Annotated in this window: 38 protein-coding genes; 19 read left to right on the top strand and 19 right to left on the bottom strand. The window is 64.2% G+C overall.

The genetic code is table 11. The features are described 5' to 3' along the window. The first annotated feature begins 240 nt into the window (after positions 1-240). Complete coding sequence (locus ABFD92_01775) at positions 241-1614, top strand: sulfatase (GenBank protein ID MEN6503244.1); 1374 nt, start codon at positions 241-243, stop codon at positions 1612-1614. An 81-nt stretch (positions 1615-1695) separates the two neighbouring features. On the opposite strand, the gene ABFD92_01780 is transcribed toward ABFD92_01775, so the two are convergent. Together ABFD92_01780 and ABFD92_01785 are read right to left on the bottom strand one after the other, a co-directional pair. After that, positions 1696-4824: an efflux RND transporter permease subunit gene (locus tag ABFD92_01780; GenBank protein MEN6503245.1), complete on the bottom strand. Its 3129-nt coding sequence runs from the start codon at positions 4822-4824 to the stop codon at positions 1696-1698. Next, entirely contained in the window at positions 4821-6020 is a 1200-nt protein-coding gene (locus tag ABFD92_01785; protein ID MEN6503246.1) for an efflux RND transporter periplasmic adaptor subunit, read from the bottom strand. The genes ABFD92_01780 and ABFD92_01785 overlap by 4 nt, the downstream gene beginning before the upstream one ends. Positions 6021-6186: 166 nt before the next feature. Here ABFD92_01785 and ABFD92_01790 point away from each other — a divergent pair, with 166 nt between their 5' ends. The 7 genes from ABFD92_01790 (at position 6187) to ABFD92_01820 (ending at position 19659) form a co-directional block, all read left to right on the top strand. Next, a complete protein-coding gene (locus tag ABFD92_01790; GenBank protein MEN6503247.1) occupies positions 6187-7071 on the top strand; it encodes a CsgG/HfaB family protein in 885 nt (294 codons plus the stop codon). A 30-nt stretch (positions 7072-7101) separates the two neighbouring features. After that, on the top strand, positions 7102-9840 hold the full coding sequence (locus tag ABFD92_01795; protein ID MEN6503248.1) for a hypothetical protein: 2739 nt from the start codon (positions 7102-7104) through the stop codon (positions 9838-9840). Then, entirely contained in the window at positions 9837-12197 is a 2361-nt protein-coding gene (locus tag ABFD92_01800) for a hypothetical protein (GenBank protein ID MEN6503249.1), read from the top strand. The genes ABFD92_01795 and ABFD92_01800 overlap by 4 nt, the downstream gene beginning before the upstream one ends. A gap of 15 nt (positions 12198-12212) precedes the next feature. Continuing rightward, the gene (locus tag ABFD92_01805; GenBank protein ID MEN6503250.1) at positions 12213-15209 is read left to right on the top strand and encodes a hypothetical protein; all 2997 of its coding nucleotides are present in this window, start codon (positions 12213-12215) and stop codon (positions 15207-15209) included. Next, on the top strand, positions 15206-17806 hold the full coding sequence (locus ABFD92_01810) for a hypothetical protein (protein ID MEN6503251.1): 2601 nt from the start codon (positions 15206-15208) through the stop codon (positions 17804-17806). Before ABFD92_01805 ends, ABFD92_01810 begins: the two co-directional genes overlap by 4 nt. Before the next feature lie 208 nt (positions 17807-18014). Beyond that, complete coding sequence (locus ABFD92_01815) at positions 18015-18455, top strand: DUF5661 family protein (protein MEN6503252.1); 441 nt, start codon at positions 18015-18017, stop codon at positions 18453-18455. Between the two features lie 133 nt (positions 18456-18588). Next, the gene (locus ABFD92_01820; protein ID MEN6503253.1) at positions 18589-19659 is read left to right on the top strand and encodes a DHH family phosphoesterase; all 1071 of its coding nucleotides are present in this window, start codon (positions 18589-18591) and stop codon (positions 19657-19659) included. Here the strand turns inward: ABFD92_01820 and ABFD92_01825 are convergent. Beyond that, complete coding sequence (locus ABFD92_01825; GenBank protein MEN6503254.1) at positions 19619-20398, bottom strand: uracil-DNA glycosylase; 780 nt, start codon at positions 20396-20398, stop codon at positions 19619-19621. The genes ABFD92_01820 and ABFD92_01825 overlap by 41 nt on opposite strands. Positions 20399-20845: 447 nt before the next feature. Between ABFD92_01825 and pilM the strand changes: the two genes are divergently transcribed. The 7 genes from pilM (at position 20846) to ABFD92_01860 (ending at position 34922) form a co-directional block, all read left to right on the top strand. Next, the gene (gene pilM / locus ABFD92_01830; GenBank protein MEN6503255.1) at positions 20846-22921 is read left to right on the top strand and encodes a type IV pilus assembly protein PilM; all 2076 of its coding nucleotides are present in this window, start codon (positions 20846-20848) and stop codon (positions 22919-22921) included. A 13-nt stretch (positions 22922-22934) separates the two neighbouring features. Further along, positions 22935-24578 (top strand): hypothetical protein, encoded by a 1644-nt coding sequence (locus ABFD92_01835; protein ID MEN6503256.1) that lies wholly within the window; start codon positions 22935-22937, stop codon positions 24576-24578. Positions 24579-24587: 9 nt separating this feature from the next. After that, a complete protein-coding gene (locus ABFD92_01840; GenBank protein MEN6503257.1) occupies positions 24588-26099 on the top strand; it encodes a hypothetical protein in 1512 nt (503 codons plus the stop codon). 317 nt (positions 26100-26416) lie between these two features. Further along, complete coding sequence (locus ABFD92_01845) at positions 26417-29332, top strand: hypothetical protein (GenBank protein MEN6503258.1); 2916 nt, start codon at positions 26417-26419, stop codon at positions 29330-29332. Positions 29333-29837: 505 nt separating this feature from the next. Then, positions 29838-32774: a hypothetical protein gene (locus ABFD92_01850; protein ID MEN6503259.1), complete on the top strand. Its 2937-nt coding sequence runs from the start codon at positions 29838-29840 to the stop codon at positions 32772-32774. Positions 32775-32976: 202 nt separating this feature from the next. Further along, positions 32977-34182, top strand: coding sequence for a YdjY domain-containing protein (locus ABFD92_01855; GenBank protein MEN6503260.1), 1206 nt, complete (start codon positions 32977-32979; stop codon positions 34180-34182). Then, a complete protein-coding gene (locus tag ABFD92_01860; GenBank protein MEN6503261.1) occupies positions 34179-34922 on the top strand; it encodes a hypothetical protein in 744 nt (247 codons plus the stop codon). The genes ABFD92_01855 and ABFD92_01860 overlap by 4 nt, the downstream gene beginning before the upstream one ends. Before the next feature lie 29 nt (positions 34923-34951). Here ABFD92_01860 and rdgB read toward each other — a convergent pair whose 3' ends face one another. The 14 genes from rdgB to argH form a co-directional block, all read right to left on the bottom strand. Next, the gene (gene rdgB / locus ABFD92_01865; GenBank protein MEN6503262.1) at positions 34952-35584 is read right to left on the bottom strand and encodes an RdgB/HAM1 family non-canonical purine NTP pyrophosphatase; all 633 of its coding nucleotides are present in this window, start codon (positions 35582-35584) and stop codon (positions 34952-34954) included. Continuing rightward, the gene (locus ABFD92_01870) at positions 35581-36498 is read right to left on the bottom strand and encodes a hypothetical protein (GenBank protein MEN6503263.1); all 918 of its coding nucleotides are present in this window, start codon (positions 36496-36498) and stop codon (positions 35581-35583) included. The genes rdgB and ABFD92_01870 overlap by 4 nt, the downstream gene beginning before the upstream one ends. Next, the gene (gene rph / locus ABFD92_01875; GenBank protein ID MEN6503264.1) at positions 36495-37307 is read right to left on the bottom strand and encodes a ribonuclease PH; all 813 of its coding nucleotides are present in this window, start codon (positions 37305-37307) and stop codon (positions 36495-36497) included. Before rph ends, ABFD92_01870 begins: the two co-directional genes overlap by 4 nt. Before the next feature lie 33 nt (positions 37308-37340). Further along, a complete protein-coding gene (argF, locus tag ABFD92_01880) occupies positions 37341-38264 on the bottom strand; it encodes an ornithine carbamoyltransferase (GenBank protein ID MEN6503265.1) in 924 nt (307 codons plus the stop codon). A gap of 2 nt (positions 38265-38266) precedes the next feature. Next, positions 38267-39139, bottom strand: a complete 873-nt coding sequence (argB, locus tag ABFD92_01885) for an acetylglutamate kinase (protein MEN6503266.1) — start codon at positions 39137-39139, stop codon at positions 38267-38269. 463 nt (positions 39140-39602) lie between these two features. Further along, on the bottom strand, positions 39603-41474 hold the full coding sequence (locus ABFD92_01890; protein MEN6503267.1) for a biopolymer transporter ExbD: 1872 nt from the start codon (positions 41472-41474) through the stop codon (positions 39603-39605). After that, positions 41471-42955 carry a serine/threonine-protein kinase gene (locus ABFD92_01895; protein ID MEN6503268.1) on the bottom strand — a complete coding sequence of 495 codons (1485 nt, stop codon included), beginning with the start codon at positions 42953-42955 and terminating at the stop codon, positions 41471-41473. Before ABFD92_01895 ends, ABFD92_01890 begins: the two co-directional genes overlap by 4 nt. A gap of 144 nt (positions 42956-43099) precedes the next feature. Continuing rightward, positions 43100-43771: a sigma-70 family RNA polymerase sigma factor gene (locus tag ABFD92_01900; protein MEN6503269.1), complete on the bottom strand. Its 672-nt coding sequence runs from the start codon at positions 43769-43771 to the stop codon at positions 43100-43102. 168 nt (positions 43772-43939) lie between these two features. Next, positions 43940-45457: a sulfatase-like hydrolase/transferase gene (locus ABFD92_01905; protein MEN6503270.1), complete on the bottom strand. Its 1518-nt coding sequence runs from the start codon at positions 45455-45457 to the stop codon at positions 43940-43942. 274 nt (positions 45458-45731) lie between these two features. Beyond that, positions 45732-46166 carry a tRNA (adenosine(37)-N6)-threonylcarbamoyltransferase complex ATPase subunit type 1 TsaE gene (tsaE, locus tag ABFD92_01910; GenBank protein MEN6503271.1) on the bottom strand — a complete coding sequence of 145 codons (435 nt, stop codon included), beginning with the start codon at positions 46164-46166 and terminating at the stop codon, positions 45732-45734. Beyond that, on the bottom strand, positions 46163-47056 hold the full coding sequence (locus tag ABFD92_01915) for a thiamine-phosphate kinase (GenBank protein MEN6503272.1): 894 nt from the start codon (positions 47054-47056) through the stop codon (positions 46163-46165). The genes tsaE and ABFD92_01915 overlap by 4 nt, the downstream gene beginning before the upstream one ends. 6 nt (positions 47057-47062) lie before the next feature. After that, complete coding sequence (locus tag ABFD92_01920) at positions 47063-47293, bottom strand: type II toxin-antitoxin system HicA family toxin (protein ID MEN6503273.1); 231 nt, start codon at positions 47291-47293, stop codon at positions 47063-47065. Positions 47294-47302: 9 nt separating this feature from the next. Next, a complete protein-coding gene (locus ABFD92_01925) occupies positions 47303-48001 on the bottom strand; it encodes a MerR family transcriptional regulator (protein MEN6503274.1) in 699 nt (232 codons plus the stop codon). A gap of 72 nt (positions 48002-48073) precedes the next feature. Then, positions 48074-49477 carry an argininosuccinate lyase gene (gene argH / locus ABFD92_01930; protein MEN6503275.1) on the bottom strand — a complete coding sequence of 468 codons (1404 nt, stop codon included), beginning with the start codon at positions 49475-49477 and terminating at the stop codon, positions 48074-48076. Positions 49478-49806: 329 nt separating this feature from the next. Between argH and ABFD92_01935 the strand changes: the two genes are divergently transcribed. Continuing rightward, positions 49807-50766 (top strand): dihydroorotate dehydrogenase electron transfer subunit, encoded by a 960-nt coding sequence (locus tag ABFD92_01935; GenBank protein ID MEN6503276.1) that lies wholly within the window; start codon positions 49807-49809, stop codon positions 50764-50766. A 260-nt stretch (positions 50767-51026) separates the two neighbouring features. On the opposite strand, the gene ABFD92_01940 is transcribed toward ABFD92_01935, so the two are convergent. Next, positions 51027-52118, bottom strand: a complete 1092-nt coding sequence (locus tag ABFD92_01940) for a metallophosphoesterase (protein MEN6503277.1) — start codon at positions 52116-52118, stop codon at positions 51027-51029. Positions 52119-52336: 218 nt separating this feature from the next. Between ABFD92_01940 and hflX the strand changes: the two genes are divergently transcribed. Both hflX and ABFD92_01950 read left to right on the top strand, forming a co-directional pair. Continuing rightward, entirely contained in the window at positions 52337-53659 is a 1323-nt protein-coding gene (hflX, locus tag ABFD92_01945) for a GTPase HflX (GenBank protein ID MEN6503278.1), read from the top strand. 156 nt (positions 53660-53815) lie between these two features. After that, complete coding sequence (locus ABFD92_01950) at positions 53816-54973, top strand: uroporphyrinogen decarboxylase family protein (GenBank protein ID MEN6503279.1); 1158 nt, start codon at positions 53816-53818, stop codon at positions 54971-54973. Here the strand turns inward: ABFD92_01950 and ABFD92_01955 are convergent. Beyond that, the gene (locus ABFD92_01955; GenBank protein ID MEN6503280.1) at positions 54937-55842 is read right to left on the bottom strand and encodes a glycoside hydrolase family 16 protein; all 906 of its coding nucleotides are present in this window, start codon (positions 55840-55842) and stop codon (positions 54937-54939) included. The two genes, ABFD92_01950 and ABFD92_01955, sit on opposite strands and share 37 nt — an antisense overlap. Positions 55843-56039: 197 nt before the next feature. On the opposite strand from ABFD92_01955, the gene ABFD92_01960 reads away from it, so the two are divergent. After that, positions 56040-56657, top strand: a 618-nt coding sequence (locus ABFD92_01960) for a four helix bundle suffix domain-containing protein (GenBank protein MEN6503281.1), incomplete at its 3' end; no start/stop codon positions are given.

Raw genomic sequence — 56657 nt, forward strand, 5'->3', positions numbered from 1 at the left:
CGCACATTGCCAACACACGCTTACGTAAATCCATTGAGTATGCTTTCATTTCAAGCCTCCATGCTTGACCCAAGCATACACAACTTCTTCAGAGGGCGCTAGATGTGTTCGTGACTTGCTCTAGCCGCCATGCTTTGCGCCAGGATCATCAGGGACATGGCGCCTGGACAACGGCCGCCATGGCACCCGGCAACAAAGCTCGGCATTGACTCCATTTCGCCGCTTCGTCAGAATGCGCCCATGCGCAATCCCACAGATCGACCGAACATTATTCTGATCAACTGCGACGACCTGGGCTATGGCGACTTGAGTTGTTATGGGTCGCGCGTCAATCGCACGCCGGTGCTGGATTCGATGGCAGCCGCCGGCGTGCGGTTCACCGACTTCTACATGGCCAGCCCCGTCTGCTCGCCCTCGCGCGGGGCGATGATGACGGGCTGCTACCCGCGGCGGATCGGGTTTGGCACGTTCGACGGGGCGTGGGTGCTGTTCCCCGGCCAGGGCGTCGGGCTCAACCCGTCCGAGATCACGATGGCCACGCTGCTGCGGCGGCAGGGCTACGCGACGTACCACATCGGCAAGTGGCACTGCGGCGACCAGAAAGAGTTCCTGCCCACGCGGCACGGGTTCGACTCGTACTTCGGCATCCCCTACAGCAACGACATGGGCTGGCAGAAAGGCTGGGACAACAAGTGGCCGCCCCTGCCGCTGATGCGCGACGAAGAAGTCATCCAGGCCCAGCCCGATCAGCCCAACCTCATCGAGCGATACACCGAGCGGGCGGTCGGTTTCATCCGCGACAATCGCGAGAAGCCCTTCTTCCTGTACCTGGCGCACATGCAGGTTCACCTGCCGCTGTACGCCCCGCAGCGATTCGTCGACGCCTCGCAGAACGGACGCTACGGCGCGTGCGTCGAGGCGGTCGACTGGAGCACGGCTGTGCTGCTCTACGAACTGCGCAAGCTCGGCCTCGAGAACAACACGCTGGTGATCTTCACCTCCGACAACGGCTCGCGCGGCAAGGACGGCGGCAGCAACGCCCCGCTGGCCGGGCACAAGGGCACGACGTACGACGGCGGTCTGCGCGTGCCGTGCATCATGCGCTGGCCGGGCGTGATCCCCGCCGGCCGCACGTGCAGCGAGATGGCGCTGTCGATGGACTTCCTGCCGACCTTCGCGGGCCTTGCCGGCACGAAAGCGCCCGATGACCGGATCATCGACGGCTCGGACATCCGCCCGCTGATGCTGGGCCAAACCGGCGCCCGCAGCCCGCACGATGCGTTCTTCTACCACCACGTCGACACGCTCTTCGCCGTCCGCAGCGGCCGATACAAACTGCACGTCCGCCGCCAGGACAAGGAAGTGCGCGAGCTTTTTGATATGGAAAAGGACGTGGGCGAGACTGTCAACCTGTATGACAGCAAGCCCGAGGTCGTGCGCGAGCTGATGAAGCACATCGACCACTGCCGCGACGACATCGGCGACGCGGCGTGCAAAGTCGAAGGCGCCAACCGCCGCCCCTGCGGCCGCGTGGCCAACCCCGTCCCCCTGACCGTCCACGACGCCGACTACCCCTACATGCAGGCCGAGTACGACCTTCCGGATAGAGGATAGTGGTGAGTGGTGAGTAATTGGTAGCGGCGGGGCTTGCCCCGGGCGGTTGTTTCCCCGGCGATCGCGGGGCAAGGTCCGCCGCTAATTTTCATTCGTCTCGTTTTGCTCTGAGCCTCTGTGGTCAATTTCGTCCTTCCTGCGGCGAAAGTTTCGCAGGCGTTCGAAGAGCAGGTAGAATACCGGCGTGACGTAGAGGGTCAGCGTCTGGCTGAAGATCAGTCCGCCGACGACGGCGATACCCAGCGGGCGGCGGCTGTCAGCCCCGACGCCGGTGCCCAGAGCAACGGGGATGCCCGCCGCCAGCGTCGAGATGGTCGTCATCATGATCGGGCGAAAGCGGATCAGGCACGCGTCGTAGATCGCGTCGCGGGGGCTCTTGCCTTCGCTGCGCTGGGCCTCGACCGCGAAGTCGATCATCATGATCCCGTTCTTCTTGACCAGCCCGACCAGCATGATGATCCCCACGAAGGCGTACAGCGACAGCTCCGTCCCGGTCAGCATCAGGGCCGCCAAAGCGCCAAAGCCCGCAAACGGCAGGGCCGTCAGGATCGTGACGGGGTGGACGAAACTCTCATACAGCACGCCCAGGACGATGTAGATCACCAGCACCGCCATCAGCACCTGCAGCAGCATGCCCGACTGCGAGGCCTGGAACGCCTGGGCGGTGCCCTGGAAGCTGGTGGTCACCGTGGCGGGAAGATCAGCCGAAAGCTCCTGCACCACTGCCACGGCCGGACCCAGGGCGGCCCCGGCGGGAAGGTTGAATGAGATCGTCACCGAAGGCAACTGTCCCAGGTGGTTGATCGTCAGCGGCCCGGCCCCCTCGGTGACCGTCGTCACGGCCGTCAGGGGCACCAGTTGCCCGTTGTCAGAGCGGATGTAGATCCATCGCAGCGCGTCGGGGTTCTGCTGGAACGGGATCTGCGCCTCGATGACGACCTGGTACTGGTTGTTGGGAGCCAGGATGGTGGAGATCTGGCGCGAGGCGTAGGCGTTGAACAGGGCGGTTTCGATCTGCTGGGCGTTGACGCCGTAGACGCGCGCCTTGTCGCGGTCGATCTGCACGTTGACCTGGGGGTTCTTGATCTGCAGGTCGCTGGTGACGTCGCGAAAACCCGGATGAACGCTCAGCCGCGCCTCGAGTTGCTGGGCGTAGCGGTACAGTTCACTGGTGTCGGGGCTCTGGAGGGTGTACTGGTACTGGCTCTTGGTGAGCTGGCCTCCGACGGAAATGATCGGCGGGTTCTGCGGAAACACTTCCACGCCCGGGATCGTCGACAGCGACCGGCGGAACACCTGCACGATCTCGTCGGCCGACTGCTCGCGCTGATCGATGGGCGTGAGGCGAATGAAGATGAAGCCCGTGTTGAGCGCCCCGAACCCGCCGCGCCCGCCCGCGCTGGACATGAACGACTCGACGTTGGGGTTGCGCAGGATCTCGGCGTTGACCGCCTGCTGGTGGGCGAACATGGACTGGTACGAAATACCCTCGCCGGCCTGGACGTAGCAGAAGATCTGCGAGCGGTCTTCGCTGGGCAGGAACCCCTTGGGCAGCGCCGCGAACAGCCAGAATGTGCCGGCCAGCACCGCCAGCGACACCAGCACCGTCGCAGCCTTGTGTCGCAGCACCGGGCGCAGCGTCCAGCCGTAGAACGCGGCCATCCGGTCGAAGACCCGCTCGATCCACGCATAGAGGCGGTTCCTGCGCCCGCTTTGGGGCGGGCGCAGGAAACGGCTGCACAACATCGGCGTCAGCGTCAGCGAAACCATGCCCGAGATCAGCACCGCCACCGCGATGACGACTCCGAACTCGCGGAACAACCGCCCGACGATGCCGCCCATGAACAGCACCGGAAGGAACACCGCCGCCAGCGAGAGGGTCATCGAGATGATGGTGAACCCGATTTCGCGCGAGCCCTCCAGCGCCGCCTGCAGGCGCGGTTTGCCCATCTCCATGTGCCGGACGATGTTCTCCAGCACCACGATGGCGTCGTCGACCACGAAACCCACCGACAGCGTGATGGCCATCAGCGAGAGGTTGTCCAGGCTGTAGTCCAGCAGATACATCGCCGCGAACGTGCCGATGATCGAGGCCGGCAGGGCGGTGCTGGCCACGAGCGTCGCGGCGATGCTCCGCAGGAACAGGAAGATCACCAGCACCACCAGCACCAGCACCAGCACGAGGGTGACCTGGACCTCGTCGGCAGAGACGCGGATGCTCTCGGAGCGGTCGTAGAGCATGTGCAGAGAAACCGCCCGGGGCAGTTGCTTCTCGAAGGTCGGCAGCAGGTTGCGGACCGCGTCGGCCACCGCGACGGTATTGGTGCCCGGTTGGCGCTGGACGGCCAGGATGACCGACCGCTGCTGCCCGCTGGAGGGGCTGCAATACCAGGCGGCGGTCTTGTCGTTCTCGACGCTGTCGAAAACGTCGGCGACGTCCTGCAGGCGAACCGGCGCACCGCCGCGATAGGCGACCACGAGGGGGCGGTACGCCTGGGCGTCGTTGAGCTGCCCGCTGGCCTCGATAGTAAAGGCCTTGTGCGGACCATACAGAACGCCGGTGGGCAAGGTCACGTTACCGCTCCGGACGGCCTGGACGACATCCTCGATCGCCAGGTCCATCGCCGCCAGCGCCGGCGGGTCAACCCGGACGCGAACGGCGTACTTCTGCGACCCGAACACCAGCACCTGCGCGACCCCGGGAAGGGTGGAAATCTGCTGGCCCATCAGGGTTTGACCGTACTCGTCCAGCGCGTACATCGGCAGGGTCGGACTGGTCAAGGCCAGGTAGAGAATCGGCTGGTCGGCGGGGTTGACCTTGCGATACGCCGGCGGGTTGGGCAGATCGGGGGGAAGCTGGGCCGCCGCCTGCGAAATCGCCGCCTGCACGTCCTGGGCCGCGGCGTCGATATCGCGGTCGAGGTCGAATTGCAGCGTGATCTGCGTGCTGCCCAGTTGGCTGGACGACGACATGGACGACAGCCCCGCGATGGTGCTGAACTGGCGCTCCAGCGGCGTGGCCACCGCCGCGGCCATCGTGCTCGGGCTGGCGCCGGGAAAGGTAGCACTGACCAGGATCGTCGGGATGTCCACGTTGGGCAGGTCGCTGACGGGCAGTTGGCGATAGCCCATCACGCCCACCATCAAAAGACCGCCCATCAGCAGCGTGGTCATCACCGGTCGGCGGATGCATAGCTCGGGAATCGTCATTGCGACGCTCCCGGGCCACTTGCCGCGGGCGCCGTCGCCGGTCGTGTGGCCGCTTCATCGGGCATTATCATGGGCCTGATCTGCACCGCAGCGCCCTCCTCCAGGCGCAGTTGCCCGTCAACGACAACGGTCTGGCCTCCGGAGAGGCCCCTGGCGATGACGCTTTGCTCCCCTTGGGTTCGGTCAACCTCGACGAGTTGCATGTGGGCCTTGAGATCGTTGTCGATGACGAAGACGAACGTGCCGCGCTGGGAGGTCTGGACCGCATGCGAGGGAATCAGCACCGCGCCGGTCTGGGTCGTCAGCGTCAGCGCCACTTCGACAAACTGCCCCGGCCAGAGGCGGTTGTCGTCGTTGGCGAAGGTCCCCTTGAGCAGGATGGTTCCGGTGGCGACATCCACGGCGTTGTTGATGAAGGTCAGCGCCCCCCGCGATGGCACGTGGTCGCGCCCGCCCACGTACGCCTCCAGCGGCAGAGGCCCGCGCAGACGCTGAAAGCGACGCACGTCGTCGAGATAGCGCTGCGCCAGCGTGAAGTTCACGTAAATCGGGTGGATCTGATTGAGCGTCAGCAATGCCGTCTCGTTGGCCCGCACGACATTGCCGGTCTTGGTCGTCAGCTCGCCAGCGACACCCTCGATGGGGGCGTGGATATAGCTGTAGGCCAGTTGAAGCTCCGCCGCTTCGACGGCGGCCTTGTCGACGGCCACCGTGGCGGCGGCGGTGCGCGCCAGCACTCTGGCGGTGTCGAGTTCGTTGGGGGAGGCGGCGCCGCCTTCGGCGGCATTTTCAACTCGCTGCAACTCTCGCCGGGCGAACTCGAGCCGACCGGTGTCTCTGGCCAACGCCGCCTTCGCCTGGGCCAGCGCCGCCTGCGCCGGGCGCGGGTCGATCACGAACAAAAGCTGCCCCTTGCCCACCAGCACCCCCTCGTCGACATCCACTTGCACGATCGGCCCGGCGATCTGCGAGCGGATCACCACCGACGAGTACGCCGTGACCGTGCCAATATTGCGAGCCTCCACAGGCGTGTCGGCCACGACGACCTTGGCGACGCTGACCGGCACCGCCGGCGGGGCCTGGGGCGGTGCCTGGCGGCCGGAGCAACTCGCCGCTAAGGTCAAAGCCACCACGGCGGCGACAAGGGCCCGGCCCTGCGGTCTGGAGCCTCGGCGGCAGCGTTCTTTGGCATCCATAGAAACCTCTTGGTATCTTAGGCGTTCCGGCGCCCGATGGAGTCGCCGCCGATGCTGCCGCGCGAATCGGAAAATAATAAAAAAACAAAATTCTTCTTCCCTCAGCAGCGTCTTCTTGAAAGCCTGTCTCATGGCACGACCCCATAGAGATGGGATGGAGAATGCAATGAGAATATCGATCTGCTTTGCTGTACTGGCCCTGGCCCCTTGTGCCTGGGGACAAGCCGCCGCGACCCGGCCTGCCGGCAATGCCGCCAGCGCCCCAGACCCCAAGGCGGCCCCGCGCCATACCGTCTTTGCCGCGCCGTTTACCAACGAAACCGCTCAGGAACAATATGACCCCGCCGCCGCAGGCCTGGCAGACCTGATCGGTGTGCTGCTGGCCCAGCAGGAGCATATCGTGGTCGTCGAGCGGCAGCGCCTCGATGTCCTGGCCAAGGAACAGGTCCTTATGTTGAGAGGCCTCAGCGGCAAGACTTATGCCGTTGCGGCCGGCAAGCTGTTGGCCGCTGATTGCGTGCTGGTCGGACGCGTGTTCCTGGTCGACACGAAGCTCACAGTCAGCGCGCAGTTGATCCATATCGCCACAGACCGCGTGCTGGCGGCCGACCAGATCGCCTGCCGCCCCTCGGACCTGCCCGAGGCGAGCCTTCAGATGGCCTTGCGCCTGGCCAAGCAGCTTTCGCTGCCGCTGCCGGCGATCGATTTGTCCCACGTCGACAAGTCTCCCATCGCGTCGCTGCATTTCTGCAAGGCCTTGGGCGACTTCTACTCCGGCAACCTCGACTCGGCGATCATGCAGCTCATGCGGACCATCGACCTGGACCCGGACTTCGTCGAGGCCTACTACTGGGCCGGCCTGAGCTACAGCCGCCTGCGCGAGGATGCCGCCGCAGTTATTGAGTGGCAGGAGTTCCTCAAGCGCTGGCCAGACGCCCCACAAGCCCCGGCCGTGCGCGAGCTGCTGGCGGCTGCCAACAAGCGCGCCGCCGCTTCCGGCGTCCCGCGCCTCGGGCCGACCACCCGTCCAGCCACCGGCGAGGGCAGGTAAATGAAGACCGGGTGGCCTGGATTTGCAGGCATGATGGTGATGCTGCTGGCGTCTGTGGCGGCGCGAGGGGCTCCGCTCAACGTGGCGGTCTTCAACTTTCAAATGAAGGAAGGCCCCCAGCAGTGGCAGTGGCTGGCGAAAGGACTGGCGGATCAGATCACCACCGACTTCACCCGCAGCCGCCAACTGACCGTTATCGCGCGCGATGAGATGCAACTGGTCGCCGCCAAGGTCAAGTGGGCTCCGGAACTGGCCGGGCGGGACCAACATGCGATGGATGTCATCCGCAAGGCCCTCAAGATCGACCGCCTCGTCACCGGCGTCTACAGTGAACGGGGCGGACAGATCGAGATCATCGTGCAGGTGCTGGATGTCGGCGGCCGGCGCGAGCTGATGCGCAAGACCTTCTCCGGCCCGGCGAAGGACGTGCTCAGACTCCAGAAGGACATTTCCGCGGCTCTGCTGGGCTGGTTTTCAGGCGTGCCGGCTTCGGAAATTTTGCCGCACCTGCCCGTCTGGTGCCGCAGCGTCGAAGCGGGCAAACTGCTCTACGAGGGCCTGCACCTTTTTGATCAAGGACAGTACCCCGAGGCTTGGCTGATGTTTCGACAGGCTTTCCATAACGATCCCTCGTATATGGAAGCGCGGTACTGGGTAGCGAGAATGTATTACTTCATGGAGCGCTACGAGCACGCCCAGCGCGCCTACGAGGGCTTCGTCTATGAAGCCGCCGGCCATCCGCGCCTGGGCGACGCCATCAAGGAATACCTCCACGCCTGCGAGAAGAGCGCCGCGGTAACGCCGCAGGCGATGCTGGACCGCCACGCCTGGTTCATCGAGCGGTTCGGCAAGGTGGCCGTCTACAACGAATTGCTCATCGATGGCGCCGTCCCGCTGTCGGCGTGGCTCAAGACCCGCTCAGCGATGATCCTCAGCAAGCGAGGTAATTTCGCCGCCGCCGTCGCGCTGGCCTCACAGGCCTGCGGCGAACTTCGCGGGGGAAATCGCTTTCGCTCCAGAGCCGACGCCATGTCTTTCCTGATTGGCACCGACAGTGCCTACCGTCACAATCTTCAGACGGGTAAGGTCCTGGTGCCCCAAGGGCTGGAGGAACATTATAACTACCGGGGGACAACCTGTACGATCCGCTTTGAGCCCGGCCAGACTGAAACGACCCTGTACTACAAGCCCAAGAGAGAATCTCGCCTCGAATGCGCCGATGGCTACTATTACGACGCGTATTTCTGGCACTTCCTGCTGGCGCCCGATGGCAAAGTCTTCACGAAGATCACGCTGCGGCCATTGCTGGAGGGTAGCGAAGGCCAGATGGGCGCATGCCTTCACAAGCATTATTTCGGCGACAGTGGCACCGTCCATACGAGGAAGCTCACATCGGCCATGCGGAGGGGCCTGGTCTTTGAGAATGTTCCCCGCAGCGGCATTTTTCACGTTCATTACTGGGTGCTTCCGGCGGATCGCCAGCGAGACCCGCACTGGACCTGCAGCGGCGTGCGGGTCGAGGCGGAATTTGAAGATGTCGGAGTACACGGAAGCATCGATATCCAGGCCGACACGGCTGAAGTTTTCCGCGTGCTGGTCGACGGGCTCGCCGGACGCAACGGGCCGGGGCTAATCGGGCTGGTGCCGCCGGGCCGGCATGAGCTGACCGTTCTGCCCAACGCAATGCATCAGCCGCTCAAGATACCAGTCGACGTGCAGGCCGGCAAGACCACCACAGTACACGTCTCGCTGGACTGGGCCCCGGGCTCACCGTGGGCACAATGGAAATCCGGTACCCTGATCGGTCGGGATTATCCGCCCGTGGTGGCCACACCTATCGTGACCGACGACGCGCCGTCCATACAGGCGGACGCCCACGCGATTCGTGTTGTCTGGTCGTATCTGGGTGACCTCTGGATGTCTCAGAGCAGCGACGGCAAGAACTTCTCGCGGCCGGCAATGCTGCCCTTGCCGGTCTCCACGGGCTGGATGGAAATGCGCCCACAGTGCCTTCGCGACGAGACCGGTAGATTTGTGTTGATCTTCCTGTCCGACCGCCAAGGCCAGCACCAGCAGCGCCCGTATGCCTGCTGGTCTCGCGACGGCGTTCACTGGTCCCGGCCGTCCATGGTTGTCGATCGGACGGTCCAGGTCTTCCACCTGATGCAGGACCACCGCGGAATGTTCATCTGGACCGACTGCGGACCCGACGAGATCACCATCATGGAGTCGCGCGACAGCTATCAATGGAACGTGCTCTGCCGTTTGCCCATCAAAGGCGAGCCGCAGGCGGTCAGCCTGGTCGAGCACGGCCCAAGTTATGAGTTGTACGTTTCGCAGCTCTATAACCCTTCCGAAGCCAAGAACTGGGAGACGGGCCAGACGGAGATTATCTGCTATCGCAGCAAAAACCTCCGCGAGTGGACGGGGCCGGTGGAGTTGGCCAAACACTCCAAAACTGGCATGGCTTCGCTGACGGCCGTCACAACGGCTCAAGGGCCGTTGGTCCTGTTCAGCCGCACCACTACGACGAAGGAACGCTCGTTCATCCAGCTTTTCCGTCACGGTGACACTGGTTGGGCTGCGTCGGCACCCCAGCACGGAATGGCGGGATGGGCTTCTGGAATGGGGTATCACCCGCGTTGGGGCCACCTCATCGCCTGGAAGTCCGAAAACGGGATTCAGTTCCCCGCCGAGCACTCGGGGGTGTATTTGATGATGGGAAAGAGCGTCGAGCCCTTGTTTGGCAAAAAGGAGAGTGGTAGATGAACCGTCTGATTTGTGCCGTTGCGGTGTCAATTTTCATCACCGGGATAATCCACGCTCAGCAACCTTTGCGATGGGGCAGTGAAAAAGAACTGGTCGGGATGCTCTGCCAAGGTCCCCCTGCGCAGCGGCATATGGCGTACGAAGCGTTACTGTTTACGCTTCCGTCTGCCCGGAGCGCCATCACACAAGCTCTTGAGAACAAGCAGTTGCCGCCTCAGGCAAGGCGTCGACTGACCTTTCTGGCAGATTTCGGCGAACTGCCGGCTACGGGCAGTGTGTACCGAAACGGCAAAAATCCTTCGCCCGAAGGCGAATTGCAGAATGGTGATATTATCACGAAGTTTGACGAAGACGGCACCCTGTCCGGCTGGCGCAAAGGCAAGGATATTGGGGTCCTGGCCAAGGTGGAGATTCCACAGGTGCTGCACCTGCTGAAGCCTTGGCCTGACCATCATTACTTCTACACCCGGTACGGTCATCAGGGATCATGGTCTGGCGATGTAGCCGCAGTTCTGGCCGGGGGGGCGAAGCCAGGCGCCCCGCGCATTGCTGTCTACCAGAAGGCATGGAAAGAAGGCTGCCGTGATCCCCTCGTGGCGGCGGCGTGGCTGGAAGAACTTTGGAACTGCTGGATGATGGACGAGGCAGCCAAGGTCATCGCCGCCCTGCCCGCCCAATTCCATGATAAATATCCGGGGGGATACGGAACGTTTCAGTTGCAGAAACAGATCCTGCTATGCCGAATGGACAGCCAGCCGAGGCAGCAGGTGCAGACGGCCCTGTCAGAACAGCTTAAAGCGGCATCGGAGGCCGACGCTTGGCTTGGCCGGGCGATACTGCTGCAGCTTCAATCCAACATGCTGCTTGGGGGACCGCCTCAGCAGATCCGTGAGTTCTGGCAGACAAATATCGGCGATCTGCTTGCGCTGCCTCGCCAGACTGAGGATGCCCTGGGTGCCGCGGTCCTCTGTCTGGCCGCGGGAGAAGGGCCTTTTACTGCCGCCAAGCCTTTTGCACCGTTAGGAGATATGTTTGCGGGACGGATTAATATACCGGTTGATTACGACCGTCTGGAACCCGGTAGCGCCCCGCCGATGTATCCAATGATGGCAGTGGCCGATCCCCTCATCCATCGCTGCAACGCTATTGAAAAGCCCATCGATGGTTTCTTCCTTGAGTTTTTCGGCGTCCCCCGGCGCGTTGAATGGGAGTTCCGGCCCGAGATGTTTCCGGCTCCGGGGGAGCCCGACGCCAGCGCGCTGTGCATCAGGGCCAGCCAAGGCAGGAACGCAATCCTGCTGAGACTGCTCAGGTCCGGCGCGATGGAGATCTTAACCACCGCCAGCGGCGGCCGGTACAACGCCACCATTCCACTGATTCGTAATCGCAAGGAATGGCTGAAAGTCAGCATCGACCTGATGCCCCGGCGCCTGCAGGTGAATCTTAACGGGCAACGGGTATGGACTTGTCCGGCCGCAGATTGGCCCCAACAAGGGCAATTCCAACTTGTGCTTCAGGGCTCCTACTGTTCGGGCTCAGCGCGGAACCTTCGCTTCTACCGCTATATAGACCGGCCGGTCGACAATTCAGCTCTTGAGCGGCTGGCGCTGGCGCACGAGGAGGCCATTCGCAGAGGTGAGGTGGAGCAAGCCGAGGCGGCGCTGGCCAAACTGGACGCGATGATGCGCCCGTTCCCGGCCTTTGATCCAGTCCGTCAAGGATACGCTTCGGACATGGAGCTTTTCCGCAAGATCATGGGGGATGGGCTGAGCATCACTGGCGAGCGCACCCTGGAGTCAACGCACCGCCTGCTTACAGGCAAGTGGAAAGCTGATGGGATCTGGATCGTTCCACAGCCCGACCCTCGGGACAAGCAACATTTCGCTTTGTTCAAAACGCCGGGGCCCGACGACATTGAAATAACAGGCGTTATTGACGCCCAAGACGCAGGCGCAGGGTCTTATCTATATCTCAGCCCCCAAAGCACATTCGCCGACAACAACCAGGCTCTGGCTTTTCATCCCGACGCGGGCAGTGTCATACTTCTGCCGGGCAAGAATCGTCGCCTCGCGAAAGTGGATTTCTCAACCCCGCTGCCTTTCTGTATCCGGATCAAGGCAGACCAACTGGCGGCCTTCATCCGCTTTGGCAGCAAGCCTGACCTGATCCTCCGGCGGCAGGTTCGCAGCGGCAGACATGTCCAAATCTATACCGCTAGTCCCGCAGGTAAACCCATCCGCATCGGCAATCTCAAGATCCGGGCGTTGCCCAAGGACACGCCGATCGATGCCCCGGTGAAAATGCCCACAGCAGAGCCCGACACTCCTTCGAGCCAGCCCCAACGGAAGGTATGGTAGACGATGCTCCGGCGCGTGACTGAACGATCTGTGCCCAGCGTCCTTGGCTGCATGATGCTGCTGTGGGCAGTATCGGCCGCCCAAGGGGCCCCGCAGAATGTGGCAGTGTTTAATTTCCAGATGAAACAGGGGCCCCAGCAGTGGCAGTGGCTGGAAAAGGGCCTGGCCGACCAGATCGCCACCGACTTTTGCCAGAGCCGCCGGATCAACGTCATCGCCCGCGACGAAATGCAGTTGGTGGCCAGCCGCCTCAAGTGGGCGCCGGAGATGGCCACGCGGGACAGGCAGGCAATGTCCGCCATCAACGCCCGGCTGAAGCTGGAGTGGCTGGTGACAGGAACCTACAGCATCGAAGGCCAGAAGATCGAGATCGTCGCGCAGGTCATTAATGTGGCCGACCGCCGGGAGATGGCCCGCAAGACCGTTTCGGGGCCGGCCAAGGAAGTGCTGGGCCTGCAGAAGAGCCTTTCGGCCGAGTTGTTGAGTTTCTTCTCCGGCGCGCCGGCGGAACAGATTCTGCCGCACCTGCCCCTCTGGTGCCGCAACCTCCAAGCCAGCGCCACCCTCTACGAGGGCGTGCATCTGTACGACCTGGGGCAATACGCCGAGGCGTGGCTGAAGTTCCGCCAGGCGCTTCGCAACGACGGTTCGTACATCGAGGCGCGGTACTGGATCGCCCGGATGTACTACTTCATGGACCGCTACGATCACGCTCGCCGGGCGTACGACGAGTTCTTTTACCACGGCCGCGGCCACCCGCGCGCCGGAGACGCGATGCGCGAGTATCTGCACACGTACGAGAAGCTCGGCACGCCCCCGCGCGAGATGATCGCCCTGTACGAAGACTTCCAGAAGCGATTCCCCAAGGTGCTGATCTTTAACGAACTCGATTCCGACGGCCCCATCGAGGCCGACATCTGGCTGCGGGTGCGCATCGCCCAGGCCCGGTCGCTGACGGGAGACAGCGCGGCGGCCGCCCGTGGCGCGGCCGGCGCTATCCAGCAGCTCCGCCGGCTGCAGAACTGGGACGAGTACGACCACGGCGCCGACCGGACGGCGTACCGGCTGGCGCTGTCGGAGGCGAACCTGCACTACGGTCAGACAGGGCGGAACGTGCTTTCCCCGCCGTTGATGCTGCTGGCGCCGCTCGTGCCGCCGCGGCGCCTGGAACAGCCCCAGTACCCGCGGAGACACATCGTCCAGTTCGACCCGGGCAAGGACGAGATGATCTGCCAGTGGCCGCGGAACATGAGCCTGGCCCCGATCAGGCGCGGCGAACAGGGTTCCTATCGATTTTTTAATGTGGGCAACCAATTGTGGGTCACGATGCTCCCCCAGAACGGCCAGCTTATCCGCAGCCTGACGGTGTACCCCATCGTGGACGAGCGCTATAGCCGTAAGCAGGCCCGCGTACACCTGGGCGTACACAGCGAGTATCCCTTCGATGCCGGTCAATCGTCGTACGTGCCACTGCAAGAGGCCATCGGCGCCGGCGTCACGGTCGACAATCTCCCCCGTCGCGGGATTCTGCACTTCAGCCTGGGAGTCTACCCGGAGAATATCCCCGGCCAATCCACGGCCGAGTTCCTCTTTCTGCAGAAGTACCGGCTCAAGGCGCGAATCGAGAACATCGGCCCCCACGGGACGTTGGACGTGCAGTGCAGCACAACCGACCGATTCACAGTATATGTAGACGGCGAGGTCGGTCGGCGGGGCCCGGGGCGGGTCGACCTGCTCGCTTGCGGCCGGCACACGCTGACGTTTCGCCAAGATGGCGTGCTGGCGCCCCAGCAGATTCAAGCCGTCGTCACGCAAGGACAGGTGACGCCGGTAGCCGTGGCGCTGGACTGGGACAGGTCCGGGCCGTGGAAGAACTGGTCGCGCGGCGTGCGCGTCGGCGGCGACTATCCTGCCGAAGTGGGCTCGCCGATCCGTGCCCAGGACGCACCGGCGATCCAGGCCGATGCCTCGGCGCTACGCATCGTTTGGCACTGCCAGGGCGATCTGTGGATGTCCACCAGCGGCGACGGCGAACGCTTTTCGCCTCCGGCCCGGCTGCCCTTGCCCATCTCGACGGCCTGGACCGAGAGCGATCCACGTTGCTTCCGCGACGACAGCGGGCGGCTGATGTTGACGTTCCTGTCGGATCGCGAAGGGCAGCATCGCCCCAGGCCGTACGCCTGCTGGTCACGTGACGGGCTTCACTGGTCGCGCCCGGCGATGATGGTGGACCAGACCATCGGCACATACGATGTATGCGCTGGCCATCGTGGCGGCATGGCGATGGCCTGGTTCGCGGCGCGCGGCCAGCAGCGCGGAGACGCAGGTCTGTGGAAGATCTGCATCGCCACGTCGCCAGAGGGGCTGGCCTGGCAGGAGAAGGCCCAACTGCCGCTGCCGGCGATGGAGTCATTCTGGGTAAGCGACCTGCGCCTGATGCAGCGCCGCGGCGGCGGCTTTGAGCTGCTGGCGGCAATAATGTTCGGTCCGCTCACCAAGGTCTTGCGATGGGAGCTGGACGATCAATTCCATAGTCTTCGGCCCGTTCCCGACGTGCTGGCGTCATATCCCCAGCGCCTGGCGACGGCGCTGTCGCTGTCGGCGGATGAGGACGGGCTTGCGTTGGTGGCGGCGGCGCGCGGATCCGGTTGCCAATCCCGCATTCAATTGATGCGATGCGACGCCGAAGGCGTCTATCGGATATCCCGCCCGCTCAAGAATGCCTGCTCGGGCCAGACCGCCTTATCATATCATCCCAGATGGGGATACATGCTGGCTTGGCAGGACACGGGGGACGATGACTTTTCACGCCGCGCGCAGGGCCCCTACTTCACCCGCAGCTCGAGCCTGGGCGATCTGATGGGGGCAGCGCCCCTCCGCTGCGACAGCCAATGGACGCACCCCCCGCGCGACGGGCTGTCCCACCAGATATGCTCGCCGCTGGAATACATCGATTTTACCGACTTGCTCCCCGAACCTCTGCAGCCTGCACGAACGAAAGCCAATCCATGAAGACCACGCCCGCATTTGCAGTACTGGCAATTCTTATTGCGGCGGTTTCCCCGGCAGCGGCCGGGCCGACCGCAGAGGAACTCGTGCAGCAACTGCGCGCTCCCTCCTGGCGGGTGCGCCAAGCCGCACACGATCAGATTGCCGATTTAGGCGCAGCGGCAGAAGCATCGCTGAAAGCCTTTCTGGCGCAGAGCGCCTTACCTGTCGAGGCCCGCCAGCGGGCGACATGGCTTCTGGAGAGCCTGAAGGTTCCCCGCCGCGGGGCCGTCTGGAGGGTGCTGCTGGCGCCGGATCAAGTCGTTACCACCGGCAAGGCCGCGCCGGACCCGCTGGGGCTGACGTGCGGAGACATCGCCATCGCTGTCGATGACAAGCCCATCACGTCCGCCGGCACGCTGGAACGTCTGATCTGCGACGGTGCTGCTGAGGCGACGCTTACCGTGTGGTCCCCCACGAAAGGAAAGCGACAGCTCCAGGGCGACTTCCGCCCGTACCTGCTAGGTTTCACGACGTGGCCCGACACGCTGGGCATGTTCGAACTTTACGCGAAAGAAGAGAAATGGCACGCGGCTGCGCTGCAGAGCCTGCAGGCGGTCGCAAAGAACGACCGGTCCAGTTTCCAGCAACTGCTCACCGACGGCTGCCGCGATCCGGTCGTCCTCTACCACTACCTGCTGACCAACCAGAATGCCGTGATCGAGGACATGGTCAAGGAGACGCTGTCACGGGTCAGCCGACCGGTGGGCGACTACCCGGGGGGACGGGTGCAATACGGGCTGCTTCCGGCCGAGGCGATCCTGTGGCGCATGAGGTTACGTATCTCCTCGGCCCAAGCCCCACAGGTGACCTCAGCAGGAGTGAATCCTCTGGCCAGGCGCGCGCCGGGCACAGACCCTCGCGCGGCGGCTGTCATCGAAGCGCGGGCGTCGCTGTTCAAAGCCATTGCAGTAGCCCAGAACGCCAATGCCTGGCGGGCGATCGGCGTGCTGCGGGCACTGCAAGTCGACCTGGAGACGAACGTCAACGTCGCCCTGCAACTCTGGTCGCAATATGCGCCGGAGATCCTGAGCTATCCCGAAGTCGCGGACCTGATGATGTACGATCTTGCGATGAAAGCCTATCTGAAGCTGGGGCCTGAAGCGGCCGCCCGCTTCGTGAACGCCCTGCCGGCAGGGCCCATCGGCGACCATCTCAAAAAGGTCTTCGCCACTACCGCCGCCCCCCCTGCCGCAAACCGACTCCAGCCGATGCTGATTGAAGACATCCTCTCCTCATATCCCGTAGCGTCGGCCGATTACGGTCAGGTCTGCAGCGAAGAGGTCCCGCTGCACTTGCAAACCCCCTGCCGCTATGAGGCGACTTTCGGGCCCGGGCCGCGGTGGCCCGCCGCTTGGGCAAACGCGTTCTTCGGCATTTTTGTCGCGACCGGAGAGGAACACGTCGAGCTTCGCCTGCGATGCAACGGCGCGGTGGACGTGTTCCAGAGCGACGGGGGCAAATCAAATCCCAAGGCCATGGCCGTCCTGCTGGTGGACGTCACACAGCCGCATACGCTGACGATCGATCTGTTGGACGATTCTGTGCGGGCAATGATCGACGGGCTGGAGATCTGGTCGGGCCCGCGATCGAATCAGGCGGTCAATGCAGGAGCTGCCGCGCTGGGCGTGGAAACCTTACCCGCCAGCCATTCGGTCAAAGCCGGAACCGTTGCCATGGGCATCAGCCGGCAGATCACCCAGATGCGCACGTACCACTTTGCCGCCGGCGGCTTCGACAACCGGCAGATCGAGTCGCTTCACCAGGCCAGACGGCGGGCCCTGCTGGCAGGCGACATCGCCGGACTGACCACCGCCCAGCGCGAACTGGCTCAGCGCCTCAAAGCCGTTCCCTCTGCCGCCGCCCTGGTGGAACGAATGGAAGCGCAACTGCCGCTGTATCGCCAGGCGATGTCGCGCAAGGGGCTGGATCTGTATTCGGAAGAAGTCCTGTCATTTGCGCGACGGTACGGCTCCGTCAGCGGCACCTGGCAGGTCAAGAACGGTTGGCTCCAAGTGCAAGGCCCTGGCGAGCAGAAACCGGGGCGAGCGCCCCGCGCTGCCGTTGTCATACCCCTGCCCATGCCCGCCGAGGTCGAAATCGTCGGCGTGCTCGACGCCCCAAACCCCGGAGGTCCCGCCTTTGTCGTGCGGTGGAACTGCGCCTGGGGTCAGGAAGGACCGAGCCTGCACATGAACTTCCCCGGCCGCAAACGCACTTTTGGCGGAATGGGCTTTGGCGGCATATCGAACTCGCAGATCGATTTCAAGACGCCGGTGCCTTTCTGCTTCCGTCACCACCAGCAGCATGGCCGTTTTTTCGCCCGAGACCGTCTGAACATCGCCGGGGGCGTGGACGCGGGATTGATCCCCAACGGCGAATGGATGTCGATCGAGGCTTATGACCTGAGACAGGCGGGCCTGCGGGTGGCGAAACTGAACATCCGAAAGCGGGACGGCGGGGAGTGCGACACGCCCTGCGTGCTTCCAGCGGTGGACGGCCAAAGCCCCGCCGACGACGGCACGCGCGGCGGAGGCAGTCCCAAGCGGCCGGACTTCTGAGACCACGACACCAGAAGATGGCGCGTGTATGTCTTCGCTGGCGGGTTGCGCTCTTTTGACGGATTTCGCGTGAACGAAATGTCCGATAAAAAGACGATCTGCGTTGTCGCGCTGCTGGTGCCCGGGCGATTTTGGATTTCGCCTTGCCGGCGGGGCGGCTAGAATGACTCGGAATGTTTTCGGGACTGCAGTCAGCGAAAGGACGCTCATGAATCTGCCGGAATACATCACGCACCAGGAAGTCCAGAGAGTCTGCAGGCAGTTGAAGATTCGCGACTGGACGGCCATCGCCGACGGAAAGGTCGCTCTCGACGAAGCGCGGACCATCCTGGGCGAACTGCGCGTCGAAGAGCGGATCGACCCTGAGGACTTCCGCCGCGGGCTGGAAGTCGAGCTTGAACACGGAACGCGATTCCCCGACGCCAACGTCACCAACAACCACCCCATCCTGACGGGCAAGATCGTGCTGGCCCACCTCAAGGAAACGCTCGACTATTACAGCCGCCTCGAGATCGCCGAACTCGAAGGCGACCTGATGAACTCGATCACGGCCGCCGGCGCCGCCAAGCTGCAGAACTACTACATGCGTCTTGCCCAGGCGCGTATCGAGCTGGCCCAGCGCGAAGCCCAGAAGCTTTCGAACGGTTGACCCCTGTGGAGTGACCCCTGCGGAGTGCGGCGGCAGCAGCCGCTTTGGATGTTTTTGGCAACTCGATTCCCTTGCGCCTGCGAAAAACAACCAAAGCGGCAGCTACCAAAGGGCGATACTATTCCTTGATCCCATGCGCCCAACCCAAACACTGCGGAAGCTGGCCGATCTGCGGAGCCTGCTGGCGGGCAAGTCCTCGCTGCTGATCGTCCTGCAGGACAACCCGGACCCTGACGCCCTGGCCGCGGCGATGGCGCTGCGCAAGCTCGCGCACCATCTGGGCGGCGTGCAATGCACGCTGGCCAGCGGCGGCAGCGTCGGACGCGCCGAGAACCGCGCCCTGGTGCGCTACCTCGACGCCAACGTCCGCCCCATCGAGCAGATCGAGACCTCCCGCTTCGACGTCATCGCCACCGTCGACACGCAACCGGGCCTGGGCAACAACTCCCTGCCGGCGGGCATCGTGCCCCAGATCGTCATCGACCACCATCCCATCCACGACGAGACGCGCCGGGCACAGTTCTTCGACATTCGAAGCCGCTACGGCGCCTCCTCGACCATCCTGTGGGAATATATCCAGGCGGCCAACCTCACGCCCGAGCCGCCGCTGGCGACGGCGCTGCTGTACGGTATCCAGAGCGATACGCAGGATTTCGGGCGCGAGGCGACGGCGGCCGACAAGCTGGCTTACGGCGACCTGTACCCCCTGGCCAACAAGCGCATCCTGGGCACCATCCAACGCGGCGAGGAACCGACGGAATACTATCGCGTGCTCGTGACCGCCCTGGCGGCGGCCAATCTGGCGGGCAACTGCATCTACAGCAATCTCGGGTCGGTAGACAATGTCGACATGATCGCCGAAGTGGCCGATCTGCTCCTTCGCCACGAGCGGGCGGACTGGTCACTGTGCTGGGGACATCACGATAATCGCATGCTGCTGAGTCTGCGCACGATTGCCCCCGACGGCCGTGCCGACGTCGTCATCCGCCACATCGTCCACCGCAAGGGCACCGGCGGCGGGCATCACAGCATGGCCGGGGGGCAGATTTCCGTTGCGCCGCCGCAGACCTCGCAGGAGAAACTCGACCGCCTGATCGTGCGGCGTTTTCTGCATGCCACCGGCAACGAGAAGGCGCCCATCCAGAAACTGCTGCCGCAGACCGTCAGCCCGCTACGGGACGGGGCAGGCCCAGCAGGTCCATGACGGCCTGAAGGTCCGACCAGACTTTTCGACGCGTGTCTTCGCTGTAGTTCCGCAGGACATAGGCGGGGTGGAAGGTCGGCATGACGGGCGTACCGGCCAGGGCGGGGATGGCGTCGCCGAGCGTCTGCCACTGCCCGCGCAGGCGGGTGATGCCCACGGTCGTCTGCAGCAGGTTCTGCGTGGCGGGGTTGCCCAGGGTGACGATCACGCGCGGGCGGATGATCTGCAACTGCGCGGCCAAGTGCCCCCAGCAGGCCTGTATTTCCTGCGGGGTCGGCGTGCGGTTCTCGGGCGGGCGGCACTTGACCATGTTGCAGATGTACACGTCCTGGCGCGTCAGACCCATCGCCGCGATCATCTTCGTCAACAAGTCACCGGCACGTCCGACGAAGGGGTGGCCGGTGCGGTCTTCGTCGGCCCCGGGGGCCTCGCCGACGAATACGAGTTGGGCGTCGGGGTTGCCTTCGCCGGGCACGGGGTTGGCGCGGTCCGCGGCCAATGAGCACTTGCGGCAGGCGGCGATCTGCTGGGAGAGGGCCTCGAGGGCAGCAGACTTTTCGTCTCGCGACATGGCCGGTCCGGTCGGCGCCGCCTGGGGGCGGGGCGTCTGGGCCACTTGCCGCGCCGCGGGGGCGGGCAGCGGGTTGGCCTTGGCGGGCAGGAACGCCCCGCCCAGAAAGTTCTCGATCGCCAGCAGTTGGGCGGCGGCTTTTTTCAACATTTCTTCAGAGTCGCTCATCGGCGGCATTGTAGGGGCAAAGACCGCAAATCCGAAGCAGGAAAACACGCGACGAGAAACAAGACCCTGGGCGAGACGCGGTCGATCGCACGGCGGTACCGGCCGGGCGTATACTGGCGATGCATCCTTATAAGGATGCGGCCGGAGAGCGGCTGCAGGGCAGATGGAAGTGCGGACCACGCTGGGACAATCCTCCGCGACCGCCCGGCGCAGCAGTCCTGATTTTCCGTCTGTCCGGGATGGGTGCTTTGGGCCGATAGATAATCGATAAGGTCTTGATGGCGGCGCTATCGTATTGGTTTACCTTGCATCCCAGCGATGTAATCGTAAACTGATACATTGAGCGGGGGGCGAAAAGCGCGCGGTTTGAGATACAACAGCGATTGCGGCTGCCGGAGCGGCAAGCTAAGATACAGACACTAGGTCCTTCGTAACCAGGAAACGCTCATGGCAAAAGTAAACAGCGTCTGGGGCATCGACATCGGCCAGTGTGCCCTCAAGGCCCTCAAGCTGACCAACCGCGAGGGCGAACTGACGATCGACGCGGTCGACATCATCGAGCATGAGACCGTTCTGTCGCACTCGGAAGGGCGCGAGCACGAGCTCATTCGCGCGGCGTTGGAGACCTTCGCCGCCCGCAACAAGCTCGTCGGCTGCAGCGTGGCCATCACCGTGCCCGGTCAGAGCAGCTTCACGCGGTTCGTCAAGCTGCCGCCGGTGGAAACCAAGCGCATCCCGGACATCGTGAAGTTCGAGGCCGAGCAGCAGATCCCCTTCCCGATGGACGAAGTGCTGTGGCGCTGGCAGCCGTTCCAGGACCCCGACTCGCCCGACGTCGAGGTGGGCATCTTCGCCATGAAGCGCGTCGACATCGAGCAGATCCTGGCGTACTTCAACGAGACGGCAATTCCCGTCGATATCGTGCAGACCGTTCCGCTGGCGCTGTTCAACTTCATGACCTACGACAAGCAGGTCACCAGCGAGGGCGCCACGCTGTTGATGGACGTGGGAACGGCCAAGACCGACCTGGTCATCGCCGACGGCCCGCGTCTCTGGACGCGCACGATCCAGATCGGCGGCAGCAACTTCACCGAAGCGCTGGTCAAGGCCTTCAAGCTTTCCTTCGACAAGGCCCAGAAGCTCAAGCGCAGCGCCGCCACGAGCAAGTACGCGCGGCAGATCTTCCAGTCGATGCGCCCGGTGTTTTCGGACCTGGTGCAGGAAGTGCAGCGCAGCATCGGATACTACACCTCGCTGCACCGCGAGACGCGGTTCAAGCGGTTGGTGGGCCTGGGCAACGGGTTCCGCCTTCCGGGCCTGCAGCGGTTCCTCGAGCAGAACCTCAACGTTCCGGTGGTTCGGGTGGACGGGTTCAACGCCGCCACGCCCGGGCGGGGCGTCAGCGTTCCGATGCTCACCGAAAACGTCCTGTCCTTCGCCCCCGCCTACGGCGCGGCGCTGCAGGGCGTGGCGGCGGCGCCGATCCGCACCAACCTGCTTCCCCAGGAGATCGCCCGCAAACGCCTGTGGAACAAGAAGCGCCCGTGGTTCGCCGCCGCGGCGGCGCTGATCATCGCCGCGCTGGTATTTCCGCTGTATCGCAGCTACGCCGATCTTTCGGCCCTGGGTCCCAACGAGCATTTTGAACGCGCCAAGTCGATCACCCAGAGGCTCGACAGGCTCCGGGGGGAAGACGCCAAAGTCACCAAAGAGCTCGAGTCGGCCAGCAGCAATATCGACAAGTATTTTGACCTGTTCGCCCACCGCCAGTTCTGGCCGCGCGCGGAGGAACTGATCTCCCGCGCCATCGCCGCCGACAAGGCCGCCAGCGACCAGTTGAAGCTGAAGGATTTCGCCGCCCACGCCATGATCGTCGACCGCGAGAAGATCGCCCTGAACGAGATGCCCGAGCCGGCCGGCGTAGACAAAAGCCTCAAGGAAGCCCTCAATGCCACCGACGTGCGGGCGCGTCTGGAAGCCGTCAAGGCGATTCAACCGGGCAACGCGCGTGTGGCGCGGGCGCACGCGTCGCTGAAAAAGATGGTGGAGTTCCTCGACATCCCCCGCGCCAAGCGGCGGGTGATGGTGGTTTCGGAAATCTCGCCCTTGTACGTGGCCAACACCGCCTCGGCAAGCGGGGCCGTTCCGCCGCCTCCGCCGGCGCCCAAGAGCGGCGGACCCGCCGGCGCAGCCGCCCCCCCGGTCGACATCCCCCGCGGATTCGCCATCAAGATCGTGGCCTCGACGCCGCTGGACCGCAACGGGTCGATCGAGATGCTCAGCGCGTTTCGCCGGGCCATCACTGACTTGTTGACCGAAAAAGGCTATTCCAGCATCGCCTTCGACAGCCTGACGTGGGAGTTCCTCGCTTCGCGCGGCGACGCCAAGGTAACCGACCCGCTGACGGGCGAACCCTCCAACCTCGATACCGACTTCACCCTGACGCTGGTGCTGGCGGTGGCCGGCGACGGACTCAAGGACGTCCGCCCCGCCGCCGATAGCGCCACGCCTCAGAAAAAATAGGGAAAGGTGACGCATGCGATTTCTGCGCGAAAATCTCTTCCTGGCCTGCACGGTCGCAGCGGTGGTGTTGGCCGCCATAGCGCTGCCGCTGGTCAACAGCAGCCTCAATGACACGATCGAAACGCGAAAGCAAGAACGCCAGCGCCTCGCCCGCCAGATCGACCAGGCCAGCGGCAAGCCCGTCAACGACGCCATCATCGCCGCCAAGCGGCAACGCCTGCTGGAGCGGGCCGAAAGTCAGCAGAAAGCCGCCTCCCTGTGTACCCTCTGGAACGGGCGGAACTATCAGCCCTTCCTGCTCGACTTCAACAGCGCCAAGGGACTGCGCCGCATTCCGGTGGTGCCCATCGACGCCAGCACCGACAAATATGACGCCATGTGGTTCAAGTTCGCCGAGCTGTACCGCAGCAAGTTGCACGAGCTGCGCAAGGGCATGAACCCCGTGCGCCCCCTGGACGCGGCGGAACTGGATAAGCAAGCAGCCATCATCACCGCCCAGCGGGCCATAAGCGACAAGTTCGCCCCCCCCCCTGCCGCACAACCGGCAGTCCAGCCCGGCGCTAATGCGCCCGAGGCGCCGCAGGCGCGGGAAGACTCGCCCCAGGAACAGGCCCGAAAGACCCTCCTCAAGAAGCGCGCCATGGATGAGGGCAACATGATCTACTTCGACGAGGGCGCCATGGATGTCGTGAACCTGCCCGACACCACCCGCCCCAAGAACGACCAGATCTATCAGGCCATGCTCAACTACTGGGTCACCTCCGATATCCTGGCGGCGATCAAGGCCACCAACGAGCAGGCCGCCGCCGCGGCCCGCGCTCGGGGCATCGAAAAGCCCGGCGTCGTCGACGCCGGCGTCAAGGAGATCGTCAAGATCGACATCTCCGAAGATTACACCAGCCACGGATCGGAAAACTTCACGCTGCGACGGACCTGCAGGGACTACACCATCCTGCCCTATAAGTTCCAGGTGATCATGCCGCTGTCGTGGCTCAACACCCTCCAGAGCAAGCTGATGGACCGCAACTACCACACGGTCCTGCGCATCCAGGCCAAGGCGCTGGCGACCGCGGATGGAAAAAGTCCGGACAAGTATTACGGAACCGACCCGGTCATGGACATCGTCGTCGAGGGGCAACTGCTCCTGCTGGCGGACTGGGAACGCGGCAACGCCGCCGATTCCACGCTCAAGAAGTCCGATATCGTCCAGTGGCCCGCCTTCACCGCCAGCCTCGTCCGCCAAGGTCTCTCGGCGACGCCCTCCGCCGCCAGAAGGGTCTGGAACCTGCTCAGCGAAGGCATGAGGAAGAACCTCACCACCCGGCCTACTGTCACGCAGGACCCCGGCGTGCAGGAGTCGCTGGTGGCCGAGCTCAAGCAGATCCTTGTCCGCAAGGACTTCTACGCCCTCGACGAGTTCAAGGGCGTCACCCTGACCCCGCAGCAGCAGTTGCTGGCGGACAAACTCGACGAGGGACGCCTGGGCGACATGGAACTGCATTACTTCAACCGCTCCCTGTTCAACGACGCCTTGGGGGAGACGGTCTCGCCGCCGCAATACCTGCCGGCCCTGGTGCCCGTCGACGTGCTGGCAAAGATGCCCCAGGAAGCCCTGAGGCAGCAGGATCAGGACCGTCTGTCCAACAAGACCCCATGAGGATTTCGCATGGCTACCCTCGATAATGCAAACACCCTCGAAGCTCATGTTGAGAAGATCGTGCTGGCGGTCTGCGCCCTGATCGCGATCTTTGCTTTTTCCTACTGGGTGATCTCCAGCCCCAGGAGCATCGAGAATCTGCCTCCCAGCAAGGTCGACCAGTCGCTGGCGGACAAGGCCGCCGCCGCCGAAAGGCACGTCAAGGACGCCAACATCAAGCTGCCCGCCCTGCCCAGGTACGACATCCTGCTGAGCAGTCTGCAGCAGGCTCCGGCCGCCGAGGCGATGGTCGACCTGGCCATTGGCAACCCGCCCCTGGAGGTCAACGCGAACATCGGTACCCCCCCGATCTATCCCGACCTGGCCGAGTTGATCAGCAAGATCCCGCCGATCCTCAAGACCGAGGCGGCCGGCGACTTCCGAATCCCCAAGAAAGACAAGACGCCCGTTGAGATCGTCGGCGCTGACCTGCAGGTGGCCTTCCCCATCGTCAAGTTGCAGCAGGACTGGGAAAACAGCCGCCTCAAGTACTCAGACCGCACGATCAAGAAGCCCGTGATCCTCAGCGTCGAGATGGAATACCAGGAGGCCGAGCCCGGAAAACCCTGGAGCAAGCCCCAGACGTTCAAGAGCGACGGTCCAGCCATCGCCGGACCCGACGGCAAGGCCCTGGTGATTCCCGCCCTGCCCAAGTACGACGGCACCAACGACGCCGAAGTCGCCAAGGCCGTCGATGCCATCGCAAGCACCGACGTGCAGAACGCGATCATGCATCCGCCGTATTACGAGGTGCTCGGTCCCGGCGGGCAGGGCTGGCAGCCCCACCGGATCAAGCTGCCTCCCGCGGCGCAGGAGAGTGTGGCCGCCTGGGCGTTTCGTGACAACCTGTCCCCGGATAAGTTCTACCGCTACCGCATGCGGCTGCACCTGCTCAACCCGCTGTACGGGAACAAGAAGTTTCTCGACCCCAAGAAGTGCGAGGCGAACCCGCAATACGTGATGGCCAACGCCGGCGTGGCGTCGATCGCGACGGACTGGTCGGCGTGGTCGGGGCCGGTGGGCGTGCCGCGCACAACGCAGTTCTTCCTGGTCGGCAGCAACCCCATCCGCGGATGGGTTCGCGTGGCGGTGATGACTCGCCACATGGGCAATCAGGTGATTGAGAGCTTCAACGTCTCCCCCGGACAGATGATCGGCGGTCCGGTCCGAAGCACGGGCAAACAGCCCACCACCATCGACTACAGCACCGGCGCGGTGATCATCAGCGTCGACTTCAACAAGACCGTCTATAAGAAGGGCGTCCCGACGCGCACGGCCGAGATGATCTACCTCTCGCAGGACAACAAGCTCAAGTCGCGCCTGCTGGCGGTGGATGAACGCGAGTTCAAGGAACTCGCTCCTGAACCTAAGGTCGCCGCGCCCCCGGCAGGCCTTCCCGCCAGGCCCGCTCCCAAGGGCCCGCCGGCACCGGACGTACCACCGGCGCCGGCCGGAGGCGGCTGGAAACCCGCCGCCGGTTAGCGGCCCGATTAACCCACGACTCATGAAGCGGCAGAGCGATCTGCCGCTTCTTTTTTACCTCTCTCGCTCCGGGCCGGCGCTGCTCGTCACCCGCGGCCGGTTCTGCCCGAGGAAAATTCTGATAATATTTTCCTTGCAGCCGGTTTTACGGTACTATCTTTTCGCTCAGACATGACGATGGATTGTGCCGAAAAAGAGTAACAGTAATTTGAATGGAATCAGTCTCTTCCGGCGGCAGCCAGTCCGTACTTGAGCGCTAATGCGCCAAACCGCGGCTGACGCAGCCGGATGCTGGACGTGCATAAAGGAGTTGCAACGTGTCTGACCGGTATGGATTCCGCGTAACGGTGACGATGGTTCTGCTGGCCGCTCTGGCCGCCCCCGCCCTGGGCAAGGACGCCCCCGCAAGTCCCGCGACCGTCCTGCTCAATCAAGGGCTCGAGCAGTATCGCAACCGCGAGTACGCCGCCGCAAAGGCCACGCTCTTGCGCGTGGACGCCGCGGCCCTGAGCGACAGCGACAAGAACATCCTCCACGAGCGCCTCGGTCTCGTCGACGCCTCCATTCGAGGCCAGGCCGCCGCCCTGGAGTCGCTTGTCGCCGCCGACGCCGCCGTCAAGTCCGCCAACCTGACCAAGGCCAGGGAACTGCTGACGCGCTGCGCCAACAGCCACTTCCTCAGCCCCGCTCAACGCCAAGGCGCCGCCGAAAAACTTGCGGGTCTGGACAAGACCTCCCAGGCCGCCCCCACCACCGCGCCGGCCGTGACGGTTCAGGACGCCCCGCTCCAGCGCAGCGCCGCGATGAAGATCGCCCGCGCCGCCAAGGCCCGCGAATTATTCACCGAGGCCAAGGCCTCCCTCGAAGCCAACAAACCCGACCAGGCCCGCAAGCTCCTCGTCCAGGCCCTGGAACTGGACCCTTCGATGACCGAAGCCAAGGCCCAGCTTCAGTTCACCCAGAACCTGACGGGACAGACTCCCCCCAGCGGGCCGGTGGGAAGCCTCGCCGACCGCATCCGCGTGGCGCGCCAGCTCAACGACGTCGAGATCGACGCCGCCCTGGGACGCAGCAATGAACTGCTGGCCCGCGCCAAGGATGCCGAAGACTTCAAGACCGCCCTCAACGAAGCCCAGGTCGCCATGGACCGCCTCACGAGCAACCGCGACCTGTACAGCCGCAAAGAGTTCAACGACAAGCGCACGGTGATCGAGAACCAGATTCGCTTCATCCAGATGCGCCAGAACGAGTGGGTGCAGAAACGACTGGCCCAGCAGAACCTCGAACTCCAGCAGATCGAGAAGCAGCGCGTCGCCACCGAACTGGCCGACCAGAGACGCAAGGTCGAGACCCTGATGGCCCGTGCCCGCGAGCTGCGCAATGCCGGCAAGTACCCCCAGGCCCTGGAAGAAGTTCGACGCGTCCTGGCGATCGAGCCCGACAATCGCTGGGCCTTCGAGCGACAGGAAGACCTGGCCCAGCTCATCCTGCTTCAGGACGAAAAGCTGGCGGTCAAGGATCGCGACTACGCCGTCGACAAGGTGCTCATCGACACCCAGCGGACGGAGATCCCCTGGTGGAAAGAGATCGCCTATCCCAGGGACTGGCGCGAGCTGAGCGAACGTCGCAAGGAATACCAGGTCACCTCCGGCGAGGAATCGGCGCGAGACCGCGCCATCCGCGAGAAGCTCAAGCAGCGCATCAAAGAACTCCGCTTCGACGGCATCGAGCTCAAGGACGTCATCCAGTTCCTCCACGACGTCTCCGGCGTCAACATCGATCCGCGATGGAACGCCCTGGCCGCGGCGGGCATCAGCCGCAACACGCCCGTCAGCGACGTCCACCTGCAGGACGTGACGCTCTCCAAGGCCCTGGACACCATTCTCGGCCGCGTGGGCGCCTCGGTGCAGTTGTCGTGGGTGCTCGACGACGGCGTGGTCACCATCTCCACCTCCGACGACCTGGCCGGCGACCCCAAGTACCGCCAGACCCGCGTCTACGACATCCGCGACATGATGATCCGCCCGCCGATGTTCGTCGGTCCGCGCCTGGGCACCACCTCCGGTAACCAGAACGCCAACACCGGAACGGGACTGGGCGGCGGCCTGGCCACCGACGCCGCGGGCGTCGGAGGGCAGGCGCTGGGGACCGGAGGCGAGGAAGTCTCGCAGGAAGAGATCGTCAACAGCATCACCAATCTCATCACGACGACCATCGCCCCTGAGACCTGGCAGGACTCCCAGCGAGCCAGCATCCAGGCGATCAAGGGGCAACTGGTGGTCATGCAGACCCTCCAGAACCAGGACAAGATCGCCCAACTGCTCAGCCAGCTTCGCGAGGCCCAGGCGCTGCAGGTCTCGATCGAGACCCGCTTTATCCAGGTCCGCGACAGCTTCCTGCAGATGATCGGCGTCGAGTCCAGCATCACCCTCAGCAACACCAAGTTCTTCTCGACCTTGACCAATCCGCTGGTGATCGGACCGGCCACCGCCCCGCTGGGCGGGAACCTCGCCTGGGCGCTGAACCCCGGGTCCACGCAGATCGGTCTGGATATCTCGACCCTGGCGCCGCCGACAGCGTTTGAGATCAACAACGCCATCGTCGACGACATCACGGTGGCCTTCCTCATCCGCGCCACCCAGGCCAACGCCCACTCGCACCTGCTGACCGCCCCGCGAGTCACGCTGTTCAACGGGCAGCGTTCCTACATCATGGTCCAGCAGCAGGTGACTTACGTCCGGCAGTTTACCCTCACCCAGGCCTCCGTCAGCGCCGGGACGACCGCCACTCAGCAGCAGATCACCGTCGAGACAGCCGTGCTGTCGACCGGAACCATGCTCGACGTCCAGGCCACCATCTCCGACGACCGGCGGTACGTCACGCTGACGGTGCGACCTCAGATCAGCACCGGAAGCACCCGTACGCTCACCCTGGCCGGACTGGGCGATGCGCAGGGCAACCAGCTCCTCAACGCCATGGAACTGCCCGATCTGCTGACCAGCGAACTGGAGACGACCGTCTCGGTGCCCGACGGCGGAACGCTGCTGCTGGCCGGGCTCAAGCAGGCCGGACAACGCGAACGAGAACTGGGCGTTCCGATCCTGAGCAAGATCCCCATCATCAACCGCCTGACGAACAACCGCAGCAAGCTCCGTGACGACGATGTGCTGATCATCCTGATCAAGCCCAAGATCATCATCCCTCAGGAAGAAGAGCAGACCGCCTTCCCCTGATCGATCCGACTGCACGCCAAGGCCGCAAGTCCCCCGGGACTTGCGGCCTTTTTTTTTCGCCCGAAGATAAATTGAGCGCACTGCGCCAACGATCGGAGATCGCCAGTGCGGGAAAGCTCGACCGGTAGCGGTCGAGCTTGCTCGACGCGGTTTCTTCTCAGACGCGGCGGCGGGGCACCCGCCCGGATGAAGATCGCTTACGTTCCCGCATCGCGACATGCTCCATCCTGGTCCTGATCCTGATCCTCTGAATTTGTTTCTAATCGCGTAAATTCTGCACTCTTCGAACGCGTCCCGTTCACGTCGTTGTCCTCCTGGCGTGTTCCTGCCTTTGTGGTTAATCCGGGTCTTCCCCGTCCGGGTTTTTTTTGAAATACTTTTCTCTCAGAAAGTTCTTGATTTACTGCCGAAAACATATGGTGTAGTGTATGTGCATTGAACTAGACGCACTGCGGCCGCCGGCCCTTGTATCGGCGTCTGCGCGCAAGAGAAAAGGAGTTTCCTTGTGTCTATCCGGAACGGACTCCGCGTAGCCCTTTCGGCGGCATTGATCGCCTTGTCCAGCGTCGCCTGGGCTCAGGACAATCGGGCCGACCACGCCAAATCGCTGCTCGACAAAGGCCTGGGCGAGTTCAGGTCGCACAGCTATCGCCAGGCCAAGGCCACGCTGCTGCAGGTCAATGCCGAGGCGCTGAGCAAGACCGACCGCGCCGCCCTCAACGATCGCCTGAGCATCATCGACGGCGCGATCAAAGGCCAGGCCGCCGCAACCGAAGCCCTCGTCGCAGCCGAGGAGGCTCTCAAGAGCGGCAAGCTGGACGTGGCCGAGCGGAACTTCCAGACCGCCGCCGCCAGCGCCTTCCTGCCGCCCAGCCAGCGCCAGCACGCCTCGCAGCAGGCGGCGCTGATCGCTCGCAAGCAGGTCGCCTCTGCCGCCGCCAAGCCCGCTCCCGCCGCCGCGCCCGCGCAGGCGCCCACCACCGCCCCCGCCACGGCGCCGGCACAGAGCGAACAGTTGCTTGCCGCCGTGGCCGCGCGGCGAATGGAAGCCCGCCAGTTGTTCCGCCAGGGCCAGCAAGCCCTGGACGATAACAAGCCCGCCCAGGCCAAGAGCCTGTTCGAACGCGCCCTGCAGCTTGACCCCGACATGCCCGAGGCTCGGCGGCAACTGCAGTTCGCCAACGGTCTGATGGACACCGAACAGGAATCGACCCCGATCACCGAACTCGAACGCCGGCGCCGCGTCGCCCGCCAGATGGTCGAGCTGGAAATCAACCGCCAACTGGGCCTGAGCAACGAAGCCCTCTCCCGCGCCGACAGCGTCGACGACTTCAAGGCCGCCACCAACGCCGCCCAGTTGGCGATGGACGCCCTCAACAAGAGCAAGGAACTTTTCACCCTGGTGGAATATCGCCAGAAGTCCGCCCAGATCGACGGGCAGCTCAAGCACATCGAGAACCGCCAGGCGCAGTGGACTGCCCTGCGGGCCCAGAAGCAGATCACCGAGATGCGCAAGATCGAAGAGCAGCGCGTCGCCCGCGAGCGCACCCAGCGCCGCCAGCTCATCGCGACCCTGATGAACCAGGCCCGCACGCTCAAGTCCCAGCGGAAGTTCGAGCCCGCCCTGGACACCGTTCAGCGGATCCTGGCGCTGGACCCGGGCAACCGATGGGCGGTCGAAGAGCAGGAATGGCTGGCCCAGGCGATGCTGTTGGCCGAGCACAAACAAGTCGCCAAAGATTTCGAGTACCAGCACAACAACCTCATGATCGAACAGAAACGCGCCGAAACCCCGTGGTGGAACGAGTTGCAGTATCCCCGCGACTGGCGCGAGCTGACCGAACGCCGCAAGCAGTGGGGCGTCACGGCCATGACCGAATCCGAACGCGACCGCGCCGTCCGCAAACGCCTCAAGGAACGCATCAAGGAACTCAAGTTCGACGACATCGATTTCAAGGACGTCATTCAGTTCCTCCAGGACGTCTCGGGCGTCAGCATCGACCCGCGATGGAACGCGATGGCCGCGGTGGGCATCAGCAAGAACACCACCATCAACATTCAACTTCAGGACGTGACGCTGGAGAAGGCACTTCGCACGATCCTGAACAATCTGGCCGCCTCGGCCAGCCTGGACTGGGCGCTCGATGACGGGGTGATCACCATCTCCACCAGCGACGATCTGGCGGCCGACCCCAAACACCGCAAGACGCAGGTGTACGACATCCGCGACCTGTTGATCAATGCTCCGATCTTCACCGGCCCGCGCCTGCAACTGGCGAGCAACACCGGAAACCAGACCTCCACCGACACCGGCGCCGGCGGGCTGGGCGGGCTGGGCACGACCGTCGGCGGTCAGCAGGCGCTGGGCACCACCGTCGAGCAGACCACCGAGGAAATGACCAACGAGATCGTGGAACTGATCAAGAAGACCATCGACCCCAACTCGTGGCTGAACAACAACGAGACGGGCATCGCCCCGATGGCCGGACAACTGGTCATCACCCAGACCACCAAGAACCAGGATGCCATCGCCGCCCTGTTGAGCAAGCTTCGCGAAGCACGGGCGATGCAGATCTCCATCGAGGCGCGGTTCATCCAGGTCCGGGCCAGCTTCCTCCAGCGCATCGGTTTCCAGGCCACCGTCAGCATCGACAACACCGACACGCTGCGCGACCTGCAGAATAACCTGACGTTCGGCGGGGCGCCGATCTCCTGGGCCCACAACGTCAGCACCGGCGTCGGGCTCGACATCGGCGCCGCCGGCGGCGTCCCGGTGGCCTTCCAGATCCAGAACACCTTCATCGACGACCTCACGGTGAACTTCCTGCTTCAGGCCACGCAGGCCGACGCCCACACCCGCACCCTGACCGCTCCGCGCATCACGCTGTTCAACGGACAGCGGTCGTACATCGCCCTGGTCCGCACGCAGACCTACGTCGACAACTTCACCCTCACGCGGCAGATCATCACCAACCCCGACGGCTCATCCGGGCTCAACCAGACCGCCACCGTCACCACCGCCGACCTCCAGACCGGAACCATGCTCGACGTTCAGGCGGTTATCTCCGACGATCGTCGCTATGTCACCATGACGCTGCGGCCTCAGATTTCCACCGGGTCCACCCGCACCCTGACGCTGCAGAACTTCACCGACCCCGCCACCGGCAGCCAGACCATCAGCGCCATGGAACTGCCCACCACGCTCAACAGCGAAATCTCGTCCACCGTCACCTGCCCCGACGGCGGAACACTGATGCTCGGCAGCCTCAAACGCGCCGGCGAAGCCACCCGCGAAGAGGGCGTCCCGATCGCCAGCAAGATCCCGATCCTCAACCGCCTGACCAGCAACCGCTCGTTGACGCGCGATGACGACGTGCTGCTGATCCTCGTCAAGCCCAAGATCATCATCCAGAAGGAACAGGAAGAGCTGGCCTTCCCCTGATCCTGCTGGCGACATAGACGCCCCTCCACCGGGCCGCGACCTCCGTCGCGGCCCGGTTTTTTTATAGAGTCCGGCCGCCAACCGCTTTCGATGTTGTCCGCCTGGGTTGTGGGCAAGGGCGCGTCTGGGTGTTCTATTTGGCGGCAACCTGTTATGATAAACGCAGACATCGCCGCACAAGCTGCCCGGGAGACCTGACACCATGACAGCACTCCACCACACCCTGATCGCATCGCTGCTGTTGGCGCTGGCCGGCGCTGCGCCGGCCCAGACGACGACCCAGCCCGCCCCGCCCAAGGTCCTCAAGTTCCCCCACCTGCAGGTGGACCTGACCGCCCGCCAGATCACGCTCGACGCCACAGTGGTCCTTCGCGAGGGGCAACTGGAACTGCTGGTCTGCAAAGCCAAAAGCAAAGAGCACGAGAGCCTGCTGGCCACCCAGGCCCAGGCGGCTCACCTTCACGCCGGCCTGCTGGCGTTGGGGCTGACTGCCGGAAAAGCGGCCAAGTACTACGAGTCCCCCGTCGACGGCAAAGGCATGATGCTGCCCCCGCGAGGCGCCCGCCTGAACGTCCAGTTGCGGTGGAAAGACGCCAATGGCGTTGTCCAGACCGCCGACCCGACCGCGTGGCTCTCGACGACGGGCAACCAGCAGAACGCGGCCATGCCCCGCCATTGGATCTTCGTCGGCTCCGACATGCTCTCGGACGGCACGTACTGGGCCGACTCTGACGGCGACGTGATTTCGATCGCCAATTTTGCCGCGGCCGTGATCGATGTGCCCTTCGAGAGCTCCGACAAGAACGCGCAGTTGACCTACCAGGCCAACACCGCGGCGATTCCGCCGCTAACGACGCCGGTGCAGATCGTCATCACGGCGGTGGCAGGCGAGGAAAAAGCCGCCGACGCCCGCGCCACCGTTCACATCAACCGCTTTGGCGCCGCGCAGGTGTCGGGGCGGGAAGTGCCGCTGGATTCCCTCGCCCAGTGGGCTCGCAAACTCGCAAACGATCATGCCCGCTGCCAGGTCGTTCTGCGATGCGACCCGTACACGACCGCCCACGACATCGCGATGGTCCGCCGCGAGATCGAAGTCGGTCGCATCTTCGACATCCTGGTCGAGCACCCCATCCTCAACGCCGGCATGCTGCCGCGCACCACCGCCCAGGAGACTCAGACCCTCAAGAACTGGCAGGACAAGTTCGCCCAGGCCCAGCGGTCAGTCATCGACCCCGTCGAGGAGTCCGGAAAGACCCTCGAGCAACTCGACCAGGAAATTCGTTTTACCCGCGCCCAACTCGACCTGCTCACCCGCTATGCCCACCAGTTGCGCCAGGCCAGGTCAGAATACATCGCCACGACGCAACCGGCCGGCGCGGCAGCCCCCGCGGGAGCCTCCGATAAATGATCTCCCCCGGACAGACCGGCGACTCCCCGCGCCCATCCGCCAGCCGGCGGTACTGGGACAGCGACGGCAGGGCCTGCCTCGCCGCCGCCACCGTGACCGCGACGCTGCTGGGGGGGCTTTACCTTGCGCTGCACTTGGCGGGGCTGCCCCAGCGGTCACTGCTGATTTCGATCCCTGCCGTGTCGGGCGTCTGGGTCGCCCTGGCGTGCGGCGCCATGGCCTGCGGCGCCCGTGACGGCATCGGCGCGCTGCTGCGTGGCGGGACCGTTATTGACACCGCCGGGGGGATTCTGATCGTGCTGTGCCTGTCTACGCCCCTGCCGCTGCTGTCGGGGGTGCAGATCTACTTGATCCTGGCGGCCATGGGCGTCTTTGCCGTCGCGATGGCCCGGTTGGCGCGGGGGCGCGGCGCCCGCCTGGCGCTGGCGGCTTTGAGCGGAGCAATCCTGATTGCGGCGATGGCGTCGCCGCTGTGGGCGCCGAGCCTTTTGCAGACGCCGGCCGTTCGCCAGGCGGCGCTGGCGGCGGCGATCTATCCCAACAGCCTCTACAGCATCTGGTCGGTGGAAGGGCTGCGGTACGTCTGGCACGAAAGCGGGCTGATGTATGACATTTCGGGCATCCGCGACTATGCTCCGCCCAGGCCTCAGTGGTGGGCGCCGGTGGCGATCTACGCGCTGGCGGCTGCGGTTATTGCAGTGACGAAACTGCTCCGCAAGAAACCCATCGTAACAGGCTGAGAAGCTGCCAGGCCGCCAGCGGCGGCGGCTCAGGTCATCTGTTCCAGCATCTGCGCGAGCTGCTTGAGGGCCTTTCCCCGGTGGCTGATCTGATTCTTGGTCTGCCCGTCGAGCTCGGCGACAGTGCGCCCCAGTTCGGGCACGAGAAAGATCGGGTCGTAGCCAAAGCCGTTCTCGCCCCGCCTTTGGCGGATGATGATGCCCTCGACGCTACCCTGTGCGGTCAGGACGATCCTGTCCCCATCGGCCAGCGCCAAGCTGCAGACGAAGCGGGCGGTGCGCCTCGCGTCGTCGACGGTCTCCAACTCGGCCAGCAGGCGGGCGTTGTTGGCTCGGTCGATCGCCTCGCGGGCAGACCCGGCGGGGCAATCGCCGGCCGCATAGCGAGCGCTGTGAACTCCCGGGCGTCCGTCCAGGGCGTCGACGACCAGCCCCGAGTCGTCGGCAAGGCACCATTGCCCCGTGGCGGCGGCGTAATAGCGGGCCTTGAGGGCCGCGTTTTCCGCGAAGGTCGGGGCGTCTTCGACCGGTTCGCTCAGGTCCGGCCAGGCCTCCAGCGAAAGAATCTCCACCGGCGCCGCGGCCAAGGCGAGCTTGATCTCCCGCAGCTTTCCGCCGTTGCGCGTGGCGGCCACAATTCGTTGTTGCGCCGTGGCACTCATGGCAGCGTCATCAGGTCGTTGCGGTTGGCGGGCCCTGCCGGGGTCGCGGGCGCGGCGGGCGTCTTGGGCTTGCTGATCTGCAGGACCGTGCATGGACGGGCGACCTTGGTCGGTTGACCGGTGTTGCGGTCCTTCGCCAGGACCAGTTCCTGTCTGCCGTTGACGCAGAGGTACTTGAACCGGTCGGTCGTCAGAATCTTCCTGATGCGCTCATCGATGATCGTCAGCACCGGCGGGCGCTTCACGCCGTCGCCCTGGTCAACGGGCGTCTCCTGCATCGACGTTCGCGGGAACAGCCCGACCGTCACCGACGACTGGCTGGGACCGTGGAAGTAGTACGCCTCAAATCCGGCGTCGCGCAGCTCCTTGCAGAAATCGACGGCAAACTGCTTGCGTCCGACGTATTTCTGGTTGGTTCCTTCGATGGTCCTCTCGGGCATGTCGTAGAAGACGCCCACTTCGACCGTATAGACGTACAGGTCCTTCTGCTGGGTCAGGTCCCACTCCGGCGGACCGACAGGCTTGCCCGGAAGCACTTGGATGGCCGCGCTGATAAACGGTTTCCACGTGTTCGTTCCATCGCTGCGGACATATTCCTTGGCCTTCTTGAGATCGCTGCGGGCTGCCTCGATGGAAGGGTACTTGCTCCAGCACATCTGGCTGAAGCCTTCCTGGTCGACGACAAAGACATTCTTCCACCCCGTCTCGCGCTCGATTTCATCGCGCCACTGGGCCGCCTGCCGCGAATGCTCGGCCCCTCGCACCGCACCCAGGACGATGGTGACCTCGTCGGCATCCTTTGGCTTGGGCGCGAGCCGCTCCCCCTGCCAACTCATGCTGCGCGGTTCGCAACCGCATAGCGCAATGACGCCCCCGGCCAGCACGATCATCATCCTTGACAGTGGTGTCCTCATCGCAGTCCCTCGTCAATAGCCCGCCGCTGGGCCGCCAGCAATTGTCGAATCCCAGCCCGCGCCAGCGACAGCAACCGCTCCAGCTCGCCCGCATCGAACGGGCGCTTCTCGCTGGAGCCCTGAATCTCCACAAACTTGCCCCCGCGCACCATCGCCACGTTCATGTCCACGTCCGCCCGCGAGTCTTCCTGGTAATCCAGGTCGAGCATCGCCTCGCCGTTCACCACCCCCACCGACACCGCCGCCACGGCCGTGTGGATCGCCCCACGCTGAAACTTCCCTGCCGCCACCGCCCGCTCCGCCAGCAGCGACAATGCCACGTACGCGCCGGTGATAGCCGCCGTGCGCGTCCCGCCGTCGGCCTCGAGCACGTCGCAGTCCAGCGTCAGCGTCACCGGTCCGATCTTCTCCAGGCAAACCACGTTGCGCAGCGCCCGCCCGATCAGGCGCTGGATCTCGGTGGCGCGGCTGTCGCCTTTGGCGCCCGGGCGGCTCTTGCGCTGACCGGTCGACGCCGGAAGCATCCCGTACTCAGCCGTGACCCACCCTACCCCCAACTCGCGCCGCCACGGGGGCAGATTGCTCTCGCAACTGGCCGTGCAGATCACGCGCGTGCCGCCCATCTCGATCAGGCACGACCCGCCGGCCGTGCCGACAAAGTTGGGCGTGATCCGCACCGCTCGAAGCTGCCCCGCCCGCCGGCCATCATGTCGTAATCTGGGCATGTCGTGTGGCATGGGCGTCTCGCCCATGCTCCCTGTGGCATGGGCGTCTCGCCCATGCTCCCTGTCGCTGGCCCTCTTGCGCATCCCGCACAGGCTGGAAAGCCTGTGCCACCAGCCTCACTCGATCCCGCCCTGCCCGATCAGCACATCCAGCAGGCTGCGCTGGAAATGCAGGCGGTTTTCCGCCTGGCGGAAAATCGTCTCGGCGTGAGCCTCGAACGTCTCGTCGGTAATCTCATATCCGCGGTACGCCGGCAGGCAGTGCAGCACGACCGCCTGCGGCCCAGCCGCGGCCATCAGTTTCGCATTGACCTGGAACGAGCGGAAGACCTCGACGCGCTGGGCCTTTTCCGCCTCCTGCCCCATCGAGACCCAGGTGTCGGTGTAGATCGCATCGGCGCCGGCCACTGCCGCCGTCGTGTCGTCGGTCACCGTGAGCTTGGCGCCGGGGTCGAGCTTTGAGGCGAAGTCTTTCTCGAACTCATACCCGCGCGGGCAGGCCAGCACGAATTCGATGCCAAGCCGCGAACAGACCATCGCCAGACTGCGGGCCACGTTGTTACCGTCGCCCACGAAGACGAGCTTGCGCCCGGCGAGGTCGGCCCCCATCAGCTCCTGCAGCGTCATGATGTCGGCCATCGCCTGGCAGGGGTGCGAGTAGTCGGTCAGGGCATTGATGACCGGCACGCGTGCGTGCTGGGCCAGCTGCACGACGTACTCGTGCTTGAACGTGCGGGCCATGATGCCGTCGCACATGCGATCCAGCGTCCGAGCGCCGTCGGCGATCGACTCGCGCTGCCCCAGGCCGATGTCGCTCTTGGTCAGGTAGATCGCATGCCCGCCCAGGTGCGTCATGGCCGTCTCGAAACTCACGCGCGTGCGCAGCGAAGGCTTCTCGAAAATCATCGCCAGCGTCTTGCGCTCGAGCGTGGCCGGCAGGCGCCCGGCCTGGAAGGCCTTCTTGTCGTCCAGGGCCTTTTGCAGCAGGCGCGAGAGCTGTTGCGAACTGAAGTCGGTCAGGCTGATGAAGTCTTTGATCATGATTATTTCTGAATGAGCGTGCCCACGCCGCGGTCGGAGAAGATCTCCAGCAGCAGCGAATGGCTGAACCGTCCGTCGATAATGTGTGTGCGGGCCACCCCCGCGTCCAGCGCCCGCAGGCACGATTCCACTTTGGGCAGCATCCCGCCGCTGATCGTCTTGTCAGCGATCATCTTCTGAATCTGCGCTTCGGTCACCAGCGAGGCGAAGCTGTCCGGGTCGGCCGCATCGGTGCGGATACCGTGCGTGTCCGACACCATCACCAGCTTCTCGGCCACCAGCGCCGCCGCCACTTCGCCTGCCGCCGTGTCGGCGTTGCAGTTGAGCTTGGCGCCGCTGGCGTCGCGCGCCAGCGGGGCGATCACTGGAATGGTCCCAGCCGCACACAGCATCGCCACCAGCGCGGCGTTGACCTGCGTGACCTTGCCCACCAAGCCCAGGTCGATTTTCTTGCCCTCGGTCTCCAGGTAAAGCCGCTGCCCCTGCAGCACGCAACTGCTCAGGGTGTGCAGCCCCATCGCGCTGGCGCCCAGGCGCTGCATCTCGTCGACCATCTGGCGGTTGATCTCGTTGCACAGCACGTGCTCGACGACGTTCAACGCCGCCGTGTCCGTATACCGCCGCCCCTGCACGAACTCGACCTTGAGCCCCAGCGACTCCATCGCCGCCGAGATCGACTTGCCCCCGCCGTGGATAATCACCGGCCGCATGCCGACGGTACGCATGAAGACGACGTCGGTGAGCAGGCCCTTCATGGCCGAGGGGTCATCCATGATCGACCCGCCGACCTTGATGACGATGATCTTGTCGCGGAACCGCTGGATGTACGAAAGGGCTTCAATCAAAGCCCCGGCTTTGGTGATCGCTTCTTCCATCGCTCTCTCTTTCCCGAATGAAGAAGCAGTAAGAATACCGCGTTTCCGCCGTGTGCGTCAACCTTTGCTTAGGCGGCCGAGCCTTTCCATGCCGTGACCGGGGCGGGGACGGGGAGTGCGGGATTACGCGGATTAGAAGGATTAAGAGGATTGGGACAAGAGGTTGACGGGTGGCATGGCGACACGCGCAGCGGGTCGCCATGGGCATTCGGGGACGGGGAGTGCCGGATTGCGCGGATTAGAAGGATTAAGAGGATTGGGACAAGAGGTTGACGGGTGGCATGGCGACACACGGCAGCGGGTCGCCATGGGCATTCGGGGACGGGGAGTGCGGGATTACGCGGATTAGAAGGATTAAGAGGATTGGGACAAGAGGTTGACGGGTGGCATGGCGACACGCGGCAGCGGGTCGCCATGGGCATTCGGGGACGGGGAGTGCGGATCGGGATGGATGGCACGGCCTCTACTGGCGATCAGAAACCGAAAACTTTATTCGTGATGATTTGACCCCGGCACGGCGGAGCACATCCAGCACCCGCGCAAAATGCATGTGCCGGGCTTCCGCGTCCACCCGCACGGTCACATCCAGATCCGGGCTGTCACGTACCATGCCCTCAACCTTCTGCTGCAACTGCTCCAGCGTGAGCTCGCGGCCGTCGACGGCCAACGCCCCGTCCTTGCGGATGTTGACCAGCAGCGTCTGGCTCACCCCACTGGCCGGCTGCGACTGCGCCGCCCGCTCCTTCTCCAGCGCCGGCAAGGCGTAGCCGATCGAGGCCGTCACCACGCCATTCCTCCGCAGCACGTCGACCACCCGCTGCAACTGCTCAAGCTTGACGCCCTCGTCAGCATGAATCCCCGCCCCCGCCCCGGGGTTCTTCGCCAGAAACTCCGGAGCCATCTTCTCCCACTGCTCAAGCGTCACCGCCCTGCCATCGATTGTCATCGTCCCATCCGCCCTGACGCGCAGCGCCAGCGGCCGCGGGCGCGACGAAGCTTGCCCCGAAGGACTCGCGGTTTTGTGATTCGGCGACACTTCACCCGTCGTCGTCCTCACCCACCAGCCGCTGGTTCCATCGCAGGGAGATGAACCAGGCCCGCCTTTAACCACCGTGGAAGCAGGGGCATTCACAAAGGGGTTGCCAGGCAGCGACACCAGATATGGCCCATATGGGTATTCGTGAGGCGAGGCGGAACCCAGGCCTAACTGCCCCGCTGCGTTCGTTCGTCTGGTCAACTGCAGCTTGAACCATTCGCCGTCAAAATTGCCGTCGCGAAGCCCGGGCAGCCGGTCGTTGTGCTGTATCTTGTATAGCTGCACTTGAGAGTTGATTGTCTGGAGATCTGAATCCAACGCGGATCGTTTGACAAGGTACAGTTGATCTTCTTCCGCTGCCCGCATCCGATCCCGGAGGTAGACGCCGACGAAGCCCGCAGCGCCGGCTAAAACCGCCAGACTGCCCACGACCGCCAAAATGACAACCCAAGCGCGGCTTCTCACTTTTTGCGCGCGTAGAGCCGCGAAGGCTTCCATGACCTCGCGCTTGTTGAGCACCACCAGCGCCCAGATGCCAAAGGGCAGACCGATGATGCTGCCGGGAGCGGCGATCAGCGCCAGGATCGATCCGGCGATGGCCAGCCCGCGGCCGCGAAGGCGCAGCATACGAATTGCCGCTATGAAGATGATGATCGATGGAATCGTCGCGGCGGCCACCAGCAGCACGCCCCGGGACATCCCGCGGCTGACGGAGACCTGCGCCACGGGGCGGGGCTGGTCGGGCAGTTCCCTGTAGCTGCTGTCCCTCGCGGTTTCCTGCACCTGCACGCGAGGCAGGGCGTTGTTCCAACTAATCAGGCTGAACGCCCCCACCGCCGCCAGCACCGCCAGGTTGATCGCCCCAGCGATGATCAGACCCACCGCCGGGGCTTTGACAACCTGCCGGGCGTAATCGAATGACGGTTGTGGCACGGCTGGAGACGCCGGCGCAGCGGAGGCAGGCGACGTGGCAACCGGCCGATTCGCCGCACGCCAGGCCCAGCGAGCAATCAGGAAGTCCGCCACGATGCACACAAGGCAGGCGGACCAGGCCCAGATTGATTGCTCTTGCATCGTGCCGTGCCTCAGGCCAAACCCAAGCGCGGCGCTATAGAAGATGATCGCGTCCAGAAGCAGCAGCGGGAAGATCAGCACGTCGGCCACCGCCAGGGGCAGCCCGCACATCGCCCCGCCGGAGCGGCGGATTCTGGAAATCGCCACGGCCCCGCAGATGGTCGCCCCAATCGGGGCCGTCGCGGCTACCAGAATCAGCGGTGAAAGGACGAGTAGGATTTTCATGCCAGCCCCATCAGCAGCAGTCCAACCAGTCCCAGCCCGGCCCACACCGCGCCGACAATCGCCAGTCGGGAGAACTTCGCATCCACGCGCGGCGGCAGCGTCGGCCGCTCAGATCTGGCAGCAGCCGAGGCATCAACCTTGGCTCCCTCGCCTTGTTCGATCACGTGGCACCGGATCCAGCGGCAGCGCGAGCACCAGCCGAGCGTCCAGTTGCGCCCCTTGCCGAGGAGACGCACGCCGTACTTGCCCCAAGGCTCAGTCAAACCACACGTCTTGCAGCGGATGACCCAGCCCGGCGCGCGGCGTTCGTACGTTTCCTGTTGCTGCTGTTTCGCATCCAGCGTCTGGGACCCTGGCCGTTGGCCGGGCGTGGGGGCTTGATCGGCTGGGGCGTCGGGCGCGGCGGAGGTCTGGACGATGGTTTCGACATCCTGCTTGACCTGGCTGACCTGCTGATACCGCAGGGTCGGCTCGCGCTGCAGGGCGCGCAGGACGACTTCGTCCAGCCGCACATCGATGTGTACCTTGCGCGACGGCGGGGGGAACTTCTCGCTGCCCTTGGGCAACTCGCCGGTGAGCATCTGGTAGAAGACCACGCCCAGGGAGTAGATGTCGGCCCGATGGTCGACCTCGCCCGGGCGCTGCATCTGCTCGGGGGCCATGTACCGCGGCGTGCCCATGACGTGTCGTGTGGCATGGGCGTCTCGCCCATGCTCTTGCCGTGTGGCACGGGCGTCCCGCCCGTGCTCCCCGTCTTCTTGCCCCTCCACGGGCGGGACGCCCGTGGGACGCATGGGCGAGACGCCCATGCCACTGGAAACAAGCTTGGCCAGGCCGAAGTCGGCGATCTTCACCTGGCCGGTCCGGCTCATCAGGATGTTCTCGGGCTTGATGTCGCGATGCACGATCCCGCGGTCGTGGGCGTACTGCAGGGCGTCGCAGATCTGCGGCACGATCGCCAGGGCCTCGCGCGGGCCGGTGGTGCCGGCGTCGAGAATCTGCCGCAGGCTCAGGCCGTCGACGTACTCCATGATGAAGAAGTACAGATCTCCCGGCTGGCCGCCTGCGGTGAGGGGCCTCGAACCGAAGCTGTGGATCGTGACGATGTTGGGGTGGCTCAGGCGCGCCATCGCCTGGGCCTCACGGGCGAACCGCTGGGCGAAACTTTCCTGGCGGCCGATCTGCGGGGGCAAAATCTTCAGGGCCACCAGGCGGTCGAGGTCTTTCTGGCGGGCCTTGTAGACGGCCCCCATTCCGCCGCGCCCGATCAACTCGATGATGTCCAGTTCCGCAAACGCTTCAGCGAGTTCCTCCGGCTGCGGCGGCGACCAGCCGTTCTTCGCCCCCTGCTGATCATCGCCCGTAAACCCCTGCGTGTTGGTCTCGAGCCCGCGCTTGAGCAGGCACGCCGGGCACAGCCCGCCGGGCGTTTCACCCGTCAGAGCCTTGCCGCACTGCGGACATGTATTCGATTCAGCCATAAGTCCGTAGCATGGGCATCTTGCCCATGAGTTGCACGGGCGTCTCGCCCGTGCTCCTTCTTCTTCCCCTCGGGCAGGATGCCCGTGGAACTCACGGGCGAGACGCCCGTGCTACTTAACAGAGACGCATCAGCGGCCGGAATGTTACAGACAATCCAGCAGATGGGAGATTTCCTCCTCCACCTGTTCGGGCGTCTCGACCGTCTGGGCGATCTGGGACCGCAGCAGGTCTCGGTAGCGCCGCCGCAGACGATGCACGGCCACTCGGACGGTGCCCTCGGGCCAGCCCAGCCGCCCCGCTGCCGCGGAGTAATCGGCCTTTTCCCGATCGGCAGTCAGGAACGATTCAACTGTGGCGTACAGTTCGGCTTTGCCGGCGGCCGTGTATTCCTCCCGCAGGCGGGCAAGCGCCTGGTCGAGCACCGTCAGGGCCCATCGGCGGTCGAACAGGCGCTCGGGCGTCATGGATTCTACCGGCTCGAGCCGGTAGCGTGCCTCAGCGTCGCCGGAATCGAGGGGGATGATCTTCTTTCCGCCGCCGCGTTTGATCGCCCGCTGCATCGCGCGCTGGTTGGACATGTAGTGCCCTATGGCCGCCAGCAGGAACGAGCGGAACCTGCCCTTGGAACGATCCACCTGTGCCAGGAAGTCCTTCTCCAGCAGGCGGGCGAAGAAGCCCTGCACGAAATCCTCAGCCGAGTCGGCCGACTCGCCGCTGCGGCGGACGAAGGCGTAGAGCGGGAACCAGTAGGCCTGGGCGAGTTCCTCCAGAGCGCGCCGGCGACTGGACAGCGAGGCGTCTCCTTGCGCCGCCACGACGACGCTCCAGCGCGTCGCGGCAAACCGCGCCCTGCCGGCCGCGGGCCTATCCGTCGAAGATGTCGTCCCATCGCAACGTGTCACGACAGGCGTTATATCGCCCCGGACAACCGCTTTCAACCGGCGGTTCGCCGAAGAGCGGTGCTTGCCAGGCGGTTGGGCGCCTTATGCCCCGGCGATTCTTGGCATGGGCATATGTTCGTACTGCATCGTTGCCTGGAGGAACCGCTGGAGGAGTTGTGACTTGACCGGCGCGGCGGCAGGGTCGGACCAGAGGTTGTTCAGTTCGGCGGGGTCTTCCTGCAGGTCAAAGAGTTCCCCTTCGTCGCCGCGGGCGTAGACCGTGATCTTGTAGCGATCTTCGACGTACGTGCGCATGTGGAAATGCCGCCGCCCGTGGTGGTTCTCCGTTATCGACCACGTGCGAACCGCCCCGGCGCCTTGCCAGGCGGGCAACTGGTTCACGCCGGTCATCGCTTCGGGCACATCCAGACCCGCGGCCGCCAGGAAGGTGGGGGAATAATCCACCAGGTTCTGCAGGGCGGAACTGACGCGGGCGGCGGGGATTCGTCCCGGCCAGCGGGCAATCATCGGCACGCGGATCAGGTCTTCATAGTGATGAATGGCCTTGGCGGTCAGACCGTGCTGACCGAGAAAATGACCGTGGTCGGTGGTGAAAACCACCAGCGTATTTTCGGTCAGGCCCAGCGCATCCAGCGTGGCCAGCAGTTCGCCGATGCACGCGTCCATGAAGCTGACCATGCCGTAGTAGACGGCCATCTGCCGCTGGAGCGTTTGGCGGTCGACGAGATGGCTGTGGCCGCCATGCACCCACGCGTCGCCGAAGGCCTGGAAGTCCGGATCGTGCTGTTGAGTCATCGCGAAGTGGCGGGGGTTTCGGTCGTGCTCGCCGGGCGTCAGCGCGCCGGGGGCCATGTCCTGCGGGCGATACATGCTCGCCCAGGGCTTGGGAACGACGTATGGCGGGTGGGGGTCGAAGTGGTTGACGGACAGGAAGAACGGCCGCCCCCGGTCCTGCGCGCGATGGATCGCCTCGACGGACCGCTGCGTAATCCAGCGATTGTAGTGGAACCGCTCCGGCAGGGTCCAATGTCCGTCGCGGTCGAAGCTGCCGCGCCGGGCGACGTTGACGGGATAGGAGTCGAAGTAGTCGGCCCAATTCTCCAGGCCTTGCTCCTGCATCCAGAGGGCGTAATGCCCGCCGACGTGCGATTCGGTGCCGTGCATGCGGGCGGTTTCGAGGTGCTCGAAGCCGTACCAGGGCCCGTGAAAATTCCTCCAGAAATCCAGGTCGCGCAGGGTCGGCTGGCACTCGATCGACTCCCATGGCGGCCGGCTGGCCAGGGGCTGAAAATGCGCCTTGCCGATCAGGGCCGTGTCATAGTCCGCGCCTTTCAGCGCCTCGCCTACGGTTGGCACGCTTTGGGGCAGTTTCGTCCCCAGTGCCCATGCCCCGTGCTGCGAGGGGTAGAGCCCGGTAATGAGGCTGGCCCGCGTGGGTGTGCAGGTGGGATTGGGGCAATACGCCCGGTCGAACCGCGTGCCCTCGGCGCAGAGGCGGTCCAGCGCGGGTGTACGGATCCGCTCATTGACCGCGCCCAGCGTGCCAAAGTGCTGCTGGTCGGAAAGGATCAAAAGGATGTTCGGTGCGGTGGAACCCATTTGCTCGCTAACTGGTCAACTGGTTGAAAGATGACATTCTATTACCGCATCATCCCCCAGTCCAATCAACCCGCTAACGAGCCACAGCGCGGGGTGCGGGCTGCAATCGCAGAACGATGAGGCGGGCATGTAGAACAGAATCTCGACTATATGGGTCCGCGCATACCACAACCGGGGGCCAGATGCCGAAACCGCTGTGAAAAGTACAACAAAGTGCAAGGAAAGGTAATTATGGTACAGGCCGTACCGCTTTAATGGACAATTCGTTCCCTCGTCAGTGCGTCAGTAGAAACCGTCGACGTTCTGGGGCTGTGATTTCGATCTCGATTTGCCAGCGCCGCTGAGGCAGGTACTGTCCGGCTCGCTCGGCCCATTCGATGATGACTACGCCTTCGGCGAGCATTTCTTCGACGGCCAGATCGACGAACTCTTCCGGGCCGCCGAGGCGGTAGAGGTCGAGGTGATAGACCGGCAGGCGGCCGGAGTATTCGTGGACGATCACGTAGGTCGGGCTGCAGACGACGCGGGTGTCGGCCACGCCCAGGCCTGCGGCCAGGCCGCGCACCAGGGCGGTCTTGCCGGCGCCGAGGGGACCGATCAGGGCTACGCAGTCGCCTTTGGTGAATCGCGCGGCAAGCTCTGCGCCCAGGGCCTGCGTGGCCTCGACGCTATCAGTGGTGAAGACTTCTTCTCGCGCGCGGGCGTTCATGTGCTGTGCTGCCAGCCTTTGGGTTGCAGAAGCGTGCGGCCGCCGTCGGGGGCGATCAACACCACCTCGGGAGCCATGGTGATCGTGCCGACCCGCGTGGCGCTCGTGCCGGCGGCGCCTTGAGCTACCAGGGCCGCGGCCTGACCTGCCGGCAGCGTGAAGAGCAGTTCGTAATCTTCGCCGTCAGACAGGGCGCCGTCGAGGGTGCTGTCGGAGGCCACGGGCATGTCGGCGGCCATGATCTCAGCGCCGAAATGCGAGGCCTTGCAGATGTGATGCAGATCGGCGGCCAAGCCGTCGGAGATGTCGATCATCGCGTGCAGGTCGCAGCGCCGGGCGATGTCGAGCCCCTCGGCGATGCGCGGAGTGAACGTCAGGTGCTTCTCGCCGCGCCACGAGCCGCCCAGGCTGCCGGTGACGCAGATGGCGTCGCCGGCCCGCGCTCCGCTGCGCAGCACGGCCCCGTGCGGACCTGGGCGGCCGATGATCGTCACGCTGATGGCCATCTTGTCCGCCCACGAACCGACGTCTCCGCCCACCAGCGGGCAGTTGAACGCGTCGCCCGCCTCGCGCAGGCCGGCGTAGATCGCCTGGCAGTCCAGTTCGCTCATCCCCCGCGGCAGGGCCACGGAGGCGACCGCGGCCGTGGGCACGCCCGCCATCGCCGCGATGTCCGAAAGGTTCCGCGCCATGGCCTTGCGACCTGCCGCCATAGGCCCGTCGCGGTCGAGCATAAAATGCACGCCGTCGAGTACCTGATCGACGGTGATGAGCACATCATGCCCGCCGATCTTAACGACCGCGCAGTCGTCTCCCGGCCCGACGGGCACCACGCCGGAGTCAAACCGGCTGCGCCCATAAATCCACTCGATGAAATCCAGTTCTCGCATGCTCTATTATCGGAAGAGCTTTTCGAATTCCGGCAATGTCAGCCCAGCCTGCTTGATTATCTTGCCCAAGGTCTTCTTCCGTGTCATTGGATGTCGCGGCACAGCCACGATACCCGGAAAGTTCGGATGAACAAGTATATGGTGCCCACCTCCGGGGCTTGTTGCCCGAAGAGACCATCCCGCTCGTTCGAGCGCCTTCAGGACACGATTAGTTGGACGGGGCACAAGCTTGGGCACGGGTGTTCCTCATGCCCGTATGCGCTTGCGCTGCTGCGGTTTCATCGAGACGTGAATGCCTTGCCGCTTCAGATCCTCGTGCGCCTCAAGCCACCCTTCAATCGCATCTTTGGCGTTGGCAAGCGTCTCCTGTAATGTATCGCCATCGGTAATACATCCTGGCAATCCGGCCACCGTGGCAACATAGCCTCCCTCATCAACGTCCGCTTCAACTTCCACCTGATAGGAAAAATCCCCCACAGCCACTTCTTCCACGCGGTGAACACTCATGGCAATGACTTTCCGACGCAGATCATGCTCAAGACCCGCAATGTCCACAAGATGAGAGAAGCGGTATTGGCCGGGACTCATGACTGTATCCATCAGATTGCTCTTGTCAGTTACCAAATGGATCGTGTCCGGGCTGCTGATCAGCCTGCAAAATCCCAACGGTTGGATAATTTCCGGCAGCTTCTTCCGGAGGAACTGGACGCACTTGCCAACACGCTGGAGAGTGAGGCCTTCGTCAAGAAATTGCTTAACCGTCTGGAGCGCCAGCAAGTCTTTGTATGAAAAAAGCCGCCGCGAACCTTTGCCCATCGCAGAGCGAATGGAAGGTTTCACCAAGCCTATCTTGTCCCAATACCTAATTTGCCTCGGCGTCGCCTCTATGATCTGGCTTGCCTGACTTGTATTGAATGCCTCTCTTGATACGTCAATTGTCTTCATGAGCGTGTCCTTGTAATGACATTAATGTCATTATAAAGACAGGGTCAGTAGTGGCCAACACATTTCTGCAAATTATCGCAGTCGCCCCTTCCAGAACTTGAGTTGCTGGCGTAGTTGCTTTGCGCCGGCGGCGCCGGTTGGGCTATAACGCGATACAACGTTGGCGGCGCCCAGATGGGCCTGCACGTCGGACGTCACCTGCGGGCAGGCTTCCTGCAGCGTTTCCAGCGGGAGCTGCGCGAGCGTCACGCCCTGCTGTTCAGCGCGGGCGACGAGGCGGCCGACGATGCCGTGGGCCTGGCGGAAGGGCACGCCCTTGCCGACGAGGTATTCGGCCAGCGACGTCGCGTCGAGGAATCCGGCTTCGAGATCGCGAGCGATTCGGTCGGCGTTGAAGGTCGTCGTCGAGACCACCCCTGCCGCGACGGCCAAGGCCTGCTTCATCGCCGCGACGCTGGCGAAGGCGAATCGCTTGTCATCCTGCAGGTCGCGGTTGTACGCCAGGGGCAGGCCCTTGAGCAGCGTGAGCATGCCGGCGAGGTTGCCAATCGCCGTGGCGGCCTTGCCTCGGATGAGCTCGAGCGTGTCGGCGTTCTTCTTCTGGGGCATCATCGAGCTGCTGGTGCAGTACGCGTCGGCCAGCGTGATGAACCCGAACTCGGTGGTCGAGTAGACGATCCAGTCCTCGGCCCATCGCGACAGGTGTACGGCCAGCAGCGCACAGTCGAAGCAGAGTTCCGCGAGAAAGTCGCGGTCGCTGGTGGCGTCGATGCTGTTGCGGCTGACGGCCGCGAAGCCCAGCAGCTCAGCCGTCCGCGCGCGGTTGAGCGGCAGGCTCGTGCCGGCCACCGCCCCGCTGCCCAGCGGGCAGACGTCGATCCGAACCCGCGCGTCGGCCAGGCGATCGGCGTCGCGCTGGAGCATCTCGACGTACGCCAGCAGCGCGTGGCCGGCCACGATCGGCTGGGCCCGCTGCAGGTGCGTGTAGGCGGGCATGACGATATCACCCTGCTTGTCGGCCAGCGTCACCAGCGCCTTCTGCAATTTCGTGATGGCCGAGGCGATGTCGTCCACCGCGTCGCGCGCCCAGAGGCGCAGGTCCAGGGCGACCTGGTCGTTTCGGCTGCGTCCGGTGTGGAGCTTGGCCCCGGCGGCGCCGATGCGGTCGATCAGCGCCTTCTCGATGACCATGTGGATGTCTTCGAGCTCGATACTCATGGGCAGTTGCCGGCCGGCAATGGCCTTGGCGATGCTCTTGAGCCCGCGGCGAATCTGGCGGAACTCGCCCTCGCTGATGAGCCCGACCTCGCTGAGCATCTGAGCGTGGGCAATCGAGCCGACGATATCGTACGGCCACAGGTCGTGGTCGACGTCGAGACTGGCGACGAACTGCGCGGTCACCGCGTCAGCCTGCGCCGTCAGCCGCGCCTGCCAGCTCTTGGAACCGTCCTGCGATTTGTCCTTTTTCGCGGCCATAAGATCGTTCCTTTGCACGGATGGTAAGACCGCGCGCCGCGGGTGTCAATCGTGGCCCCCCCGCCATCGAAACTACCACAGAGACACAGAGACGGATGAGGTGAAAGAGCAGCGTGCAATCTGCCGGGTGCCGTGGCGCGCAGGGCCGCAGGCCCGGAGAGCCACGATCCCCGGGGGCTAGCGCCAGTCGTGGCTGTCGGCCTGAAGGCCTCCCGCCACGGCACCCCTTAGCTTCTTTCTCCAATCTTTCCTCAGCGTCCTCAGCGACCTCTGCGGCTAGCACCCGGTTTCCGGTTGGAAATTCCCGCCTCGCTTCATACCATGCAGGCATGTCGAAAGTTTCCGCATCACCGCGCGGCACGTTTACCGGCGAGGTGCTGGCCAACGAGCAGGTTTGCGACGGCCATTACCGCCTGATCCTCGACGTGCCGCATTTTCCGCCCTCGCGGCCGGGGCAGTTCGTCCAGCTCCAGTGCCGATACCCCGGCGAGCGTGAAGGCGTCCACGTGGTCGAGTGGCCGCCGGGCCAAGCCCCCAAGTTCACGCAGGCGGAATTGACCGACCGCGAGCCTTTCTTGCGCCGCCCGCTGAGCCTGGCCGGCCGGCGCGACCACGCCCGCGGCGCCGTCGAGCTAGACATCCTGTACCGCATCAGCGGCACGGGCACGGCATGGCTGTCCGGCGTGACGCCGGGCAAGAGCCTCAGCGTGCTGGGCCCGCTGGGCAACGCGTTCCCGATCGACGCCGGCAAGCCCGCGGCCGCACTCATCGGCGGCGGCGTGGGGATTCCGCCGATGCTGTACCTGGCGGCCGCCCTGCAAGCGGCAGGCAAAAAGACCGTGGCCTTCAACGGCTCACGAAGTTCGTGCCTGCTGCCGCTGCGACTCTTGCCGGCAGGCAAAGTGCGGCCGGACGGTCTGCCGTCGCACTGCATTGCCGAGTTCGCGGCATGGGGCGTCGACGCGGGCGTGGCGACCGACGACGGATCCCTGGGCTTCGCCGGCCTGGTCAGCCGCCCGTTCGAGCAGTGGCTCGATCAACAGCCGCAGCCCGATCGCGACCTGGTCGTCTACACCTGCGGTCCCGAGCCGATGATGAAGGCCGTCGCTGAAATCTGCATCTCACGCAACATCCAATGTTATCTGTCACTCGAGCGTCACATGGCCTGCGGCATGGGCACGTGCCAATCCTGCGTGTGCAAGATCAAAGCCGACACTCCCCAAGGCTGGAGCTTCAAACTCTGCTGCACGGATGGACCCGTTTTCGACGCTCGCGCGGTAGTCTGGTAATTAGCCGCTGAGGTCGCTGGCGGGGCAAAAACTGGAATGATGGAATATTGGAATAGTGGAATAACAACCACAGCCAGTCGCGCAATTCGATTATTCCCATCATCGCGGGTGCCGTGGCGCGCAGGGCCGAAGGCCCGGAGAGCCACGATCCCGGACTCCTGCCAGCGCGGGCGACGGTCCACTCGCTCACGGTCGTGGCTGTCGGGCTTCGCCCTCCCGCCACGGCACCCGCCGCAAAACCCGTCGAGCAAGCTCGACCGCTAACTACCCTTGAGCACTGGTCGCGTCACAGGCCCTGTGGGGCGGGATGCCGACCTCGTTGTGGGTTGCATGGCGGCGGGGTTGATTGGGGCGGGGGGTTTCCAGTCGGCGGCGCTGATGCGTTCGATGGCGGCCTTGATGGCGGGGTCTTCGGGAATCGTGTTGTCGATCTTGAAGAGCTGGGCCTTTGTCGAGGCGATTTGCCAGCGGCCCTGGTCGTCCTGGCGCATCTCCATATCCACGCGGCCGAGGCGCTGGACATAGTCGCCGGTCTGGACGACCAGCACGTCGCGCCCGTCGGGGCCTTTAGATCGGGTGCCGCGGTCCATGCGGTTGTGGTCGTGTCCGCCGATGATCAGGTCGATTCCGGCGACCGAGCGGGCCAAGGCCAGGTCGCCCCAGGTGCCGATATGCGTGACAGCGACGACCACGTCGGCCTGCTTTCGCAGCAGCGGCACGATCTTGCGGGCCGTCTCGACGTCTCTTGCGACATCGATCTGCTTGCGGGTCTGCGCGTTCTCCTTAACCGTGCAGAGCCCAAAAAACGCCACGCGCAGCGGACCGGCCCGCTCGATGATGTACGGGCGCAGGAGACATGGGCCGTCTTTGGTCGTGACGTTGCTGGTGAGCATCGTGAAGCGGGCGTGGCCGGCGAACTTGCGGAGCATGGGCACGCCCATGTAGAAGTCGCCGTTGCCGGGGGTCATCACGTCGAATCCCATCTGGTCCAGCAGCAGAAAGTCGGCGATCCCCTGGCGGCGGGCGCTCAGGGCGTCGCCGCGGCTGGTGACGTCGCCGGCGTGGACTGCAAAGGTGCGCACGCTGTTGCCCGCGGCGCGCTGGCGGGAAATCAACGTGGCCAACCGCGCGTAGCCGCCGGTTTCTCCGTCGGCCCCATACGCCAGGATGCGCCCGTGCGTGTCGTTGATGTGCAGGAATGTCAGGGTGACGTTCTGCGTCGCGGGGCGGCTGGTAGCCGACAACGATGCATCCTGCCCGACGACCGGATGAAGATTGCAGGCAAGGCCCGCCGCCAGCGCCAGGCAGATCAGGGACAGCAGATATTTCTTGTCGTGCGTTCGCATAGGCATGATTTTATCAAACCCGCATGAAACCCCCTAATCCCTTGAAACGTTGTATAATAACGTGGCGGGAGGACTAAGCCCGACCGCCACGACCCCGGCGAAGAATGCGTGCCGGGAGTTCGGGGATCGTGGCTCTCCGGGCCTGTGGCCCTGCGCGCCACGGCACCCTTGGTACCTGCGGCCCTGCGCCACAGGACCTTGCTTTACCTGAGGACTTACTGGAATTGGTTGAACCTATTCGGAACGAACTATCCGTTCAGGCGGAGCGGGCGCTGCTGGTGGCGGTCATCCTGCCTGGAAGCACCGTGGACCCACTGGACCCGCTTGGGGAACTGCGAGCGCTGACGCGCACGGCAGGCGGAATCATCGCCGACGAGATCGTCGCCAAGCGGCACGTGATCCATCCGGGCCTCTATCTGGGCTCGGGCAAGGCCCAGCAGATCGCCGACCGGGCGCACCAGAACGAGATCGACGTGGTGATCTTCGACAACGATCTGTCCCCCGCGCAGATCCGCGACCTGGAGGAGATCATCGGCTGCAAGGTCATCGACCGAAGCGAGTTGATCCTGGACATCTTCGCCGCCCACGCTCGCACGAGCGAAAGCCGTCTGCAGGTCGAGCTCGCCCAGCTCGAATACACGTACCCCCGCCTGCGGCACATGTGGACGCACCTGGAGCGGACGGCCGGCGGGCAAGTCGCCAGCGGCGGCATCGGCACGCGAGGCCCCGGCGAAAAGCAGCTCGAGACCGACCGGCGCCTCGTGCAGAAACGCACGCAGCGGCTCAAGCAGGAACTCCAGCAGATCGACCGGCGCAAGGTGCGCGAGGTGCGCAGCCGCGGCGAGGCGTTCGGCATCTGCCTGGTCGGATACACCAACGCCGGAAAGAGCACGCTGATGAACGCCCTGACCGGCGCCGAGGTGCTGGTGGCCGACAAGCTCTTCGCCACGCTCGACACCCGCACGCGACAGTGGGACCTGGACCGCGGCCAGACCGCCCTGCTGTCGGACACCGTCGGTTTCGTGCGCGACCTGCCGCACCACCTGGTCGCCAGCTTCCGCGCGACGCTGGAAGAGGCCATCCACGCCAACCTGCTGCTGCACGTGGCCGACGCGTCCAACGAGCGGCTCGAGAACGAGATCGCGGCAGTCAACAAGGTGCTCGTCGATATCGGCTGCGCCGACAGCCGCCGCATCCTGGTCCTCAACAAGATCGACAAGATCATGGACCCGATCGTCCACATGGTGCTCAATCGCAAGTACCCCGAGGCGATCAAGATCTCGGCGGCCACGGGCAAAGGCGTCGAGCGGTTAATCGAAGAGGTGCGATACCGCGTCACCGGCGGCAACGTCAACGTGACGCTGCGAGCCAATTGCGGAAACGGAAAGCTGATGCACTACATCGGCCGCCACGCCGACGTTCAGTCGCAAACCTACGACGGTCAGACCGCCAGCATCACCGCCGTCATGCCGGCCGTGCGCCTGGAAGGCCTCGAAGAGTTCGGCGACGACGTCGAGATCGTCAACAGCAGCAATGGCGACCGATAGCCCCCTATGGAGTGCGGCAGCCTTAGCTGCCGCTTTGGTAGTTGTTAGGCCGCCGAAAAACTTCCAAAGCGGCAGCTAAGGCTGCCGCACTCCAAAGTCCCTTGCCTGAACGCTGCTTCTGTGCGAGCATGTTCCCTCTTATAAGGACAAACCGCAATGGCCACAGCAGACGGTGTTCATGCGATGGTGCCTCGCGAGAAGATGGATCTGGGCGCCCGGAAGCTGCGCGACGCGTACGCGATGGTGCCCGGCGCGCCGCTGTATAAGAAGGAGTTCGGGTACTACTGCCTGGACCGCTGGTTCAAGGAAGGCCTGGCCCCCGACGCCGATTTCGCCAAGGAGTTCGACTACGACCCGCCGGGGCTGACCGGCTTTGGCGGCCTGGGCTGGTGCGAGCCGGGCTACCTGCCCAATTTCGAAGAGAAAACTGTTGAGCAGCTCGACGAGTACGACATCGTGCGCGACTGGGCGGGGCGCACCGTCAAGTTCTTCAAAGGCCGCCGCAACGGGTTCATGCCCGAGTACATGGACTTCCCCGTCCACGACCGCAAGGACTGGGAAGAACTCTGCAAGCCACGCCTCGACCCGACGACCAGCGCCCGCTACGAAGGCCTGGGCGATCACATGCAGCGCATCACCCCGTGCATCGAGCGCGGGTGGATGGTCAATCAGAGCATCGCCGGGGCCGGCATGTACCTGCGGGCGATGTTTGGCGTGCAGAACATGATGCTGGCGTTCTACGACATGCCAGACGTCGTGCATGACATGATGGCCACGTGGCTCAAGCTCGCCGACGCGGTGACGGCAGCGCACCAGAAGCTGGCGACGTTCGACCAGCTCTTCATCGCCGAGGACATCTGCTACAACCACGGCCCGCTGGTGGGTCCCGACATCTTCAAGGAGTTCTGGTGGCCGTACTACCAGCAGCTCATCACCAACATCAAGTCGCGCCAGATCGACCAGACGCGCCACATGTACATCCAGATCGACACCGACGGCGACTGCCGCCCGACGATTCCGTGGTATATGGAAGAGATCGGCATGGACGTGATGAGCCCGTTCGAAGTCGCCAGCGGCTGCGACGTAGTCGAGCAGTCCAGGCAATACCCGAACCTGGTGATGACCGGCGGCATTGACAAACGCGTGATCGCCCTGGGCCCGCCGGCGATCGACAAGTACCTCGAGCGCGTGATCCCACCCATGCGCGAGAGAGGCGGATACATTCCCACCAGCGACCACGGCGTACCCGAGGAATGCTCGCTGGAGAATTATCGATACTATCGCAAACGCATTGTAGAGCTCGGCGGGAACTGAACTCGGGAATGTCGCTGATATACCCGCACGTAATCGATCTCGTACTTCTGCGGCAGGATGCTGTCGTCGATCTTGCCGCCCCAGGTTCCGCCTAACGCCAGGTTCAGGATCAGGTAGTGATCCTGGCGGAAAGCGTTGCCGGTTGGCAGGTCGGCTTGGGGGACTTTGTAGGTGAAGTACTTCGTGCCGTCGAAGTAGAAGTCGATCGTGTCGGCCGTCCACTCTATGGCGTAGATGTGAAAATCCTTCCAGGGCTCGGCGGCCTTGAGGCTGTGGCCTAGGCTGGCGTGCTTGCCGTCGGTGTTGGCCCAGTGGACCGTGCCATGCACTTTGTCCGGCGTGTGGCCGACAAATTCCATGATGTCGATCTCGCCGCAGCGCGGCCAACCGATCTTGCGGATGTTCGTGCCCAGGGTCCAGATCGCCGGCCAGACGCCTTTGCCCTGCGGCAGTTTGGCCCGCACTTCGATGCGGCCGTACGTCCACGAAACCTTGCCTTGCGTGGTGATGCTGGCCGAGGTGTAGTCCGCGGTCTTTCCGTCTTTCTGAAAACGTTCGTTGCGGCCTTCAATGATCAGCACGCCGCCTTCGACGCGGACGTTCTCTTTGCGGGCTCGCGTGTAATACTGCTTCTCCTGGTTGCGGACGAAACCGGTCTCGTAGGTCCACTTCTTCGGGTCGGGCAAGCCCTCGTCGCCGAACTCGTCGGCCCAGACCAACTCCCATCCCGCGCGCTGGGCCGCCGGGGCGGTGGCAGAGGCGCCGGGCGGAGCCTTCTCTTGAGCGATGGAAGGGCTGTAAAACGCAAAGGCGCTGAACGCGATGGCGGCCGACAGTGTCGCGGCTGCAGCTATTATTGCCGGTTTCATAGGCACTCCCGGGTTCGCAGGAATCTTATCGCGCACCTCAGGCACATGAAAGGAGCTAATAGGGCCTATAAAGAACGAACTAAGAAGAACGCCTGAAAATAACCTGGCAGGCCAAGGCCCTGGAGGTTTATCATAAGTGTTATAAGTCCCATGGGTCCTATAAGTCCTATTCTTCGTCCTATTCCCAGGAGCCGCCCATGAGCGATGAGGGTCTCATTCCGCCTCATGGAGGCTACCGCGACCTCAAATCTTACCAAGCTTCGGAAATCGCCTACGATGCCACGATGGTTTTCTGCGACCGGTTCATCGACCGCCGCAGCCGCACGCACGACCAGATGGTCCAGGCCGCACGCAGCGGCAAGCAGAACATCGCCGAAGGCAGTGCGGCGTCGGGCACCTCTCGCAAAACCGAACTGAAACTTACCGGCGTGGCCCGGGCGAGCCTGGAGGAACTCCTGCTGGACTACCAGGATTTTCTGCGTCAGAAGGGTCTGCAACTCTGGGACAAGAACCATCCCCAGGCCCAAGCCGTTCGCAAGCTGGCCTATGAACAACACAGGACCTTTGAGACATATCGGACCTATGTGGAGAAGGGCTCAGCCGAGGTGGCGGCCAACACGATCCTATGCGTGATCCACCAGGCCAACTACCTGCTCGACCAGCAGCTCAAACAACTGGAGCAGCAATTCCTAGAGCATCTAGCGATCATCTGTAGCGTATCCGCAGCTACGGAAGTAGCCTTGGCACTCCTCCGCGCTCACGGCCCTGAGAGCTTGGCCGATCACACCAATGAGTTCCTCCAACGTACGCCCGGC

The organism is Planctomycetaceae bacterium (assembly GCA_039680605.1).
Lineage (GTDB): Bacteria > Planctomycetota > Phycisphaerae > SM23-33 > SM23-33 > JAJFUU01.

Bases quoted from the DNA above. Each gene is read 5' to 3' on its own strand.
- ABFD92_01775 (MEN6503244.1), top strand. From the start codon at position 241: ATGCGCAATCCCACAGATCGACCGAACATTATTCTGATCAACTGCGAC.
- ABFD92_01780 (MEN6503245.1), bottom strand. From the start codon at position 4,824: ATGACGATTCCCGAGCTATGCATCCGCCGACCGGTGATGACCACGCTG.
- ABFD92_01785 (MEN6503246.1), bottom strand. From the start codon at position 6,020: ATGGATGCCAAAGAACGCTGCCGCCGAGGCTCCAGACCGCAGGGCCGG.
- ABFD92_01790 (MEN6503247.1), top strand. From the start codon at position 6,187: ATGAGAATATCGATCTGCTTTGCTGTACTGGCCCTGGCCCCTTGTGCC.
- ABFD92_01795 (MEN6503248.1), top strand. From the start codon at position 7,102: ATGATGGTGATGCTGCTGGCGTCTGTGGCGGCGCGAGGGGCTCCGCTC.
- ABFD92_01800 (MEN6503249.1), top strand. From the start codon at position 9,837: ATGAACCGTCTGATTTGTGCCGTTGCGGTGTCAATTTTCATCACCGGG.
- ABFD92_01810 (MEN6503251.1), top strand. From the start codon at position 15,206: ATGAAGACCACGCCCGCATTTGCAGTACTGGCAATTCTTATTGCGGCG.
- ABFD92_01815 (MEN6503252.1), top strand. From the start codon at position 18,015: ATGAATCTGCCGGAATACATCACGCACCAGGAAGTCCAGAGAGTCTGC.
- ABFD92_01820 (MEN6503253.1), top strand. From the start codon at position 18,589: ATGCGCCCAACCCAAACACTGCGGAAGCTGGCCGATCTGCGGAGCCTG.
- ABFD92_01825 (MEN6503254.1), bottom strand. From the start codon at position 20,398: ATGAGCGACTCTGAAGAAATGTTGAAAAAAGCCGCCGCCCAACTGCTG.
- pilM (MEN6503255.1), top strand. From the start codon at position 20,846: ATGGCAAAAGTAAACAGCGTCTGGGGCATCGACATCGGCCAGTGTGCC.
- ABFD92_01835 (MEN6503256.1), top strand. From the start codon at position 22,935: ATGCGATTTCTGCGCGAAAATCTCTTCCTGGCCTGCACGGTCGCAGCG.
- ABFD92_01840 (MEN6503257.1), top strand. From the start codon at position 24,588: ATGGCTACCCTCGATAATGCAAACACCCTCGAAGCTCATGTTGAGAAG.
- ABFD92_01855 (MEN6503260.1), top strand. From the start codon at position 32,977: ATGACAGCACTCCACCACACCCTGATCGCATCGCTGCTGTTGGCGCTG.
- ABFD92_01860 (MEN6503261.1), top strand. From the start codon at position 34,179: ATGATCTCCCCCGGACAGACCGGCGACTCCCCGCGCCCATCCGCCAGC.
- rdgB (MEN6503262.1), bottom strand. From the start codon at position 35,584: ATGAGTGCCACGGCGCAACAACGAATTGTGGCCGCCACGCGCAACGGC.
- ABFD92_01870 (MEN6503263.1), bottom strand. From the start codon at position 36,498: ATGAGGACACCACTGTCAAGGATGATGATCGTGCTGGCCGGGGGCGTC.
- rph (MEN6503264.1), bottom strand. From the start codon at position 37,307: ATGCGCAAGAGGGCCAGCGACAGGGAGCATGGGCGAGACGCCCATGCC.
- argF (MEN6503265.1), bottom strand. From the start codon at position 38,264: ATGATCAAAGACTTCATCAGCCTGACCGACTTCAGTTCGCAACAGCTC.
- argB (MEN6503266.1), bottom strand. From the start codon at position 39,139: ATGGAAGAAGCGATCACCAAAGCCGGGGCTTTGATTGAAGCCCTTTCG.
- ABFD92_01890 (MEN6503267.1), bottom strand. From the start codon at position 41,474: ATGAAAATCCTACTCGTCCTTTCACCGCTGATTCTGGTAGCCGCGACG.
- ABFD92_01895 (MEN6503268.1), bottom strand. From the start codon at position 42,955: ATGGCTGAATCGAATACATGTCCGCAGTGCGGCAAGGCTCTGACGGGT.
- ABFD92_01905 (MEN6503270.1), bottom strand. From the start codon at position 45,457: ATGGGTTCCACCGCACCGAACATCCTTTTGATCCTTTCCGACCAGCAG.
- tsaE (MEN6503271.1), bottom strand. From the start codon at position 46,166: ATGAACGCCCGCGCGCGAGAAGAAGTCTTCACCACTGATAGCGTCGAG.
- ABFD92_01915 (MEN6503272.1), bottom strand. From the start codon at position 47,056: ATGCGAGAACTGGATTTCATCGAGTGGATTTATGGGCGCAGCCGGTTT.
- ABFD92_01925 (MEN6503274.1), bottom strand. From the start codon at position 48,001: ATGAAGACAATTGACGTATCAAGAGAGGCATTCAATACAAGTCAGGCA.
- argH (MEN6503275.1), bottom strand. From the start codon at position 49,477: ATGGCCGCGAAAAAGGACAAATCGCAGGACGGTTCCAAGAGCTGGCAG.
- ABFD92_01935 (MEN6503276.1), top strand. From the start codon at position 49,807: ATGTCGAAAGTTTCCGCATCACCGCGCGGCACGTTTACCGGCGAGGTG.
- ABFD92_01940 (MEN6503277.1), bottom strand. From the start codon at position 52,118: ATGCCTATGCGAACGCACGACAAGAAATATCTGCTGTCCCTGATCTGC.
- ABFD92_01950 (MEN6503279.1), top strand. From the start codon at position 53,816: ATGGCCACAGCAGACGGTGTTCATGCGATGGTGCCTCGCGAGAAGATG.
- ABFD92_01955 (MEN6503280.1), bottom strand. From the start codon at position 55,842: ATGAAACCGGCAATAATAGCTGCAGCCGCGACACTGTCGGCCGCCATC.